The 57,671-nt window shown below is 43.8% G+C and carries 45 protein-coding genes (1 of these 45 running past the window's edge); 28 read left to right on the top strand and 17 right to left on the bottom strand.

Going from position 1 to position 57,671, the window contains the following annotated elements; genetic code table 11:
* The 4 genes from RB622_RS22860 to murA form a co-directional block, all read left to right on the top strand.
* Positions 1–2,523, top strand: partial view of a C25 family cysteine peptidase gene (locus RB622_RS22860; RefSeq protein WP_308049020.1) — the 3' portion only. The gene continues 432 nt to the left of window position 1, outside the view; only the last 2,523 of its 2,955 coding nucleotides appear in the window; its start codon lies beyond the left edge, outside the window; it ends in the stop codon at positions 2,521–2,523.
* Between the two features lies 1 nt (position 2,524).
* Complete coding sequence (locus tag RB622_RS22855) at positions 2,525–3,715, top strand: hypothetical protein (RefSeq protein WP_308049019.1); 1,191 nt, start codon at positions 2,525–2,527, stop codon at positions 3,713–3,715.
* A gap of 233 nt (positions 3,716–3,948) precedes the next feature.
* Positions 3,949–4,677 carry a DUF4290 domain-containing protein gene (locus RB622_RS22850; protein ID WP_308049018.1) on the top strand — a complete coding sequence of 243 codons (729 nt, stop codon included), beginning with the start codon at positions 3,949–3,951 and terminating at the stop codon, positions 4,675–4,677.
* A 56-nt stretch (positions 4,678–4,733) separates the two neighbouring features.
* Positions 4,734–6,041, top strand: coding sequence for a UDP-N-acetylglucosamine 1-carboxyvinyltransferase (gene murA, locus RB622_RS22845; protein ID WP_308049017.1), 1,308 nt, complete (start codon positions 4,734–4,736; stop codon positions 6,039–6,041).
* A gap of 74 nt (positions 6,042–6,115) precedes the next feature.
* Here the strand turns inward: murA and RB622_RS22840 are convergent, their stop codons facing one another.
* Positions 6,116–6,973 (bottom strand): DUF1080 domain-containing protein, encoded by an 858-nt coding sequence (locus RB622_RS22840; protein ID WP_308049016.1) that lies wholly within the window; start codon positions 6,971–6,973, stop codon positions 6,116–6,118.
* A gap of 149 nt (positions 6,974–7,122) precedes the next feature.
* Between RB622_RS22840 and RB622_RS22835 the strand changes: the two genes are divergently transcribed.
* Together RB622_RS22835 and RB622_RS22830 are read left to right on the top strand one after the other, a co-directional pair.
* A complete protein-coding gene (locus tag RB622_RS22835) occupies positions 7,123–8,040 on the top strand; it encodes a class I SAM-dependent methyltransferase (protein WP_308049015.1) in 918 nt (305 codons plus the stop codon).
* Positions 8,041–8,049: 9 nt separating this feature from the next.
* On the top strand, positions 8,050–9,393 hold the full coding sequence (locus tag RB622_RS22830) for a deoxyribodipyrimidine photo-lyase (protein WP_308049014.1): 1,344 nt from the start codon (positions 8,050–8,052) through the stop codon (positions 9,391–9,393).
* 19 nt (positions 9,394–9,412) lie between these two features.
* Here RB622_RS22830 and RB622_RS22825 read toward each other — a convergent pair whose 3' ends face one another.
* The 13 genes from RB622_RS22825 to hisH all read right to left on the bottom strand — a co-directional run bounded on the left by RB622_RS22825 (position 9,413) and on the right by hisH (position 21,293).
* Positions 9,413–10,693 (bottom strand): pitrilysin family protein, encoded by a 1,281-nt coding sequence (locus tag RB622_RS22825; RefSeq protein WP_308049013.1) that lies wholly within the window; start codon positions 10,691–10,693, stop codon positions 9,413–9,415.
* A 76-nt stretch (positions 10,694–10,769) separates the two neighbouring features.
* Positions 10,770–11,948 carry a type IX secretion system outer membrane channel protein PorV gene (gene porV, locus RB622_RS22820; protein WP_308049012.1) on the bottom strand — a complete coding sequence of 393 codons (1,179 nt, stop codon included), beginning with the start codon at positions 11,946–11,948 and terminating at the stop codon, positions 10,770–10,772.
* 109 nt (positions 11,949–12,057) lie between these two features.
* A complete protein-coding gene (porU, locus tag RB622_RS22815) occupies positions 12,058–15,447 on the bottom strand; it encodes a type IX secretion system sortase PorU (protein ID WP_308049011.1) in 3,390 nt (1,129 codons plus the stop codon).
* Positions 15,425–16,042 (bottom strand): hypothetical protein, encoded by a 618-nt coding sequence (locus tag RB622_RS22810; protein ID WP_308049010.1) that lies wholly within the window; start codon positions 16,040–16,042, stop codon positions 15,425–15,427. The genes porU and RB622_RS22810 overlap by 23 nt, the downstream gene beginning before the upstream one ends.
* A gap of 67 nt (positions 16,043–16,109) precedes the next feature.
* Positions 16,110–16,289, bottom strand: a complete 180-nt coding sequence (locus tag RB622_RS22805) for a hypothetical protein (RefSeq protein WP_308049009.1) — start codon at positions 16,287–16,289, stop codon at positions 16,110–16,112.
* Positions 16,290–16,437: 148 nt separating this feature from the next.
* Positions 16,438–17,214, bottom strand: coding sequence for a geranylgeranylglyceryl/heptaprenylglyceryl phosphate synthase (locus RB622_RS22800; protein WP_308049008.1), 777 nt, complete (start codon positions 17,212–17,214; stop codon positions 16,438–16,440).
* Positions 17,195–17,620 (bottom strand): hypothetical protein, encoded by a 426-nt coding sequence (locus RB622_RS22795; protein WP_308049006.1) that lies wholly within the window; start codon positions 17,618–17,620, stop codon positions 17,195–17,197. Before RB622_RS22795 ends, RB622_RS22800 begins: the two co-directional genes overlap by 20 nt.
* Positions 17,621–17,724: 104 nt before the next feature.
* Positions 17,725–18,063, bottom strand: coding sequence for a phage holin family protein (locus RB622_RS22790; protein ID WP_308049005.1), 339 nt, complete (start codon positions 18,061–18,063; stop codon positions 17,725–17,727).
* 57 nt (positions 18,064–18,120) lie between these two features.
* The gene (locus tag RB622_RS22785) at positions 18,121–18,456 is read right to left on the bottom strand and encodes a phage holin family protein (protein ID WP_308049002.1); all 336 of its coding nucleotides are present in this window, start codon (positions 18,454–18,456) and stop codon (positions 18,121–18,123) included.
* A gap of 13 nt (positions 18,457–18,469) precedes the next feature.
* Positions 18,470–19,099 (bottom strand): bifunctional phosphoribosyl-AMP cyclohydrolase/phosphoribosyl-ATP diphosphatase HisIE, encoded by a 630-nt coding sequence (gene hisIE / locus RB622_RS22780; RefSeq protein WP_308049001.1) that lies wholly within the window; start codon positions 19,097–19,099, stop codon positions 18,470–18,472.
* A 48-nt stretch (positions 19,100–19,147) separates the two neighbouring features.
* Positions 19,148–19,924 carry an imidazole glycerol phosphate synthase subunit HisF gene (hisF, locus tag RB622_RS22775; RefSeq protein ID WP_308049000.1) on the bottom strand — a complete coding sequence of 259 codons (777 nt, stop codon included), beginning with the start codon at positions 19,922–19,924 and terminating at the stop codon, positions 19,148–19,150.
* A gap of 4 nt (positions 19,925–19,928) precedes the next feature.
* Complete coding sequence (gene hisA, locus RB622_RS22770; RefSeq protein ID WP_308048999.1) at positions 19,929–20,651, bottom strand: 1-(5-phosphoribosyl)-5-[(5-phosphoribosylamino)methylideneamino]imidazole-4-carboxamide isomerase; 723 nt, start codon at positions 20,649–20,651, stop codon at positions 19,929–19,931.
* 54 nt (positions 20,652–20,705) lie between these two features.
* Positions 20,706–21,293, bottom strand: coding sequence for an imidazole glycerol phosphate synthase subunit HisH (gene hisH, locus RB622_RS22765; protein ID WP_308048997.1), 588 nt, complete (start codon positions 21,291–21,293; stop codon positions 20,706–20,708).
* 416 nt (positions 21,294–21,709) lie between these two features.
* Here hisH and RB622_RS22760 point away from each other — a divergent pair, with 416 nt between their 5' ends.
* From RB622_RS22760 to RB622_RS22685, 17 genes are all read left to right on the top strand, one after another.
* Positions 21,710–23,131 carry a M14 family zinc carboxypeptidase gene (locus tag RB622_RS22760; RefSeq protein WP_308048996.1) on the top strand — a complete coding sequence of 474 codons (1,422 nt, stop codon included), beginning with the start codon at positions 21,710–21,712 and terminating at the stop codon, positions 23,129–23,131.
* 127 nt (positions 23,132–23,258) lie between these two features.
* Positions 23,259–24,740 carry a M14 family zinc carboxypeptidase gene (locus RB622_RS22755; protein ID WP_308048994.1) on the top strand — a complete coding sequence of 494 codons (1,482 nt, stop codon included), beginning with the start codon at positions 23,259–23,261 and terminating at the stop codon, positions 24,738–24,740.
* A gap of 200 nt (positions 24,741–24,940) precedes the next feature.
* Entirely contained in the window at positions 24,941–27,757 is a 2,817-nt protein-coding gene (locus tag RB622_RS22750) for a carboxypeptidase-like regulatory domain-containing protein (protein WP_308048993.1), read from the top strand.
* Positions 27,758–27,804: 47 nt separating this feature from the next.
* A complete protein-coding gene (locus RB622_RS22745; protein WP_308048991.1) occupies positions 27,805–29,148 on the top strand; it encodes a T9SS C-terminal target domain-containing protein in 1,344 nt (447 codons plus the stop codon).
* Positions 29,149–29,363: 215 nt separating this feature from the next.
* Positions 29,364–29,984, top strand: coding sequence for a HupE/UreJ family protein (locus RB622_RS22740; protein WP_308048990.1), 621 nt, complete (start codon positions 29,364–29,366; stop codon positions 29,982–29,984).
* A gap of 34 nt (positions 29,985–30,018) precedes the next feature.
* Positions 30,019–32,397: a M1 family metallopeptidase gene (locus tag RB622_RS22735; protein WP_308048989.1), complete on the top strand. Its 2,379-nt coding sequence runs from the start codon at positions 30,019–30,021 to the stop codon at positions 32,395–32,397.
* A gap of 213 nt (positions 32,398–32,610) precedes the next feature.
* Positions 32,611–33,564 (top strand): D-2-hydroxyacid dehydrogenase, encoded by a 954-nt coding sequence (locus RB622_RS22730; RefSeq protein ID WP_308048988.1) that lies wholly within the window; start codon positions 32,611–32,613, stop codon positions 33,562–33,564.
* A gap of 219 nt (positions 33,565–33,783) precedes the next feature.
* Positions 33,784–35,763, top strand: a complete 1,980-nt coding sequence (locus tag RB622_RS22725) for a CotH kinase family protein (RefSeq protein WP_308048987.1) — start codon at positions 33,784–33,786, stop codon at positions 35,761–35,763.
* A gap of 249 nt (positions 35,764–36,012) precedes the next feature.
* Positions 36,013–37,254, top strand: a complete 1,242-nt coding sequence (locus RB622_RS22720) for a GDSL-type esterase/lipase family protein (protein WP_308048986.1) — start codon at positions 36,013–36,015, stop codon at positions 37,252–37,254.
* A 105-nt stretch (positions 37,255–37,359) separates the two neighbouring features.
* Positions 37,360–40,827 (top strand): PVC-type heme-binding CxxCH protein, encoded by a 3,468-nt coding sequence (locus RB622_RS22715; protein WP_308048985.1) that lies wholly within the window; start codon positions 37,360–37,362, stop codon positions 40,825–40,827.
* A gap of 101 nt (positions 40,828–40,928) precedes the next feature.
* Positions 40,929–41,687: a ThuA domain-containing protein gene (locus RB622_RS22710; RefSeq protein ID WP_308048984.1), complete on the top strand. Its 759-nt coding sequence runs from the start codon at positions 40,929–40,931 to the stop codon at positions 41,685–41,687.
* A 139-nt stretch (positions 41,688–41,826) separates the two neighbouring features.
* Positions 41,827–42,018 carry a hypothetical protein gene (locus tag RB622_RS22705; RefSeq protein ID WP_308048983.1) on the top strand — a complete coding sequence of 64 codons (192 nt, stop codon included), beginning with the start codon at positions 41,827–41,829 and terminating at the stop codon, positions 42,016–42,018.
* Positions 42,019–42,105: 87 nt separating this feature from the next.
* Positions 42,106–42,276 carry a type II toxin-antitoxin system RelE family toxin gene (locus RB622_RS30390; RefSeq protein ID WP_409021828.1) on the top strand — a complete coding sequence of 57 codons (171 nt, stop codon included), beginning with the start codon at positions 42,106–42,108 and terminating at the stop codon, positions 42,274–42,276.
* Between the two features lie 51 nt (positions 42,277–42,327).
* The gene (locus RB622_RS22700; RefSeq protein WP_308048982.1) at positions 42,328–43,641 is read left to right on the top strand and encodes a BNR-4 repeat-containing protein; all 1,314 of its coding nucleotides are present in this window, start codon (positions 42,328–42,330) and stop codon (positions 43,639–43,641) included.
* A 74-nt stretch (positions 43,642–43,715) separates the two neighbouring features.
* A complete protein-coding gene (locus RB622_RS22695) occupies positions 43,716–44,579 on the top strand; it encodes an alpha/beta hydrolase (protein WP_308048981.1) in 864 nt (287 codons plus the stop codon).
* 432 nt (positions 44,580–45,011) lie between these two features.
* Positions 45,012–45,437, top strand: a complete 426-nt coding sequence (locus RB622_RS22690; protein ID WP_308048980.1) for a VOC family protein — start codon at positions 45,012–45,014, stop codon at positions 45,435–45,437.
* Between the two features lie 125 nt (positions 45,438–45,562).
* Positions 45,563–46,042, top strand: coding sequence for a glycine zipper family protein (locus RB622_RS22685; RefSeq protein ID WP_308048979.1), 480 nt, complete (start codon positions 45,563–45,565; stop codon positions 46,040–46,042).
* Positions 46,043–46,106: 64 nt separating this feature from the next.
* On the opposite strand, the gene RB622_RS22680 is transcribed toward RB622_RS22685, so the two are convergent.
* Positions 46,107–47,063 (bottom strand): DUF4886 domain-containing protein, encoded by a 957-nt coding sequence (locus RB622_RS22680; RefSeq protein ID WP_308048978.1) that lies wholly within the window; start codon positions 47,061–47,063, stop codon positions 46,107–46,109.
* Positions 47,064–47,812: 749 nt separating this feature from the next.
* On the opposite strand from RB622_RS22680, the gene RB622_RS22675 reads away from it, so the two are divergent.
* On the top strand, positions 47,813–48,313 hold the full coding sequence (locus tag RB622_RS22675; protein ID WP_308048977.1) for a hypothetical protein: 501 nt from the start codon (positions 47,813–47,815) through the stop codon (positions 48,311–48,313).
* 112 nt (positions 48,314–48,425) lie between these two features.
* Here RB622_RS22675 and RB622_RS22670 read toward each other — a convergent pair whose 3' ends face one another.
* Positions 48,426–48,914, bottom strand: coding sequence for an SRPBCC domain-containing protein (locus RB622_RS22670; protein WP_308048976.1), 489 nt, complete (start codon positions 48,912–48,914; stop codon positions 48,426–48,428).
* Between the two features lie 164 nt (positions 48,915–49,078).
* On the opposite strand from RB622_RS22670, the gene RB622_RS22665 reads away from it, so the two are divergent.
* On the top strand, positions 49,079–50,335 hold the full coding sequence (locus RB622_RS22665; protein ID WP_308048975.1) for a condensation domain-containing protein: 1,257 nt from the start codon (positions 49,079–49,081) through the stop codon (positions 50,333–50,335).
* Positions 50,336–50,545: 210 nt separating this feature from the next.
* Here the strand turns inward: RB622_RS22665 and RB622_RS22660 are convergent, their stop codons facing one another.
* Complete coding sequence (locus RB622_RS22660; RefSeq protein ID WP_308048974.1) at positions 50,546–52,642, bottom strand: ATP-binding protein; 2,097 nt, start codon at positions 52,640–52,642, stop codon at positions 50,546–50,548.
* 308 nt (positions 52,643–52,950) lie between these two features.
* Between RB622_RS22660 and RB622_RS22655 the strand changes: the two genes are divergently transcribed.
* The 3 genes from RB622_RS22655 to RB622_RS22645 all read left to right on the top strand — a co-directional run bounded on the left by RB622_RS22655 (position 52,951) and on the right by RB622_RS22645 (position 57,353).
* Positions 52,951–53,892 (top strand): hypothetical protein, encoded by a 942-nt coding sequence (locus RB622_RS22655; RefSeq protein ID WP_308048973.1) that lies wholly within the window; start codon positions 52,951–52,953, stop codon positions 53,890–53,892.
* Positions 53,893–54,402: 510 nt separating this feature from the next.
* Positions 54,403–54,729, top strand: a complete 327-nt coding sequence (locus tag RB622_RS22650; RefSeq protein WP_308048972.1) for a helix-turn-helix transcriptional regulator — start codon at positions 54,403–54,405, stop codon at positions 54,727–54,729.
* Positions 54,726–57,353, top strand: a complete 2,628-nt coding sequence (locus RB622_RS22645) for an ABC transporter permease (protein ID WP_308048971.1) — start codon at positions 54,726–54,728, stop codon at positions 57,351–57,353. Before RB622_RS22650 ends, RB622_RS22645 begins: the two co-directional genes overlap by 4 nt.
* Positions 57,354–57,671: the final 318 nt, after the last annotated feature.

Here is a 57,671-nt window from a genome sequence, read left to right as displayed (position 1 = left end):
GCTGGCAGGAGAATACAAATGTCCGATTCAAAAACTTCGAACGAAGTTACTTCCTACCATTTCCAAGAGGTTTTACAGTTACTGACCGATGAATATCCCGCTGGCAATTTATACCCAATGGGAAGCAATTACGATAACGGCACGGCCCTCACCACCTACGATACCGGGGAAGGATGGACGGGAAAAGTGTTGTCAAACAATCAATCGGAGACGTTAAGACTTACCCTGGAAAACCCGGTTGATGGAAAATCTGCACAGGCCGAAGCGGCATTATTACTCGTCGGCCGTTCCGCAGGAGCACACCGGATAACTGTTTTTATTGGTGATCCAAAAACAAGCGGCAGACAACCCGACACCCTGTTTTTATCGGATTACAATTCAGCTTTGTTTAACATTTCACGCAATCAAAAAGATATTTCAGCCGACGGAAAGGTCGTCATAACGATTACGCCCCTCGGTAATACCGGGTCAATTTCTGTTTCCTATATTAAATGGCGTTATCCGCAGCAAATTTCATTACCGGCAACGGGCCTTCAAAAAGCATTTTCCTTTGATAAAGTGCTTGCACAAAAAAATGCCATCATTAAAAATGGTCAAAACTGGCAGTTTTATGACTGCTCTGATCCATATAATCTAAAAAAATTGACTTCCCGGGATACCTTGCTCTCCCTGAACGGAGCCAGTCGGGTTATCGCATACAAAGATTATTTACCCCTTCCGGTATCTCGCCTGGTAAAATTTAAATCGATCGGCCTACAAACCAATTATCTGATCATTAGCCACCCGTTGGTCAGAAATGCGGTCCAGGGAAGTTCTGATCCAGTCCGTGATTATGCCGATTATCGTGCTTCGGCAACGGGTGGGCGTTTTCAGCCTATGATTCTCAACAGCGAAGAAATTTTCGATCAGTTTAACTATGGCGAACCCGGCCCTTTGGGTATCCGCAATGCAATATCGTTCTTTCACAAAAATGCAGCTTTACAGTTTGTTCTTTTGCTTGGGAAATCCATCGATCCGCAAACCACCCGTCATCAGTCCCAGGCCCGGCAAAATGATATGATTCCCAATGCCGGTTGGCCCGGTTCCGATATTGCGCTCGCGATGGGATTGGGAGATTCTTCTGTTTACCTGCCACTCGTACCCGTCGGGCGGGTTAATGCCGCGACTGCCCAAAATGTTTTTGATTATTTGCAAAAAGTCAAAACCTTTGAATCCCAGCCCAGTGTGGCAGACTGGCGGAAAAACATTCTTCACCTGAGTGGAGGACACAGCACTGCGGAGCGCGAAGTTTTCCGGGAATATGTGCAGTCTTTTGAGAAAAGAATAACGTCGTCTTCATTGGGCGCCTACGTCCGGACGCTATCCAAGAAAACGGATGAGCCGGTTGAATTGTTTCCCATTGATACGATCGTTAATCGGGGTATAGCACTCCTGACGCTGTATGGACATTCCGGTCTGACGGCCAATGACATTGACATCGGAACCCCTTCAAACAAAAACCGAAACTATAATAATGCACCGTTTTACCCCGCGGTTCTGGTTAATGGCTGTGCGATGGGAAATATTTATTACACCACACCCGCCATCAGCAACGACTGGATTCTCGCACCCGGGAAAGGCGCCATTTTATTTTTGGCCCATACACACAATGGCGTTACCTCGTCACTGAAACATTATTCCGATGCATTTTATGAAGTGTTGGCCGACAGCCTTTTTATGAGCGAACCTTTTGGGGTTATACAACGGGAAGCAATCAGAAGAAACATCGTCAGATTCCCCACCTTATCCGATGGCATAACGGCACAACAAATGAACTTGCTTGGCGATCCGGCCATTCGTATTTTCCCGGCAAGACTACCGGATTATACCTGGAACCCCGATTTATTACAATTTTCTGATCCGGCAGGAAAAGCACTTACGACGCAAAGTGATTCCATACAAGTTAAAATCGGGATCCAAAATAATGGTAGATTCAGGAATGAGCATTACAAAATTTCTATTCGGCGGGTCAATAACCATGTCACTTTTGATTATACATTTTCCCGTCCAGCTACTCCTTACCGCGACACACTGACCTTTACATTCCCAAATACAGGCTTAAAATCAGGAACAGAAAAATGGCATTTCGCCATTGACCCAGAGCAGCTTTTACCGGAGGAGAACGAAGACAACAATGCTTTTGAAACTGAATTCATCTTGCCGCAAAGCAATGATTCCGAGCCTGCGCAGATAGTCAATGCCGGTGTTTCTCCCAATCCATCGCATGAGCAATTCCGTTTTTTCCTCGACATTGACGGCCTGATTCTTCCCGAAAAATGGACCGTTTCTGTTTTCAATAATCAGGGAACATTGGTGTACAAGCAAGAAATTCAGTCTCATTTGGGTAAAAACGAGCATATCTGGCAGCCAACGACCATACCAGCTGGCATTTATATTTACCGGATCGAACCGGATAAAAAATTCGAAACATCCTCACAAGATGTACAAAACGGGTTGCGCGGAAAATTAATCTGGATGCATTGATATGCGGATTTCATCTAACATCTCCGGCTATGCATCCACTTTCATCTGGCTCCTTCAAAGCGGTATGATCGTATTGCTCGCCGGTATAAATCCAAACCATTACACCACAATAGATTCCCACTATTATCTTGAATCAGCACATAACATTTTATTGGGCCGAGGTTATTCTATTTTTCAAAACAAGCAATACATCTGGAACAGTACCTTTCCTCCCGGTTATCCACTGGCTATTGCAATGGTTTCCTTTCTTACCAAAACAAATGTTCTGGTCGCCTCCAAACTCGTCAACCTGATTGCCTCAGCGATCTGGATCATCTGCCTGAAACGCAGGTTTGGAAATCATAAGGCGACCATCATCGCATGTATATTGTTGATCGGTTCCTTTCTAAAACTGTGGGTACACAGTTGGTCCGAACCCTTATTTCTTGTGATATTATTTTGCTGGACTTATCATTTCTCCCAATTAGATACAGGCGAAAATCTGCAAAAAAGAAGGATCCTTTATGTTTTCAGTCTTGGGCTATTCCTGATCTTAACCCGCTACGCCGGTATTTTTATCATCCCGATTACTTTCATCTACGCCTTAATTTGCCTTGCGAGAAAAGAAAAATCAAAAACATTCTTGTACACAGCCCTGGCTTTCGGCTGGGCAATTTTCTTTGGAGGCTACTTGTGGGTCAATTTTAATATGAGTGACGAGTGGTTTGGCGGGGGCCGGCTTGGAACGACAATTCGTGTCATCGAAAATTTAAATGCTTTCACCAGAGGATTACTGAACGCGTTATTGATGATCCGGAATACCGATTTTTCAACGATCGACATCCTCTTTTGCCTGGGTCTGATGATTCAGGTGTCACTTTTAGTTTTAATAATACAACAGACTATTCGGAATCATCTCTGGCAGAAAAAATCAGTCAGCATTATTTTTCATTTTCCTATTATCGCCATTGCCTATCTTTTATTCCTTTTCATCATACGTATTTTCAGTCCGTTTGATGAACCGGGTTATCGCCTGCTTTCACCTTTTTCTTTTCTCATTTTAAACGGCATCCTTTTATCGGTACACGCCGAAAAAATTACAAATCCGCTAAAATATTTGCTGATTGCCTTCATTATAGCGTCCTGGCTTAATCTTGTTCCTCAGCAAGGCTTTAAAATGAAGATATTGACGCTATCCAATTTGGTCAAATAGCACGCCCTTTAATAAATCAGGATTCGCTCACGAATCTTTACACCTTTTTCGTTAGGTATAGGAATAAGATACTGCATCGTCCATTCGGATTTGGAGCGTTAAGTCGGGATATATTTCGTAATTCCCGTATTTATTTGATGAATTACTATTTTTCAATCCCGACTTCTGTTTACACCGACCTTTACTTTCCATAAAAACTTCTTATTTTTGTCATCTAAAAATCTTCGAAGCTCTTGAAAGAATACGGTAGCAACGTACAAAAACTTGCCGACCACATCGTAAAGATGGAGGATAAGGCAAAACGCAATCTCTACGCGCACATATTGGTTGAACTCATGCGTCAGATCCATCCGAACATGAGGGATAATCAGGACTATACAAATAAACTCTGGGATGATCTTTACATCATGTCCGGATTTAAACTTGATGTGGATAGCCCGTATCCGCCTCCGTCTCCGGAGTCTCTTGGTAAAAAACCGCTTAAAGTTGGCTACAATCAGCACAACCTGATGTACCGTCACTACGGGCGAAACATTGACCTTTTGATCCAGAAAGCGGTTCAGACTGAAAATCCGGAGGATCGTCTGGCTTTTGTGTCTTACGTTTTCAGACTGATGCGTTCATTTTTCAATACCTGGAACAAAGATAATCCCGAGGATCACGTGCTGATCGGACAGCTTGAACTTTTGACAAAAGGCCAGCTGAAAGAAGAAATTGATTATATCCGTAAAAACGGACCAGTTGATGCTGCGCCAAAAGATCGTAACAGCAATCAGGACAGAAACCGTGGAAGTCATTCCGGAGGTGGCTTCAAAGCACAGCCAAGTCAGGAGCGTCAGGGGCCCAACAATCAGAACAACAACAACCGGAACAGGCCTAATAATAAATTTGCAGGCAGGAACAACAACAATAATAACAATCGTAATAACAACAATAATAATCGCAAAAAGCCTGGAATCTGATATCCGGCTATTTTTCTCAACCGGTTTAACTTCCATACTACCGCCTGCAACTACATATGGCTTCATTTAAAATAACAGGAGACAGACGCCTGAAAGGTGAAATAGTACCTCAGGGTGCCAAAAACGAAGCATTGCAAATTATTTGTGCCGTACTTCTTACCAAGGAACCGGTTACGATACATAACATTCCAAATATCCGCGACGTCAACCAGCTTATTGATCTTTTGGGAGATCTGGGCGTTCGCAGAACCCGTTTAAGTGAATCATCCATTCGTTTTGAGGCGAATGATATCAATCTGGATTATCTTGAATCCGATGCTTTCCGTCAAAAGGCGGCCGCTTTACGTGGTTCGGTGATGTTGCTTGGGCCGATGCTGGCGCGTTTCCGCAAAGGAAGAATCCCGCGTCCGGGTGGGGATAAAATTGGTAGAAGACGTTTGGATACGCACTTTATCGGTTTTGAAAAACTGGGTGCAACATTCAGCTATGACGAAGAAGACGGAGGATTTTACCGTGTTGACGCAGCAAACCTGAAAGGCGCTTACATGCTTTTGGATGAAGCTTCTGTAACCGGAACGGCAAATATTTTGATGGCAGCGGTTATGGCGGAAGGAACTACAACCCTTTACAACGCGGCCTGCGAACCTTATTTGCAGCAGCTTTGTAAAATGCTGAACCGCATGGGGGCCAAAATCTCTGGTATTTCTTCCAACTTATTGATTATTGAAGGGGTTAGCGAATTAACAGGCACGGAGCATACCATGCTGCCTGATATGATTGAAATCGGTAGCTTTATCGGTCTGGCTGCGATGACACAGTCGGAAATTACGATCAAAAACTGCCAGATTCCGCAGCTGGGGATTATTCCTGAGGTTTTCCAGAAACTGGGTATTCAAATGGAATTCCGCGGAGATGATATTTTCATTCCTGCACAGGAAAAATACCGGATGGAAAACTATCTGGATGGTTCTACCTTATCTGTTGCTGATGCGCCATGGCCAGGATTTACACCTGATTTGCTAAGTATCGTACTGGTAACGGCAACCCAAGCACAGGGAACGGTCCTTATTCACCAGAAAATGTTCGAAAGCCGTTTGTTCTTTGTCGATAAACTGATCGAAATGGGCGCGCAGATTATCCTTTGTGATCCGCACCGTGCCACGGTGATCGGCCACAACCGCGAAACACAGCTGAGAGGTATTCGTATGACCTCGCCCGATATTCGTGCAGGCGTTGCGCTGCTTATTGCAGCCATGTCAGCGAAAGGTGTGAGTATCATTGACAATATTGAACAAATTGACCGCGGATATCAAAATATCGATACCCGTCTGAATGCAATCGGAGCAGAAATTGTAAGGTTGTAATGCAATACCCATTATTCAAAACAAAGAAAGGCGCCTAAATCGGCGCCTTTCTTTGTTTTACACAAGTCGGAAAACTACTTCTTCTTTTTATAAGTACAAGCCGAATTGTCTGACTTCACATAATAAGACTTATAATTCGTTGCCTTCGGATCCGTGCAGCCTTTTAGGTTCAAAATTTCAACCTTTCTGAATTCAACAGGATGACTTTCGCTTTGCAAAGAAATGGATCCATGATCCAACAATTTTCCGTTGATCATCAACGCAGCATCGTTTCCGCTGACACTCCCGCCACCCATCTGAGGCTTATTATATTCCAGAACTTTTTCTCCGTTTGCAAAATGCTGAATAAGAGAATCACCCAATACAAGCACTTCCGCACGAACCCACTGATCACCGTCAAAAGTTTTTGAAGTCGAATTCACGCAATGCTGGGTAACCAGTTTGCCATTCATTTCCACGTTTGTTCCCGGCGTACATAAATTACAGGTTGGGCGTTTTTTCCCGTCGCCGCCCAGCAATTGTACTTCAATGGAAATCGGAAAATCCTGATCCTTGCCCATCGTCGCAGCCGGTTGCCCCTGCACCATGATACCGCTGTTTCTCCACGCCCAGCCTTCACCCTTCGGAGCCTGCTCACCTACGAAACGATACTCCACGGCAACGCGGTAATACGAAAAATCTTCCTTATAAAAGATATGCCCGTATTTCCGTTTAAAATCATCATACTGGTCATAACGAACTACCATTTTCCCGTCTTCTACACGAAATGTATTTCCAAAATTATCGTTCAGATCATTACCACGGATCTTAATATCCCATCCGTCCAGGTTTTTTCCGTTAAAAAGTTGTTTCCACTCTTCCTTGGCGGGTCCTTTTTGTCCAAAAGCGATCAGACTGAAACAAGTGAACAAAATACTTAGCTGTAATTTCATACGTAGTTGATTAAATAAATTTGTAAAGCGTTAAAGGTCAGACATAAACAAGATATACTACACCGATTCGAATTATCCTTTCAAGAATCCTGTTATTTTAAAACGGGATACAGATTGCTACTTCGTGGTCTCTATGCTGTAAATATACTATGAGAACTAAAAATATAAAGCGTAAAGGACATTCGGAAGATTTTTTTGGTGAATACCGTGACTTTTGGTGGAATGAAGGATTTCTGAATTTACTGGCCAAGAGGCTGCAACTGCATACCCATTTTAGCTTGCTCGATGTTGGCTGCGGGCAGTGTCACTGGAGCCGGCTGCTGGTCGATTATCTTGGTGCGCCAGCCAAAGTTTGCGGGATCGATAACGACCGGAAGTGGGCAAAGGGAGAAGGAGAATTACGACAGTATTTTGAGTCTAAAGGTGTTGAATTTGAATTAAAAAAAGGTGATGCACATAAGTTACCCTATGACGATGAATCATTTGATATCGTAACCTGTCAGACATTGCTGATACACGTCCGGCATCCCAAGGTTGTCATCGATGAAATGAAACGGGTTTTAAAACCGGGCGGTACCATTCTTTGTGTTGAGCCAAACAATCTGGTGCAAAGCCTTACCCAAAGTTCGGTGTCGATGAATGACCCGGTTGACGAAGTGCTGGACCATGTAAGATATGCCCTGATTTTTGAAAGAGGGAAGAAAAAGTTAGGCCTGGGTGATAATTCACTGGGTGATCTGGTGCCAGGTTTTTTGGTGCAGGCGGGTTTCAATCAGGTTGAAGTAAGGCTTTCCGATAAAGCGATCGCGATGTATCCTCCCTATACTACTGACGAACAGATTGCAACCATGCGGCAGTGGCAAAACGGCAATACGTGGAGCAACGAAGAATTTTCAGATTACGATTATTTCAGGGCTATGGGACAGGAAAATCTTGATTTTTTCGAAAAATACAAACGGAAATATGCACATCTTGGCGAGCGGATGCTCCGCAATATTGATGCCAATAAATATCACTCAGCCGGCGGAGCGATGATGTACGTCATTTCTGCGACCAAACCATTGTAAGCATCCGTAATGAGTTCTTTACCTTTGTTTAATTTTGTAAAAAAAGAGAAAGTAGCAGTCTTTTGGTTTCGCAGGGACTTACGCCTGCATGACAATGCAGGTTTGTACCACGCGCTGAAATCCGGCTTACCAGTCCTTCCTCTTTTCATATTTGACAAAAACATTCTCGATCAGCTTGACAACAAGGAGGATCGGCGTGTAACATTCATTTATCAGACTATTTCCCGTTTAAAAAAAGAGCTTAAAAAGCTGGGGTCCGACATCAAGGTTCATTATGGATCACCGGCTGAGGTCTGGAAAGAGCTACTCGACGCATATGACGTTGCCAAGGTATTTGCCAACCATGACTATGAGCCTTATGCGCACGAGCGGGATGGAGAAATTAAATCTCTTTTACTAAAACAAAACATTGCATTCAGAACTTATAAGGACCAGGTAATTTTTGAAAAACAGGAGGTATTAACGGGTCAAAATACAGCTTACACCGTTTTTACACCATACAGCAGAGCCTGGAAAGAAAAATGCAATGCGTTCTTTTTGTCATCTTATCCCAACGAAAAATACTTTTCCGGTTTTTTCAAGACCAAAACAGCAAGTCTGCCAACCTATGAAACAATAGGATTTATTGAAGCCAAAACGAAGTTTCCATCCGATCAGGTAAAATCTGAGCTAATCGAAAACTACGATGAGACCAGAAATTATCCGGCTATTCACGGCACCACACATCTGGGGGTTCATCTCCGTTTCGGAACCATAAGTATACGCGACCTCGCAAGAACAGCGTTAGAAAAAAGCGATACCTGGCTGAACGAGTTAATCTGGCGTGACTTTTACCATCAGATATTATGGAATTTCCCGCACGTGGGTAAAGGCAAAGCTTTTCGTCCGGAATATGACAATATCCGCTGGCACAACAATGAAAAGGAATTTGAACTTTGGTGTCAAGGTAAAACAGGATATCCTCTCGTAGATGCGGGTATGCACGAACTAAATGCAACCGGCTTTATGCACAACCGCGTAAGAATGGTAACAGCCAGCTTTCTCACAAAACATCTACTGATCGACTGGCGCTGGGGAGAAGCTTACTTTGCAGAGAAATTACTGGATTATGATTTGGCGGCAAACAATGGCGGCTGGCAGTGGGCGGCCGGATCAGGCACCGATGCCGCGCCTTATTTCAGGATTTTCAACCCGGCTGCGCAGGCTGAAAAGTTTGATCCGAAAGGTATCTATATCAAAAAATGGGTCCCGGAACTCAATAGTCTGAATTACCCGGCACCCATTGTGGATCATAAATTTGCACGCGAACGCTGTCTGAAAGCCTATAAAGAAGCCCTTAACAAAGACAGGTAAAAGTGACACGGTGTCACTTTTATTTACCGCCGACTACCACTTCAACCATTTCTTCAGGATTCAGGTAGGTGGTTGCCATTAACCGGATATCCTCTGAGGTTGTCGCGTGGATCTGATCGATGTAACGGCTAAAAAAGTCAGCCGGCAACTGATCCAGCAATAATATTTTCTGACGGTCTGCAACCTCAAAAGCGGTATTTAATGAACCGGCAAACTCGCCAGCCATAAAATTCTTGACCGTCTGAAGTTCATCATCTTCTACAAGCTCCGTTTGCAGCCGATAAAGCTCTTTTTTGATCTCATCAATCGTCTGTTGTGTAAATTCCTTTTTCACATCTGTTCCGATCATGAAATAACCATCACGGCCAAGCGTGACCATGTGCGAAGAAATTCCATAGGTTAACCCTTTTTCCTCGCGGATATTTTTCATGAGCCGTGATCCGAAATAACCTCCCAGGATTTCATTGGTCACCAACAACTTGAAATAGTCGGGATGCTGTCTTGTAAATAATCTCCTTCCGATGCGGATCGTCGACTGCACGCTATCCGTTTTCTCTACAATTATTCCTTTACCCCGGTAGTCTGTGTTAACCACGTGGGTAATTTCAGCAAGCTCCTGGCTATAATTCCCTTTTCCAAAATAGTCGTTCACCAGCCTGACGTCCGTATCACTGATCTGACCGGCCAGAATAATTTTCCGTTGCCCGTTTTTGATATGCTGTTCAAAATGCGTGCGGATTTCGGCCAGCGGAAGTTCCTGGATATTCTTTTCTTCCTGGCTTTGACCATAAGGGTGATCGCTCCCGAAAAGCTGTCTGCGAAACTCAGTGGTTGCCAGATAAGCCGTTTTTTCTTTGTTAACCCGAAGATTCTGCAAGGTAATATTTCTCAGCTCATCAAGTTCTTTCTCAGGAAAAGCAGGATCTTCCAGCAGGTCCTTTACCAGCGTTAATACTTCCGGCAAAAATCTCGACAAACAATACACGACAATGCCCGAACGATCCGATGCATGTGACATGTCGATAAAAGCGCCGACCTTGTCAAACGCTTCACTGATTTCGGAAGAAGTTAATGAGGTTGTGCCTTCCGGAAGCATCTTCACAGCAAAAAAAGACGCTCCGGTGTGTGTTTCATGCCAGTTACCGGATTCGAAAATACACTCAAACCTGACCACGGGCTGTTCGCCGATGTTTATAACATGAAGCGGAATCCCGTTATCCAGCGTCGTTGACGTGGGTTCGGGCAAATGAATGGTGTTAATGATCTTATAAGCTGGTGCTTCCGTACGATCGAGTGTCATAGTCATATTGGTAAAAAAGCGAATGATGTTCTTACAAACACCATTCGCTTTTCATTAAATTATAGTATTGAAACGATTAGTTTTCAGTATCGCCAACATCAAGTTTTTCTGCTTTGTTCAGGCTCAAACCAAGGGTGATACGTAATGTTTGTGCCAATGGGCTTCCCTGTGTTGTAGGGAACATGTAGGCAAAGTCAACATTGTAACGTTCCAGGAATTTAGCACCGACACCGGCTGTAAAAAATCTGCGGTCACCTTTGTTTTTGTTTTCTCCAAAATATCCTGCACGAAGTGCGAAGATATCATTGTACCAGTATTCAGCACCCAATGCAAGGGCAACTTCCTGTATCTCTTCTTTGAAACCATCCGGCGCATCAGAGAAAGACCCAAATGCACCTTTCAAAGAACCGTAGCCATTGATTTTTTGCTGAGCCGCTGCTGTTGCACCAGGTGTTGGCACCATCAGTTTGCTTGCATCCACAATAAAGTTGAAACGGTTTCTTCCGTCAGCAGTGAAAGAAAGCCCTCCACCCAATTTCAGGTTTGTCGGAATGAAACTTTCAGTACCTGTATTAGAACCGTAGTTGATTTTACCACCCAGGTTAGATAAAACAGCGCCAAGAGACCAGGTAAGCTCGCTGCCTGTGTCTTCATTTTTGATCTGTTTTCTATAAAACGCACTGATATCACCGGCTACCGTACGTGCTGGTTTAAGCGACACATTATTAATAACAGCATTTCCGGCAAGGTTAGACGAAACATATTTAAGCGTCAAACCCATCGAGAAATTTTTACCAAGCTGGCGGGAATATGTTCCGCTGATGGCCAATTCTCTTGAATTGAAAAATCCTGTGTGTGTTCCCACCGCATCACGCAAATCCAGCTCCCCGTTATTGAAAAAGTTTATAGAGGCTGCAACGGCCTGACCATTTCCAATTTTCTTGTAAGCTGTAAGATAACCCAACCACATATCGTCAACCAAATTACGCAACCATGGCGTGTAGGAAGCTGAAACTCCAAAATCCTTTTGGTTATAAGGAAGTTTTGCCGCGTTCCAATAAGTCGAGTTGGCATCCGGGCTTAATGCAACACCTGCTTCACCCATACCCGCACTGCGTGCATCAGGTGCAAAAGTCAAAAAAGATAGAGGTGAACTTGGTATTCTGCGAATAGTGTCCAGTGCCGCGGATTGAGCAAACAAACTACTCGATGACAAAATGAATAAGGAAGATAAACTTACAAAAAATAGTCTCATATTTATTGGATTTGCGATAGGAAGTGGTGTTAGTCGACTTCTTTTAAAGGGTCAAAAATACAATGAAAGATATTTAATACTATAATAAAATTACAAGATTTATTATTCGCTAACGTAATCGCAAAAGTTTCCCCGAGCGCGTGTCAACTGAATTGTCCTTTAGTGAACGAATTTTCATTACATATATATATGAATTAACACCGGAAGTGAGGCCACTCAAACGTATTGATGGAATTGTTTCTCTGATAATAGACTGACTATTATAATATTGCCATTGAAAAGTACCCAGTTTTTGTCCGGAGCTCAGCAATATACTAAAAACAATTTCCACATCATCATCGGCTCTGCTATGATTCACTTCAAACGAAAGATCCTGATCAAAAGGGTTTGGAAAAACAGTCAAGCTGCCAAGCTTTATGCCCGTAGGTAAACCTACTTGAAATCCGAACGATATTTCCGAGGAGTTAGTATACGTATCCCACACTTTAATACGTACTACATAGTTTCCGGTAGGTAAATTTTCGAACGGATAGGTTACAACTCCTTTTCGATAGTCTGCCCCGGCCGTGTAATAGTCGTTTAAAACAATCGTCAGGGTGTCATTCAAGGTTAACGTGATGTCATGGCCAATTCCGGATTTGGACACGTTAATACCGTTTTCGTCACTTAAATTTAAAAATAAAACCGAAGAACCGTCCACTTTATCTCCATCCCTGAAATCAGCGGTATTCAGATAGGCCGTGATTTTCGGCGGAACCTTATCGTCCTCCGGTGTTGCACTCCCACCCACCAGGACATTCAGCTGCCCGGAAGCATCCGATAAACTATCCTGGCTTAGAACATAAATACTGGCACGTCCCAGCCCTATCCGGTAATCAATATCCTTTGGCATCACAAACGCACAGACAAACTGCCCGTCCTTTACCTGCACGACACCATCAAAAAGCTTATTCCTGAATTCACTATAACTTTGAACGGTTCCTTCATTTCCCAATGTACGGAAAGTGCTTTGCTTATCATAAATCGCGATCCGGCCTGTTCCCTGAAATGCTTTATCGATATTGTTTCCGTCAATTATTTCCCCATGCAAATTAACCTTCTGCAAAGCACGTAAAGTATCGGGTATATTACGCCACCTCACTCCTTTTTCCGCCCTTGCCAGACGCATGGAAGGATCTCCCAGCAAAGTAAAATTCCTGTTCAGACTTCCGGCGAGGCTTTTGTTTTTAGTTAAACGGAATACATCGCCAATTCTCGCCTCCTTGCCCAATTGAATCAGGGATTCGTAAAATGCCTTGTTAACAGCGAAATTCGTACTGGAATAAACCGGTCTGGTGGTACTGACCGCGCCAATGGCCGCACCGCGCGGACTTAAAACCATCAGCTCCGCTCCCGATATCAGCCCGGGATCATCATATCGTCCAAAATCACAGGTTGCCGTCATTAGCAACGGAAGGTTATTGTAGCCACGTGCCGTTTGCATTTCCGTTAAAGTAAGAATTTGTTCCTCGGCCCAGCCACTCGTTCCTCCGTGACCGGTATAATTGAGAATAAGTGTGCCGTCGTTGATACTTTTTTTTATGACAGCATTTACCGCAGGCACCTTTTGACCGAGACTTGTTGTAGTCTGCTGATAGGCATCCAGCAATATCCTGCGGGACAAAAATTCCTTTTGCGTTATTCTCGCCAAGGAGTCAGCATGCTCCTGATGCACCGTTCCGTCACCATCATCGGCAACGAAACGGATGGTATTCCGCCAGGGCCCACGGGATTTTGGAGACGACGCATAGTGAATCAGCTTGTCTACAATAATTTGCGCCTCTGAAACCGATTTAACCGGAAGTCTTCCCACCCCGATCTCCATGGAGTAATCTCCCGCGGTATTCTCAAACCAGTCACCTTCCCCATCTTCAAGAAATCCAAAATAGTCATCCGAAGAATACGTATAAACAGGATCCAACGACTCCCTGCTTTCATAGACGGGAACCCAGCTATTACGCTGACTGAGCGACTGACTTTGCAGGAGATTCTTATAATCATAGGTCGCGTCTCCAAACAAAAGCAGGTATTTTAATTTCCCCGGATTGGTATTATCCAATTGCCGGACAAAATCACGAACGGCAGAAACATCCGGTTTCCCGCCCGAAAATTCGTTGTATAGCTGGTCAGCTGTTACAATTAAGGTTTCCAGGTTATCATGTTCTTCCCGAAAAGCCGCCAGTCTTTTGGCCTGCCCTTCATAAGCATTTGCCGTTACGATCAGCAGGTCAGGCGTGGTTGATTTTTGCAGATTCTGATTTGCCACCTTCTGCCACGATACAGGCGTTATCGCCTGTGCAGGCGTGAAACCAATGTATTGCCTGAGCGATTTCCCATTGTTATCCGTAAACGTGTAGGTATTATTTCCGTTCCCCTTTAATGATGCCCCGGTGATCCGGACAGGATCTGAAATATTCCACCAAAACCAATCCGCCGGAATATTTTGAAGCTGAAAAGTTGTGATATCTGTTATTCCCGGTGCAAATCTGTAAATCTGCTGCTTATCGTATGCTTTAAGATTTCTTTTGGTTTGCAATCCGACATAATCCAGATAAGCCTGCGCAGAGCTCTGGCCATTTTTGTTATAACCCACACCAATCGTATAAACGGCTTGCGGACTTGCGGCTGCTTTCAGCACAAACCGGGTCTCCGCTTTTCTCGCCTTTAAATCATATTGTCCTGCACCAACAACACCAATGGACGCATTCCCGGCTGCTTGTCCGTTCAGCTGCCATTGAAAGCTGGTCGGTACTTGTGCAGAACCAATGGCAGAAGTACGCAAAATCATGTCCGAAGAAGGTACAACATCAGGAATTTCAGCCTGTACATTAAATACAGCAGTACTCCCAATATATTCACCCCACCAGTCACGCCCCGACCTTAATAAATTAACGGATTCCTGCTCATGAAACCAGTAGTCATCAAACTGACTGATAACCGTTTCAGCGGGATTGAGGCTTGCCTTATTATTTATTCTTAACCCCTTATCACCTCCAACATTCAGGAAATAGTAACTGGTATCGGCATAAAAATTTATCTGATGAAAAAAGCTGGCTTTAAGAGAATCATAGACAATTTGATCCGGGCCGTCCGCATAGAAATAAATGGCATCTCCCGCATCAAAACGGCCATCTTCTTCCCCTCTTACTAAAATGGGATTTTGTGCAAGGTCTTTGCTGCGCTTGGTACCGAGTTTTTGCGGAAGCATGGCACCGCCATTTCCATATATTTTTATTTGTGCAGGCGCTATTGCATTGATATCAATTCCCATTGCTTTTAGTAACGCCGCATCGATTTTGTAGACCCCGCTTTGCATCACGCCAAGTTTCAGCCAGTTGCCGGAAGCCAATACTGAAGATTCCTGACCGGATGATGACAGGGGCAACAAGAGAAAAATCCAGTGGAGGAACACCGGATAAAATAAAAACCTTACATTTTCAACACGCTTCAACCAGTGCATGAGCAGGGATGGTATAACGACGCTGCGAGATTTTATCCGTACAAAGCACACGTGTACGCCTTAAAGTACCTCTAACAAACTGTCTGTTATGGAAAACGAAATTGCTGCCTTCTATGAGATGGACCAGGGCAACTTTATTAGCATTTAACGATTGGTCGTCGTATTTCTTGATTGCGTTATACAAAATCTGGTCGCCGCTCGTCGATGCTTTGGGATTTTTGGCATATTTCAAAAGCGGCACAAGAATATCCTCAGGAAAAACCCGGTCGTTCATCACCGGCGCCAGCAGTATACCAAATTCTTTTTTCCACTGTATTCCGTGCGGTGCAACCCGTTTTCTTAACCGGTTTTTCGTCTGCGTGTATACCACGCAATGGGCAACCTCATGCAGATAAGTGATCAGAAAGTTATAGGGATTAAGATTCCTGTTTACGGTAATCCGCGGAACAAACCCCGGTTTTATAGTAAAATCGCCCAAACGGGTATTCCGCGGGCGTGAAAGAAAGAAATCGAATTTATAAGTTTTGTGCAGATGATCGCAATATGCGTATGCGAGCTCAGGAACGTAGTCTTCCAGGGATATTTTCTTTTCCATACCCTAAATAAAAAAAGAAAAGCCTTATAAATAAGGCTTTTCAGTAATTTTCAACAAGAGCTCAAAATTATTTCACTGAATCAGCTTTAGCTGTATCTGTTGCAACAGAATCAACAGCAACAGTATCAACGATTGGAGTCTCAACAGTTACAGCAGTAGAATCAGCTGCTTCTTCTTTTGGCTTGCTTGTACAAGAAGCGAAAGCTACCATTCCGGCAACAAACGCAAATGCTACGAATTTTTTCATTTCTTGGGTGTAATTAAGGTTCGCTACAAAGATAGCATGATAAGTTTCAATTATCCCAATATTTTGGATTGTATTTTTCCAAGAACTTAAAATTTCCTTAGAAAATAATGAAACCCCTTCCTTTAGTACAATATATTACCCCCTAAGTCTAGTAAACCTTTTCCAATTGGAGGTTAAACATTTTGACGGCGGCCGCTACCTCAGGAAGCAGATTTTGGTTTTGTTCTATTCCATTACCCACCACAACCACATCCGCGCCGGCCTGCAAGGCAAGCAAAGCTTTCTCACTTGAATCTATTCCTCCGCCTACAATGATGGGGGTATCAACCGCTGCACGAACGGCGGCAATCATCTCTGCCGAAACCGGTATTTGTGCTCCGCTTCCTGCATCCAGGAAAATATTTCTCAGACCTAACATCTCACCGGCCATGGCCGTACAAGCGGCAATAGCAGCCTTATCATGCGGTATCGGCGTGGTGTTGCTGATGTAGGAAACGGTTGTAAGCTTGCCGCTTTCAACCAGCATATACCCTGTTGGCAATACCTCTATGCCACTTTTCTTTAACATCGGTGCGGCAATCACATGCTGCCCGATCAGAAAATCCGGGTTTCTTCCCGAAATAAGAGACAATAATAAAATAGCATCCGCCGAGGGGTCAATATGCAGACTGTTTCCCGGAAAAAGTATCGTTGGAATATTGGTTTGTTCCTGAATAGCTGCTATCAGCTGATCAATGGCATAATTTGTAATCAGACTGCCACCTACGAAAAAAAAGTCGACCTCATTTTCAACGGCTTTGCTGAGAAACGCCGAAAAAGTGTTAAAGTCCACTTTATCAGGATCCAGAAGGACAGCGAAAGATTTTCTTTTCTCTTCTTTTCTGGCTGTAAGGAGGTCTGCTATTTTATGATTCGATATTTTCATCCGCTTCTTGATCATCTGCAATAAAATTCTTTAGCTTTTGGCGCGCCCATCCCACTGCCAATGTCCATACTAAGCTTTGTACGACTTCACCTATCGCAAAATTACTTTTCTTTTCGCGAACTGCACGCTGTGCTTCCGGCTTTTCAGGCTCAATTATTCCTTTTTCTTTCTTTTTGGCATCCGGAAGCACCGCTTCCATCACCAGATAAGTGGTTGCAATCACACCGCCAATGATCAAAGCCTGCTTGCCATAATCGGTTGCGTCCTTTTTAAGGTCGTCCCATTGCAACTCAAGCTTATCACGATAAAGATGCGCCTCCTTCAGCAAATCCTCTTTTTCAGCATCTGTATCTGATGAGAATGGTTTCGACAACTTTACAGATAAATCTATCGGAGAACTACTCATATCATGAATCTATATTAAAGCATTGCTCATAAGTAACCATTAAGATACCCAAAAATAGTAATTCCCGGGAAAACTATCTTTTCCACAGGCAACCTTCCCGGGACTTAATCCTCTTTTATCTGAACAAAACGAATGATTATATTACGAATAAAACCTACCAGCTGCTTTCTGAAACTGATTGTCAGGATTAACTTGATTATAAAAATACCCAGTAAAATCAGGTAACCCAGATAATCGCTTTGCAGCCATTTATTCAAAAAAGTCCCCAGTAAAATGACAATCAGAATAAAAACGACAAGGGCGACGCTCAGCACGAGCAAAGCATACACGGCCATGACGACCATGCGTTCTATTTTATCTCTTGTCTCAATTTTAAACAGATCGATCCTTGTTTCGAAATATTTAAAAAGCGTATCCTTAATTTCTTCAAGTTGGTTAAACATAGGCGTGTAATTTGCACTGCAAGTGGTTTGACCTGACATTAGTATCCAAACGGAATACTAATCTAAAAACATACCAAGGATCGCAGAAACTACTGAAACGACCAGACCAAAAATCAAGGCCGATATAAATCCGCTTACCGCGAAACCATCAACCAGATAAGTAGCCAGATAAATAATGAATACGTTGATTACAAAATAGAAAATCCCAAGCGTCAGAATGGTGATCGGCAGCGCAAGAATCTGAAGCACCGGCTTGAGAAATGTATTGAGAATCCCTAAAACAATGGCAACAACTGCGGCGGTCGTCCAGCTATCGACGATAACGCCCGGAACGAGCTTTGATGCAACGACAATGGCCAATGTACTGATTAGAAGGCGTATTAATAAATTCATATGGCTTCGGTTTTTATGAGTGACGGCTACGAAGTACGCTAATTACCTCGTCTAAGTCAATGTTTTTTTGTTCCAAAAGCACCAGCAGGTGAAAAAGCAAGTCGCTCACTTCTCCTTTAAAGAGCCCATCATCGTTATCTTTCGCTTCAATAACAACCTCAACGGCTTCTTCCCCTACTTTCTGTGCAATTTTATTCACACCTCTTTTAAACAAGCTGCTTGTGTAAGAATCGTCGGAAGGATTAAGTTTTCTGTCGCGGATAATGTCTTTCTGAAGATAATTGAGGAACGCTGCTTCCCCGATCCGGGTATTGCCGTTATTTTTTTCCCCAAAACAGGTATCATCGCCAGTATGACAAGTTGGCCCGGCAGGCTCGGCTTTGATCAGGATGGTGTCTCCGTCACAATCAGCCAGTATTTCTTTCACGAAAAGAAAATTATCCGATGTTTCACCTTTTGTCCAGAGACGCTGTTTGCTACGGCTGAAAAAGGTCACTTTACCTTCCGCCTGTGTTTTGTCAAAAGCATCTTTATTCATGTAACCCAGCATTAAAACAACTGAGGTTTTAGCATCCTGGATAACAGCCGGAACAAGCCCGTCGGACGACTTGGTAAAATCTATGGTTGAAAGTTCGTTACTCATTGTATAAGGTTGTAAGTAAAATTTGGGCCGTCATCAACGACAGTGAATTTATTTTGTCATGCGCATCGGAAGCGCTTTATTCTGTAAATATTGCTTCAAATCAGGAATATCTATTTCACGGAAGTGAAAAATACTCGCGGCCAGTCCCGCATCTGCCTTTCCTTCTGTAAAAACATCGTAAAAATGCTCCATATTTCCGGCACCTCCCGATGCGATTACGGGGATGTTGGCATTGGCCGAAATTGTCGAAGTCAATTCCAGTGCAAAACCGTTTTTAGTACCATCCGTATCCATGGATGTCAGCAAAAGCTCACCTGCTCCGCGTTCTTCCACTTCTTTCGCCCAGGGAATTGTGCGAAGTTCGGTCGGTTTTCTTCCGCCGTGCGTATGAACGATATGCTCAAAAACACCTGCACTGGTTTCCACACAACGCGTATCGATGGCCACGACAATACACTGACTTCCAAATTCCAGCGCAAGCTCGTTGATCAGATCCGGGTTACGCACGGCCGATGAGTTGATGGAAACCTTGTCGGCGCCCGCATGTAATAATGCCGAAACATCAGCGATCGAGGAAATTCCACCACCCACAGTAAAAGGAATATTGATGGTGTGCGCTACCCGCCGAACCAGATCAATAAAAGTTGACCGGCCTTCAACTGTGGCTGCGATATCGAGATAAACGAGTTCGTCCGCTCCCTGCGCCGCGTAAAGCGCGCCAAGTTCGACAGCATCACCGGCATCACGAAGGTTTACAAAATTTACTCCTTTAACGGTGCGTCCGTCTTTTACGTCCAGGCAAGGTATAATGCGTTTTGTCAGCATAATTTTAAGCTAAAAATCGTTGTAGATCGGCCAGACTGATCCGGTTTTCGTAGATCGCCTTCCCTATAATAACACCGTAGATATTCATTTCAGCAAGTTTTTCCACATCTTCCAGGCCGCTGATGCCACCGCTGGCAATGATATGCAGATCCGGACATTTCTCCTGCAAATTTTTATACAGGTCAAAGGATGGTCCTTGTAACAGTCCATCTTTGGCAACATCGGTGCTGATGGTGTATTTGACGCCCTTGTCTACATATTCCTCTACGAAATCGTAAACCCAGAGTTCGGTTCCTTCTTCCCAGCCACTTACCGCTACTTTTTCGTTTTTAGCGTCTGCGCCTAAGATGATTTTATCTCCGCCATAAACTTCCAGCCAGTTTTTAAATAATGCCGGTTGTTTCACGGCCACACTGCCGCCGGTAACCTGTTTTGCTCCGCTTTCAAATACTACGCGGATATCTTCCTCGGATTGGACGCCACCGCCAAAATCAATATGCAGAGAGGTTTGGGTTGCGATTTTTTCAAGTACCTTCCAATTGACAACCTTTTTCGCTTTCGCTCCGTCAAGGTCTACCAAATGTAATCGGGTTAAACCTGCATCCTGGAATTCCAGGGCTACTTCCAGAGGGTTTTCATTGTATATCGTTTTTTTACCGTAATCTCCCTGGGTTAGACGGACACACTTTCCGTCGATCATGTCTATGGCTGGAATTATCTGGATCATAGTCTCAGGCCGATGGCCTGCGTTAAGGTATAGCGGCCTTTCAGGCCTGGTTCGTTAGCGTTTTAGGAAGTTTTCTAATATTTTTTGTCCGACGTCACCGCTGATTTCACAATGAAACTGGGCTGCATGGAAATTATCTTTATGCAACATCGCACTGAATGGGCTGATGTAGTCGCAGGTGGCAACGGTGTATTCACACACGGGCGCCGCATAACTGTGAACGAAATAAACGTAGGCGTTGTCGATCAGACCTTTTGTCAGATCTGACTTGTAATTGGTGATATTGTTCCAGCCCATGTGCGGCACCTTGATACCCGGTGTTGCCGGAAAACGTTTTACATCGACATCAAAAATACCCATACAGGTCGTATTATTTTCTTCTGAAAAACGGCACATCAGCTGCATGCCAACACAGGTACCCAATACCGGCTGTTTCAGGGAAGGAATGATTTTATCCAGTCCTTTTTCACGCAAATAATGCATTGTGGTACTTGCTTCCCCCACCCCCGGAAAAATCACTTTATCCGCAGAACGTATTTCTGCTTCGTCATCTGTGTATAAATAATCAACGCCAATTCGGTCGAGCGCATACATCACCGACTGCACATTTCCCGCATTGTACTTGATAATAACGGTTTTCATTCGTTTCGGATTTAGATTTTAGCCGGAAGACTGTTAAATTTTAAAAACATGAGCACTGACAAAGCTAAAATCTGATACACCAGAAAAAACAAAGCCCGATTCGTTTACGGAATCGGGCTTCTGGGATACTATGTATTCAACCTTATTACAACACTACTTGCAAAAACACATCACCCAAGACGCCCGGAAACCAAATGGTTTTGATGAAAATGATGATATGTTTCAGCTCTTAACATGGGGCAAAGATAAGAAAACTTTGTTAGAGAATGGAACAATTTCTGCAAAAAATCTGCATTAAACATGAAGAAATTGTACGACCGGTTTTACGGAATGTGTTTACTTTTGTTTCAGGAATACAAAATAATTTATCAACTGCCTGATATATTTAATTTTACAAGTTTGCCCAATCCCGATTCATGAATTTGAAAACCACTTTCGAAAATAATCTGTATACTGCTTATCCGCTTTTCAGGGAAACTTCCTTAACCAAGAGGCGCTTTAAACAAGACGCTGTAAATGATTTGATTGACAAACGACGGAAAAACCCTGCTTATGAAATCAAACAGGTCGGCGAATCCTTTGAGGAGCGGCCGATACAGTATATTAAAACCGGTAACGGGCCACGTAAAATTTTACTATGGACGCAGATGCACGGTGATGAGGCCACTGCCACGATGGCCTGCTTTGATATTCTGAATTTTCTGGAAGGTAAAAATGATTCTTTTGATGAAGCAAGAAAACTCATTTTATCCGAGACCACGCTTTATTTTGTCCCGATGCTCAACCCCGACGGAGCCCATCGTTTCCAGAGAAGAAATGCTCAGAATATCGATATCAACCGGGACGCTTTGCATTTACAAGCTCCTGAATCACGGATTTTAAAAACCTTGCAGCAAACACTGCAGCCGGAATTTGGTTTTAACTTACATGATAAAAATCCACGTTATTCCGTTGGCAATACTTCAAAACTGGCAACAATTTCCTTTCTGGCGACGGCTTATGACCAGGAACGGAATGTAAATACCGTACGTGAAAAGGCGATTCAGGTAATTGCCGGGATGAACCGGATGCTGCAAAATTATATCCCAAATCAGGTGGGCCGCTGGAACGAAGATTATGAACCAAGGGCTTTTGGGGATAATATTCAAAAATGGGGAACGACATTAATACTGATCGAATCCGGCGGATATGTCGGCGATCCTGAAAAACAATACATCCGGAAGCTGAATTTCATGTCCATTTTATCAGGATTGTACGCCATTGCCGAAAATTCATTTATTAACGAAGGCCGGGAAACGTATTATGCGCTGCCCGAAAACAGCCGTTACATCTATGATTTGCTGATCAAAAACGTCACGGTTACGCAGGATGGCCAAACATTCCAGACCGATCTGGGTATCGACCGTATCGAGGTCAATGATGAAGACGCTACGAATTTTTTCTATCACAGTAAGATCGAGGAGTATGGAGATCTTTCTATCTTTTTTGGAAGCGAAGAATTTGATGCCACCGGTTATACTTTGGAAAAAGGCAAAACTCTTCCTGTATCTTATCAGGAAATCAATGAACTGGATAAGCTCGATCCGTGGGCGTTGCTTAAAGAAGGTTATACTTTTATAAAAATGGAGCCCGACGCTTCAACATCAGGGATTTCAGCAACGGAACTTCCTTTGCAAATACTAAGGAACAAACCGGAGCCGGTTTCCCCACCTACTTTTGAAGACACAGCTACTTTTATTCTGACTAAAAACGGAGAAGTAAAATTTGCCGTGGTGAATGGGTTTGTGTATGATTTATCAGCAGAAAAGCCTGTTTTTTATAATGGGATTGTCGAATAAGTAGTAGTCAAAAATTAGTTTACATTATTGATTTTTATAATAAGCTATTAATCATCCGGTCATTGAGCTAATTGCATATAGCTAATTGCCAACAGCTACTTAAAATACTTTTAAAATTAACGGCACCATGAAATACCTGTCAACCCTGCTGATCAGTCTTGTCCTCATCGCACAGACTTTCTCCCAATCCACGGATCTGGCGGAAAGACTCATGCAGTCGCACGACAAATACAAGGAAACCGCTCTGACCAACCGACGTTTTAAGCATCAGGATATTCAGCCGCTGATTAACAAAAGAAACAACAATAAAACCTATGAAATCTCGAAAGTCGGGGAATCCTTTGAAGGGCGCAGCATTACGATGATCAAAGTGGGAAAGGGTCCGCATAAGATCATGGCCTGGTCGCAGATGCACGGCGATGAACCAACCGCAACGATGGCAACTTTTGATATTTTCAACTTTCTGGAAGGCAAAAACGATGGCTTTGATAAGCTGCGCAAAACCATTCTGGACAGTACCACGATCTATTTCGTGCCGATGCTCAATCCCGATGGCGCCGAAAGATACCAGCGAAGAAATGCGCAGGGATTTGACTTAAACCGGGATGCCGTGTTTCTTCAGGCACCCGAAGCAAAAATCCTGAAAGCGCTGCAAAACACGATCAAGCCTGAATTTGGGTTCAATCTGCATGACCAAAGTCCAAGATATTCCGCTGGTCGGTCAGAGAAAAAAGCGACGGTTTCTTTTTTAGCTACGGCTTACGATTATCCAAGATCCATCAATGCCGTCAGAGAAAAATCGATGCAGCTGATTGTGAAGATGAACCGTAACCTGCAAAAATTTATCCCGGGACAGGTTGGCAGGTACGCCGATGACCATGAACCCCGTGCATTTGGGGATAATTTTCAAAAATGGGGAACAACTTTAATATTGATCGAGTCTGGCGGATATGCCGGTGATCCTGAAAAACAATACATCCGAAAACTAAACTTCATGTCCTTGTTAACGGCATTCGAAGCCATTTCCGAAAGGAGTTATGCCCGGGAAAATAAAGACCATTATGAAACTATTCCTGAAAATGGACGGTCACTTTACGACCTGATCGTACGTGGCGCCACCATGAATAAAGATGGAAAAACCTATCTTTCCGACCTTGGTATCAACCGCAATGAGGTTAATTATGCACAGGCTACCAAGTTCTTTTACGCAGCGAGAGTGGAAGAATACGGCGACTTATCGACTGTTTTCGGAACAGAGGAAATCAATGCTTCGGGACTTGTGCTGGAAAACGGAAAAGTTTATCCGACCACCCTGTCCAATGTGCAGGAACTACAAAAACTCGATGCAAAAAACCTGATGAAGCAGGGTTATACCTATGTAAAGTTTGCCGCTCCGGAAAATGATCTAAAATTGCTGTCCGCCGTTTATGACCAGCCGTTTCATATTTTAAGGAATGGAAAAACACCACCAGCCGGCACGCCTGAACTGGGGAGTCCGGGTACATTTCTATTGAAGAAAAACAATATTGTGAAGTACGCCGTGATCAACGGCTATGTTTATGATCTTGAAAATTTCAAAACAAGTAAAGGAAACGGTATCGCCGAATGAGCCTGACGGGCGACAAAAGCAATCCGTTCAGGCAAACGGATTATATTTTGTCGAATAAATACCACACACATTGTAATTTATTGATTTACAGCGACAATCACTAATCTTAAATAACCAAGCCATAATATTGAGATAACACTGAGGTAATATTGGGAGTCTACTTTTGCTGTCGAAAACAATTATTTCTGACACGTTAAAATATGAACTCGAAATTTTTAGCACTTCTCTTTGTCTTTTTTTCTGCTGCACTCGCTCACGCTCAAACAGGATCAATTAAAGGGACAATCTTAGACGCCAAGTCTAAAGAAACCATCATCGGTGCCAGCGTTATTCTTAAAGGCACAACACCTCCAATAGGTACCGCAACAGATCCGGAAGGTAAATTTGACATTCACAATATCCCAACCGGGAAACATACAATCATTGTAAGCTACATTTCTTACAAAAACAAAGAAATTGAGGTTACTGTTTATCCAAATCAGGCAGTTCTTATCAACGCAACGCTTGAAGAAGATGTTGCAAACCTCCAAGAGGTTAAAATTGTAGGCCAGCGTCAGACGTTCACCGACGTTTCTGTTATCACTGAAATAAAAAAAGCAGAGCAAATTGCCGTTGGTATTTCTGCGCAGCAAATTCAAAAATCACAGGACAGAGATGCGTCGCAGGTCGTTCGTCGTGTTCCGGGAGTATCCATTCAGGATGACCGTTTCGTCATTATTCGCGGATTAAATGAGCGTTACAACACAGTAATGCTTAATGACGCTATAACGCCTTCATCAGAAGTTGACGTTAAATCATTCTCCTTCGATCTAATTCCCAGTTCGGCGATTGACCGTATTATGATTTACAAGTCAGGAGCACCTGATTTGCCGGGAGAATTCGCGGGTGGTGTGATCAAGATTTATACGAAGACTATTCCGGATGAGAATGGCTTTACGGTAAACGCGTCTACTTCATTCCGTGGTGGAACGACTTTCCGCGATGCCAAAGATTACAAAGGAGGTTCGCTTGACTGGATCGGATTTGGTTCAAAAGATCGCGTGCTGCCGTCAAACTTTCCAAAAACAAAAACGATCATCAACGAAAATACGCCGTCTGACAGAACATTAAATGCCTTCCGTAACCTAACGGATTTTTATAACCTGCAAACGAAAAATATTCGTCCCGATCTTCGCCTGGCGGTTGGTTACAACAGAAGCATGAATGTCGGCGACAAAAAACTGACAACCTTCAACAACGTCAATTACACGCATACAACACAGTTCATGCCAACCGAGCAGTTCCGCTACCTGGCCTATGACGCGACAAAAAAAGCATCTGAAATTCAGTTGAATTATAGAGACCAGTTTTTGGGACAGAACACCCGTTTGGGTGCAATGTCGAACTGGGCATTTATTATCAACCCGAATCACAAAATCGAATTCCGCAATTTATTCAACCAGCTTAGCAACAAGGAAACAACCTACCGTCAGGGATATAGCAATGACAACGGTCGTGAAGTGCAGAATTATGCATTCAGATACGAATCAAAAAGTATTTATTCAGGCCAGTTGAGCGGCACGCACGATGTATCCGATGCAACCACGGTCAAATGGACGGGTGCTTTTGGATGGACTCACCGTGACGAACCTGATTTCCGCCGCTTTGTTTCCAGTCGTAACATTGGCTCAAACGACCCGTTCGTTATCGAAACTTTACAGGGAAGTGGTGCCAGTTTAACACGTAATGCACGTTTCTTTTCGAAACTGAATGAATATGCTAGCTCATTCCGCGCTGATATCGAACACCGTATCAACAGAAGAGGTTATGAAGGAGATGAAAAAATGCAGATCAAACTGCGTGCAGGCGGTATGGCAGAATACAAAGACCGTATTTTCAATGCACGCTGGTTCAACCTTAACAACCCGGGAGGCGTTTCGTCTGAAATTTTAAATAGCACGCCTGATCAGTTTTTTAACAAATCAAACATCGCTGCTGATAAACTATATTATGTAGAGCATACCAATACGGATGATAAGTATAAAGCTCAAAACTTACTTGCAGCTGGTTATGTAGGCGCATACCTGCCATTTACAACCCGATTTAATGCTTCCGTTGGTTTCCGCGGTGAATTTAACCGTCAGGAATTACAAAGCCAGGAAAGAGGTGCGGGAGCAAAAGTGAAAGTGAACAACCCAATTTTCCGCGCACTTCCATCCATAAATCTTGCCTATAACTTCACAGAAAAATCCCTGCTTCGTCTGGCATACAGCATCACAGTAAACAGACCTGAATTCCGTGAATTGGCTCCATTTAACTATTATGATTTCAATTTCGATGTATCGCGTGTTGGAAATCCTAATCTGAAAACTCCATCCATCCAGAACATTGACTTGCGTTATGAGTTCTATCCAAAAGACGGTGAGGTAATCTCCATCGCAGGTTTTTACAAACATTTCAAAAACCCGATCGAGTCTCGTGTAAGATATTCAGGTTCAAATGTTACTTTCTCGGTTGACAACGCTAAAAGTGCCTATGCCTACGGTGCAGAACTTGAAGTCCGCAAATCACTTAAAGAAGTTACCAACTCAGCCTTTGTAAACAACCTGATGCTTGTGCTGAATGCGTCGGTCATCAAGAGTGATGTTTTAACAGGATTTGCCGGTCAGGAAGCAAACAGACAATTACAAGGACAATCTCCCTACCTGATTAACACGGGCATTTATTACTCTGAGCCTGCTCTTGGCTTACAGGTGAATGCACTTTACAATGTGATTGGAAAGAGAATATTCCTTGTAGGAGATGAGGCAGTTCAGCCGACCGTTTACGAAATGCCACGTAACGTAATAGACCTTAACATCATCAAAGCGATCGGTCAGCATATAGAACTGAAACTTGGGATTCAGGACCTTCTTAACCAACAATTCCGCTTAATCCAGGATAGTAATCTTGACGGAAAAATCACCAAAGTTGATGAGAGCTACCAAAAATATCGTCGCGGTACGTACTCAACAATTGGACTTACCTATAAATTTTAATATCACCATTTTCTAACAAAGCAATCAATTAGTAAACAACGAATTGTATGAAAAAAGTAAGCAAATTATTCAGCCTGTTGATGATCGGGTTAGTTATGGCAGGTTTTGTAGCTTGTAACAATGACGATGATGACGATGATCCGATACCACCGGTGGTAATTGTTCCAGGTACATTAAATACTGTTTCCGGAAGCATTACGACCAATACAACCTGGAAAGCAACAGATCAATACCTACTAACCGGCTTTGTTTATGTTGAAGCAGGTGCAACACTTACGATTGAGCCAGGTACAATCATTAAAGGAGACAAAGCTTCAAAAGGTGCTCTTTTCATTAAACCAGGTGCTAAAATCATTGCCGTTGGTACAGCTGAAAAACCTATCGTTTTTACTTCCAACCAACCAATTGGCCAACGTAAAGCAGGTGACTGGGGAGGATTGGTTCTTTTAGGAAAAGCACCGGTTAACAAAACTCCGGCTGTGGTAGAAGGTGAAGAAAAATCAACTTTTGGAGGCACAGATGTTGCTGACAACTCTGGTGAATTGAAATATGTTCGTGTTGAGTTCGCTGGTATCGCTTACGAAACAAACAAAGAAATCAACAGCTTCACTTTCGGAGGTGTTGGATCGGGAACTAAAATAGATTACGTACAGGCTTCTTACGGTGGAGATGATTCATTCGAATGGTTTGGTGGCACTGTAAATGCAAAACACCTGATCGCTTACCGTGGATTGGATGACGATTTCGATACTGACAATGGTTTCAGCGGATTGATCCAGTACGGTTTCATCCTTCGTGACCCTGCCATTGCAGATCAGGCTGGTGATTCAAACGGATTTGAATCAGATAACGACGCCAATGGAACCACAGCTACGCCACAAACTGCTGCTAAATTTGCAAACGTTACTGTTGCGATGGGTGACGGAACACCAGATGCCAAATTTGCTTCTGCGATGCGTATTCGTCGCAACTCAGCTATTTCGATTTACAATAGCGTATTCACAGGGGCATGGCCACGTTCAGGTTTGCGTGTTGAAAACGATTTGACTATTGCCAATTTCACATCTGGTTTGATAAAAATGGATGGTACGATTTTGACTACGACTGCAAAAGTTCAGGTTGAAGGAATCACTGACGTTCTTTTCAAAGCTGCTGGTGCAAAAAATGCAATCCTTGCCACTGCTGATCTTAAAATGGATGCAACATTCAATAAGCTTGGTGCAAAACCAAATGCTCTTCCAGGTGCAGGTTCTCCTTTGTTGACAGCGGGCGCTACGCTTCCTGCCGGCTTCGAAGCAACTACTTACGCTGGTGCATTTGGAACAACAGACTGGACTGCTACCTGGGCTAACTGGGATCCACAAAATACCAACTACGACTTAAAGAAATAACAATCTTATATAATTGGTGTCAGAATTTGAAAAGGCCGGGAGCGCATGCTTCCGGTCTTTTTTGTTGTTTGGCGACAGTTTTCTTAAAATACGCCTCATTTCTACCCAAACATTGTTTTCCTTCTCCGAATGAAATATATTCGGAACTTTGTTTTGACAAGTTTACCTGTCGTCACATCCTGCTCGACTAACCCACTTTAACAAATTACCTTTTCATGTCCGAATTTCAAGCTTATCTTCAACTGGGTTTCGATCACATTACGGATTCCAACGGCTATGACCACATTCTTTTCATTATTGCGCTGTGTACCATTTACACGCTGATTGACTGGAAAAAAGTAATTATTCTCGTCACCGCTTTCACGATCGGGCACTCGATCACACTTGCCCTTGCTACCCTGGGGCTTGTTTCCGTGAATCCTGCGGTAATCGAGCTGCTGATCCCGATCACCATCCTGATCACTGCAGTCCTCAATTTTTTCCATACAACGCCTAAAAGCTCCTACATCAAGGAAAAATCTTACAGTCCGCGCTATCCGCTTGCACTTACTTTCGGGCTCATTCACGGGTTAGGTTTTTCCAATTACTTACGCGCCTTACTGGGTAAAGAGGCAGACATCGTCGAACCTTTGTTGGGCTTCAATGTCGGACTGGAGCTGGGGCAGCTTATTATCGTTTTCGTCGTGCTGAGCATTGCGTTCGCCGCCATTGAGTTATTCCGCTTGTCAAAATTGAGATGGAATGATATTTTATCAGGAATAATTGTTGGTATGGCAATATCGCTTATCATTAACAATCAGCTTTTTAGAGAAATACTCGGATTATCTGTAAATTAAACCTGCGTTTATTGAACAACACCACCGATTACCTATGAGAAACCTCTTATTACCTTTTTTGCTGCTCTTAGCAATGGCTATTAAAGCCCAGCAGCTCCCCACTTCACCAAACTACAAAGCCAACGACCGCTTCGAGCAGTTGGGGACTGTACTTCCTACCCCGAACACCTACAGGACTGCATCCGGAGCTCCCGGCAAGGAGTACTGGCAGATGCGTGCGGACTATGACATTAAGGTCGAGCTGGACGACGAAAAACGTCGGATCATCGGTTCTGAAACCATTACTTTTTTTAACAATTCTCCGGACGAACTGAAATACATCTGGCTGCAATTGGAGCAAAACCTTTTCAAAAAAGATGGTATTGGTGCAGCAAGCCGTACCGGAAGCATTAATGAAAAAGGCATGACCCCCACTCAGCTTCAGGGATTGAACAATGGCCGTGGCTCTACCCTCGACCCAAAAGTTGAGTATGGCTATGAAATTGCCAAAGTAAAGGACAAAGCGGGCAATCCGCTGCATTATACCATCAACAACACGATGATGCGTATTGATTTGCCAACGCCTTTGAAACCCGGTACGAGTATTGTTTTCGGTGTAGACTGGGCGTATAACATCACAGAATATTACGGACGCAGCGGTTATGAGTTTTTCCCGAAAGATGGTAACGCAAACTACTTTATCGCGCACTGGTTTCCCCGTCTTGCACCTTATGATGACGTAAACGGATGGAACCACAAGCAGTTCCTCGGACAAGGCGAATTCGCACTGATCTTTGGGAACTACAATGTAGCCATCACCACCCCGGCCGACCATATCGTTGCCGCTTCCGGTGAATGCCAGAACTATGCGCAGGTATTAACTGCCACGCAAAAACAACGTTTAAAACAAGCGGAAACGTCAAAAACCCCGGTAATCATTGTTACCCAGGCCGAAGCCGAGAAAGCGGAAAAACGTGAAAACAAATCAGTTGGTAAAAAGACGTGGATCTACAAAGCGGATAACGTGCGTGATTTTGCGTTTTCAAGCAGCCGGAAATTTATCTGGGATGCCATGCAAAGTGATGTCTACAAAAACGGCCGCAAGATCTGGTGTATGTCGTTTTACCCCAAAGAAGGCAATCCGCTTTGGGAACAATATTCAACCCGCGCGGTTGCCCATACTTTGAAATCTTACGGTGACCGTACTTTCGAATACCCTTATCCCGTGGCTATTTCCTGCCACGGAACCTCGGGTGGCGGTATGGAATATCCGATGATCAGCTTCAATGGCGGTCGTCCGGAAGAAGATGGAACTTACAGCGAGCAAACGAAATATGGCATGATCGGCGTAATCATCCACGAAGTTGGTCACAACTTTTTCCCGATGATCGTGAATTCTGACGAACGTCAATGGGCTTGGATGGACGAAGGTTTAAATACTTTCTGCCAGTATCTTGCCGAAAAGGAATGGGATTACAACTATCCGACACGCCGCGGCGAGCCTATGTTCATCACGGATTATATGTCTTCGGACAAATCGGTATTATCCCCGATCATGTCATCGGCTGAAAACGTGATCGGACTCGGCCCTAACGCCTATGCAAAACCGGCGACCGCGTTAAATATTTTACGTGAAACCGTTATGGGCCGTGAGCTGTTTGACCATGCTTTTAAAGAATACGCAACGAGATGGAGATTCAAAAGTCCAACCCCTTCCGACTTTTTCCGTACCATGGAAGACGCTTCCGGCGTTGATCTTGACTGGTTCTGGAAAGGCTGGTTCTATGGTGTAGAACCTGTTGATCAGGATCTGGTAACGGTCAACTGGTTTAGCATTGCTACCCAAAACCCAGAAATCGAAAAAGAACTGGCCCGTAAAGAGGCCGCTGCCAAAGCAAAAACGATCAGCAAGATCCGGGATGCTGCCGACAAGTCTAAAACAGTAGTTGCGGAAGATCCTACCATGGCGGATTTTTATAACACGTACGACCCCTACAAAGTAACGGACGCCGACAAGCAGAAATATGAACAATATCTTGCCAGTTTATCGCCCGGAGAGAAAGAACTGGTTCAGAGCCATACCAATTTCTATACGCTATCCATCAAGAATAAAGGAGGTTTGCCGATGCCTGTCATTATCAAAATGAGTTTCGAGGACGGAACCGATTCGCTGGTAACCTATCCGGCCGAAATCTGGCGTTTCAACGACCAACAGATTTCAAAGGTAGTATCAACATCGAAGAAAGTGGTTCAGTGGACGCTGGATCCTTACTACCAGATTGCCGATATCGATACGGAAAACAACGCATATCCGCGGGTAGCCAAACCAACACGTTTCCAGATCTTTAAACAGTCGCAAACACGCCCTCAGCAAAACCCTATGCAACGGCAGGGGGCCGGTGCAGGAAAAGTTGGCGGAGAACCTAAAAATTAGGGTACAACACCTGAGTCTTATAAAAAATCCCTCCTGGCACTGATCATGCCGGGAGGGATTTTTATGTAATTTCAAAAGTTAAACCAGGTATTTTCAAAATTTCAATACCATAAACCAACTGTCTATAAGATAGTTACAGATATTTATCGCTTAACACCCACCCTTTATTCAAGAAAGTCCGTATTTAAAATAAGCATTATAACCATTTAGTTTATGAACATTGTCATCCTCGACGGATATACCTTAAACCCCGGCGATCAGGATTGGTCTCCCATCCACGCGCTAGGAAATGTGACCATTTACGACCGTTCCGCGCCCGAGCAGATCGTGGAAAGAGCCCGTGAGGCTGATGTTGTACTGGTCAATAAAGTCGTGCTTAGTGAAGCCATATTAAGCCATTTACCCAAACTCAAATACATCGGGGTCTGCGCAACGGGCTACAACAATATTGACACGGCAACAACAGAAAAACAAGGCATCCTTGTCACCAATGTAAAGGCATATGGCCCTGCTTCCGTGGCTCAGCATACTTTTGCGCTGCTTCTGGCTTTGGTTAATCACATTGAGCTACACAGCCAGAGTGTGTCGAACGGAGACTGGTCGGCATCGGCAGATTTTTGTTATTGGAAAACACCGCTTGTGGAACTGGCAGGAAAAACCATCGGACTGGTGGGTCTGGGTGATATTGGCTCCCAGGTAGCACAAATTGCTTTGGCTTTTGGCATGAAAGTAATCGCATACCGTAAAAATCCTGGACAGACACAAAACCAGGATATCACGATGGTTTCTCTGGAAGAATTGTTCCGCCAAAGTGACGTGATCAGCCTGCATTGCCCTTTAACACCCGAAACCAAAGCGCTGATCAACAGCGAAAGGCTATCATGGATGAAACCGACGTCTTACTTGCTCAATACCGGCCGCGGCCCTTTAATCAACGAAACAGATCTGGCGCAGGCTTTAAAAAATAAAATGATAGCCGGTGCCGGTCTCGATGTACTTTCCGCCGAGCCACCCGCTGCGGACAACCCATTGTTGTCAGCGCCAAATTGTGTGATAACGCCGCATATCGCCTGGGCCTCTTTTGAAGCCCGTAAAAGGTTATTGCAAATGGTGGCCGATAATCTGAGTGCCTTTATCGGAGGGACTCCTGTTAATATTGTCAAATAATGAGTCGTCGTTAAAGGCTTATAAAAATGAGAGATTTCCCCTGGCGAAAATCTCTCATTTTTATTTATAAGCTATTGACTACCAGAAACCGATAGATAAATCACCTTTAAATAATTACTATAAAAAACAAGTGTAAAAGGAATAAATTCATCCCATAAAAAGTGTAAATTTAGTATGAATTTAACCCAGTGAATTTATGCAATTTAACGCTACATGTTTATGGAAACTCTTTTACATGCTCATCAGAGGACCAAAATGTTTGGTCTTCACAAAACCGCCGGATTAATCATATTGCTGTTCTTATCCTGTCCCTGTTTCGCCCAAACCTCGATCACATCCAATATCCCCATATTTGTTATTGATCCCGGAGGGCCCGAGATACCTAATGATCCCAAAATACCGGCAACATTTAAAATTTCGGCAGAAGTGGCCGGATCATACAGTTATACCATCGGAGGAACCAACACCTATCAGTATGAAGGCACCATAGGCATTGAAATCAGGGGCAATACTTCTGTCCAGTGGCCTAAAAAATCCTATGGATTCGAGACATCAGCGGACGTATCTCTGCTGGGTTTTCCAGCCGAATCCGATTGGGTACTCAATGCCTGTTATGGTGATAAATCCTTTATCCGGGAAGTACTTGCCCAGGAAATGTTCAGGCAAACAGGCCGCTATGCTTCGCGCACCAAATATGTCGAAGTATTCCTGAACACAGAGGGCTCCATGCGATACATGGGGGTTTACATTTTTATGGAAAAAGTCAAACGGGGAGCCGACCGAATCGTCATGAAAAAGCTTGGCGAAACCGACACGGATGCTTTAAAAATATCAGGCGGTTATCTCTTGCAAGTGGGAGAAAATGAAGACATGAAATGGAATTCCAACATTTCACCCAATAACAACCCTTCCAATCCCAAACCGATATTCCATGTAGAATACCCCAAGCTCGAAAAGTATACCAACATCACCAACCGGGACGCCCAATTCAATTACATCAGGACTTTTGTAAACAATTTCGAAGCGGCATTGAACGGCGCAACACCCAATGACCCCTTGACTGGTTACAGAAAATACCTCAATGTGGATTCCATGGTTGATTATCTGCTGCTTCAGGAATTCACCAAGAACTCGGATAACTGGCGTGCCAGTACTTTTTTCTATAAACAAAGAGATGACGAAGGCGGACTTTTGAATCTCGGCGGTCCCTGGGATTTTGACAAATCCATGGGAAATCACCAATGGTGCTACGAACCCTCCGTTTTACCGGACGGAACCTGGGCCTGGAAATTCAACACCTATTGTCCCGACAGGCCTCCATTAACCGTTTCCTGGCCCGAAAAAGTCTTAAATGATTGCTATTTCGTACAAAGAGTAATCGCCCGTTACAAGCAACTGCGCCTTAGCCAGTGGAGCGACGCCAATGTGCTGGCTTTCATTGAAACGCAAAGAGCCACCTTAAAAGGCAGTGTCCCAGCCAATAGCGCGATCAACAGAAACTTTACGAAATGGAACATACTGACCACAGGCATCATGTTTAACGAACACTATACCTTAGCCGGCAACACCCATGACAAAGAGGTCGATTATTTAAAAACGTGGATTCAACAGCACCTTGCCTGGATGGACTCGGACATTGCCACCATCAGCAGCCTCACCTGCGCGCCGCTGCCGGTAACTTACAACTCATTTGAGGTAAATAAAAAAGAAAACAAAGTGCTCGTTTCCTGGTCGACCAGCGCGGAACAAAACAACGGCTATTTTGAAATACAGCGGAGCAATGATGCGATGGTATTTTCCAAAATCGGTATGATCGAAGGCAGAGGAGAATCGGCTAGTCTGGTCAAATATGAGTTCACTGATGACCGCCCATTGTCCGGCATAAATTATTACAGGATTAACCAGGTTGACCGCGATGGCACATCGGAGCTCACAAGAATTAAAGGAATAACGTTCAAAATGAATCCATTGACACCGGTATTGTATCCAAACCCTGCGGACCATGAGATACATCTCATGGACTTAACACCCGGTTCAAAAATTAAAATTTCAGATGTTAATGGGAACGTAATTCAGAAAATTACGGTAAATGACCAATACTACAATCTGCCGCTTCATCAGTATCACGACCACATGTACTATCTCACCATAGACAACGGTCAAAAATTAAAATCATTTACCTTTTTGATCAACCGATAGTGCAATTCTCATCTCAATCCTGTTTAACGACACCTTCGGGTTATGTTAAACAGGATTTTTAATTTCCCCATAACCCCACCAGACAATACAAGACTGATGATCGGATAAACGTTTTCTGGCAAAAATCATCATGCAGATAAAACATATGCACTTTTTTGAGTAGGAATTGTCACCAGCACATCTTTATTCCTCGCGCAATGTCATTTGCACTGTGCTTTGTTTTCCGGAAATTATCTAATCCCAAATTGCATGAGAAAGCTTAAGATATCGACCTGTACCGGTTATATTTTATTATTGTTCATTTCCCTACTTTATAAAACGGCTATTGCTCAAAACCAATCCGGAAAAGCTTTTGAGCTCAAAGACGGTGACAGAGTTGTTTTCCTTGGAAATTCTATCTTCGAGAACGATTTTCAGTATGGTTATCTCGAACTCGCGCTTACCACAAGATTCCATGACCGTTTTGCGACTTTCCGCAATCTGGGCTGGACAGGAGATAATGTTTTCGGTGATGCGCGAAGTACTTTCACCAACCCGCCTACCGCTTATGACCACCTGATTCAAAACATTACCAAAGCGCAGCCAACGGTCGTTTTCCTGGCTTATGGGGGTGTTGAAGCTCAGGACGGCGAGGAAGGTCTGCCACGTTTTAAGAAGGGATTAAACAATTTGCTTAATAAAATTGACTCTCTGGGCGCAAAAACCATCCTGCTTTCCCCCATTCCCGTGCTTAGCAGCGATTCAACCCTGAACCCTGCCAAACGTAACGCCGATATTCAACTTTATGCTGCTGCCATTTCCCAAATCGCCTCTGCGCGGGGAAAGCAGTTTATTGATATTTATAAACCATTTCAGGAAATCAGTAAAAAAGAAACCATCACGGAAAACGGGATCCACCTGAACGAAACCGGATATTACTATCTGGCGGGTATGCTGGAAAAAGGCCTGGGTCTAAAATCAGGTGTTGAACCCGTGACCATCAATATTTCAAAACAAGGAATCGCGCTGTCGGCTAATGCTAAAAAACTGACTCCCGGCAACGATTTGTCCGGCCTGAAATTTGCGATTCAGGAAGATTATCTGCCACTTCCCTATCCTGCACAATACAGCGGTGTCGCAGATCAGGCACAGATCATAAAAATTACCGGTTTGAAAAAGGGTTTTTATACGCTGAAAGCGGATGATTCCGATTTGGTAACGGCTTCGGCTAAAGCGTGGGAAGAGGGTGTAACCATCAAACGCGGAATCTCGGCCGATCAGGTTAAGCAGCTGCGCCGGATGATCGTGAAAAAAAACGACCTGTTCTTTTTTCAATACCGCCCCATGAACGAAACCTATATTATCGGATTCAGAGCTTATGAGCAGGGAAAACACGTGAAAGATCTGGATGACCAGAGTATTCTGATCAAATTTCTGGAAAGTCAGATTGCCCTGGACCGTACGCCGAAAGCGCACAGCTATCAGCTATCGCAAGTCGGCGAACGCCAATAACCTGACACATAAAATATTAAAACCATAAACTACAACATTAACCAAGCCAACAGCCGATTGTGCTCTGCCATGCGACTGAAAGCCTATTGTCAAAACATGAACGCAATGAACTATAAAAAGGCATTTTACGGAATCATGATCATCCCGATGGTTCTGCTTATCACTTCTTCGGGTCATCTGGACAACAGAAAAGAAAATCAGGATCCGGATGTACAAAAGGAACTGGCCTCGTTTCACGTCGCCGATGGTTTCGAGGTAACCCTTTGGGCTGCTGAACCCCTTGTGGCGAAACCGATCCAGATGAACTGGGACGCAGACGGCCGGTTATGGGTTGTCAGCAGTACGGCTTATCCACATTTGAAAACAGGTGAAGAAGCCAATGATAAAATCTTCGTGATTGAGGATACCGATCATGATGGCAAAGCTGACAAAACGACCATTTTCGCCGAAGGTTTATTAACCCCGACGGGAATTTTACCAGGTGACGGCGGCGTTTACGTAGCCAATTCAACAGAAATCCTCCATTTTTCCGATACAGACGGAGACGGGAAGGCCGACAAGAAACGCAGGGTTTTAAATGGTTTCGGAACGGGCGATGCCCATCACCTGATCCACACGTTCCGTTGGGGGCCGGAGGGAAAAATGTATTTCAATCAGTCGATATATATTTTCAGCCACGTGGAAACACCTTTTGGGACGAAACGTCTGGAAGCCGGTGGTGTTTGGCAGTTAAATCCTAAAACCCTGGAACTGGATGTGTATGCACGCGGTGGTATTAACTTCTGGGGATTGCAGTTTGACCGTTGGGGACAATCATTCCTTACGGATGGCGCCGGTGGTGAAGGTATCAATTATGCTTTTCCAGGAGCGGCTTTTGCCGCTACGCAAGGGGCTGAAAGGATTATCAGAGGTTTGAATCCGGGACAACCCAAACACAGCGGACTGGATGTGATTTCAGGAAGACATTTACCGGATGCATGGCAGGGCAGAATGATTGCCAATGATTTCCGTGCGAACAGGATCAACAGTTTCAAGTTAGAAGAGCAAGGCGCAGGTTATGCTTCCAAACAAATGGAAGACCTGATGTGGACGGATAATGTCGCATTTCGTCCTGTGGATATCAACGTGGGACCAGATGGAGCCATTTATGTTGCCGACTGGTATAACCCGATTATCCAGCATGGCGAGGTGGATTTCTTTGATCCCCGCCGCGATCAGGAACATGGACGGATCTGGCGTGTAGTCGCGAAAAACCGTCCGCTTATCAAAACACCAAAGTTGCAGAATGCCTCCATTCCCGAACTTTTAGAAGCGCTTAAAGTACCCGAAGACCTAACCCGTTCCAATGCAAAACAGGTTCTGAAAGAACGTGGTACCAAAGAAGTGATTCCGGTATTGCAAAAATGGGTGAGCACTTTGGATAAAAAAGATGCAAATTATGAACATAACTTACTCGAAGCACTTTGGGTGTATCAGGCACTGGATACTGTAAATGAGCCGCTTTTACTTAGTCTGATCAATGCAGAAAGTCACAATGCACGTTCCTCGGCTTTACGCGCGCTGCAATTCTGGCATCGCAAAATATCCAACGTGCCGGCGATTCTTGCCAAGGCCGTTACGGACAAACATGCGCAGGTGCGTATGGAAGCAGTTATTGCACTAAGAAAAACCAACACTGCCGACGCTGCTAAAACGGCGTTAACAGCGCTGGATTTTCAAATGGACGAATTCCTGGATTATGCACTTTGGCAAACAACGCGTGAATTACAGCCTTTGTGGATGGCCCGTTTAAAAGCGGATCCTAATTATTTGGGAGACGCCAGGAAAACAGTTTTCGCCTTGAAATCGGTGAGCACACCGGAAGCCGTTTCACAGCTGGTAAAAATTTACGAAAAAGGACAGGTTCCCGAAGAATATCAGAAAAATGTGCTCAGTGCTATTGCCAAATCAGGACAAATGGCTGACCTGAACACATTGCTGGATCTGGCTGTTCTGAATAAAAGCAAAAGCCTTATTGCCCAACTGACTGCACTCGAAGATGCAGCCCGCCAGCGGAAAATGAGTCCGGATAAAAATCCCGAACGTATCGCTGGTTTTATTGGCAATGAAGATGAAGCGATCAACCTGACGGCCATCAGACTGGCAGGGTTATGGAAACTGGATCCATTAAATGACCGTTTAACCACGTTGATCAAAACAGGAACGCCAGCTACGAAAAAAGCGGCTTTAGGCGCACTGGCTTCCATTGACAAAGACAAGGCGATCAAATTGATGACCGACATGACGGGACCTAAAAACGCTCCCGAAGTACGCGTAATATCCGCAGCCCAGCTGGCAGCATTTAATCCTTTGGAAGCATCACGCATTGGCACAGACCTGATGCGGACCTTACCCGCAGACACGGATATGTCCGATATTTTTCTTGCATTGATATCCAACAAACCAGGCACCGTAGCGCTGACAGACGCCATTACGTCGAAAAAAATTCCCGAAGCGGTGGCTAAAACCGGCAGACAGCTAGTTCAGACCCGTGTGATATGGACCCGACAAAGACAGACGGACGTACTTGCGCTAAAAGCGGCGCTGGAAGAATCAGGCGGAAAGATGCCTGCCGAAAAAATGGCGCAGGAACTTAACGACAAGGACATTGCAGGTTTGGCCAAGGTCATTGCCGACAAAGCCGATCCTGAAAAAGGTGAACTTATTTTCCGCAGAGCCGATCTGAACTGTACGACCTGCCACGCCATTGGCGGTGCCGGCGGCCGGATTGGGCCCGATTTGAGCAGTCTCGGTACGAGCTCACCGGCTGAAACCATTATCCGCTCGGTGCTTTATCCAAACATATCCATTAAAGAAGGTTACGATCTCAAACGTGTCCTGAAAAAAGACGGCAGCGAACTGCTGGGATATCTGGCCAGCGACGGTGCTTCTGAAATTATCATCCGCGATGTTACAGGCAAGGAAGTTTCGATTCCTAAAAGTCAGGTGGAGCTGATGGAAAAAGTACCCGGCTCGCTGATGCCTCCGGGATTAACAGCTAGCCTGGACAAGGAGGAATTTATCAACCTGATCGGTTTCCTTTCAAAACTGGGAGAATCCGGCAAATTCCGTGTACCTACTGCCCGCTTTGTACGTCGCTGGAACACCGTAACTTCCAGCAAGGATCTGGTTAAAAAGATTTTGTCTGACGGACCGGGTTATGTGGTCAGAGATAATGCCAAAGTATCTTTTGAACCTATTTACAGCAAAGTAGCCGGTGATCTTCCGGTGAAGGAACTTCCGGTTATCGAGGTTGGCGCTGGCAAACGTTACAGCTTCATTCGTTTTGAAATCGAAGTCGTGACGAAGGGAAATGTAAACCTTTCCCTGAACGCAACCGCGGGACTTACCGCCTGGATTAATGGGAAACCCGGAAAACTGACCGAGCGGAACCTGGCGGCAGATCTTGCCCAGGGTGTTCATACGATCACACTGGCTGTGGACCGTGATTTATTCAAAGATCCGGCCTTAAATATTCAGTTGCTGGATGGCGAAAATGGCGGTGCGCAAACGCGGCTTGTGATGGGAAAATGATCCGGTTTTTTGTCTTTATCTTATCAAAAGCATTTAAATTCAAAACAGAAATAATACTTTCGAATTCAGAATATTAAAACACCATTTAATTCTAATTTCAAATGTTAAAAAAATCGCTGGCCCTGCTTCTTGTCATCCTAAGTGCGGCTTATGCTCATGCGCAACAGTTCAAAGTTTTGCTCTTTACAAAAACAGACGGTTTTCACCACCAGTCCATTCATGAGGGTGTGGATGGCGTGAGGCACCTTGCTGCGAGACACAATTTCACGGTGGATTGGCAGGAAAATGCTTCCGTGTTTAATGAAAAACAGCTAAAAGATTATGCGGCTGTCATTTTTCTAAACACAACCGGCAACGTTTTGAACGACGAGCAACAAGCTGCTTTTGAGAAATACATCCAGTCGGGCAAAGGCTGGGTTGGTATCCATGCCGCTGCCGATACCGAATACGAGTGGCCATGGTATACCAAAATGGTGGGTATGATGTTTAAAATTCACCCGGCACAGCAGACGGCTTATCTGGATGTTGTAGACAGCAATTTTCCGGGATTGGAGCGTTTCCCAAAAAGAATGCTCTGGACGGATGAATGGTACGAATACCAGAAACCATACAAATCCAACGATCTGAAATTTTTGATCGGTCTGGACGAAAAAAGCTACGATCCCAAAACCAAATGGGGTGATAACGAAGGCAAAGGTATGGGTGATTTCCATCCAATCGCCTGGTATCACAAATATGACGGCGGCCGTGCGTTTTACACAGGTCTGGGCCACATCGGATTGGTTTACGCTGATCAGTCGTTTTTAGATCACCTTTACGGAGGGATTTACTGGGCTGCTACCGGGAAGGGGATTAAATAAACCTTGCTAATTCAATATTTATTTGGAAACTGCTTGACTCTCTTGAAAATGAGAGAGACAAGCAGTTTTTTTCATAAGTTATAGATTTTGTATATTGATTTACAAACACTTAAATTTGCTATACACAAACTTAAAAATCATGAAACTAGCGGGGATTAAAACTGAATACACCCAAAAAGGGAAAGTAAAACGTATTACCATCAACGCCAGCACAAAAACAGAGTTGGTAGAAGACCTTGTTGATACAATCCTTTACGAAGAGCGCAAAGATGGCGAGTATCTTTCTCAGGAAGAGGCCATGGAATTTTTGCGTAAAAAAGGAAAAATCTAATGGTTTATACCATAAGGTATGAAAAGCGTGCCTTAAAAGAGCTTTCAAAACTACCCGCTCCCGCAGTAAAACAGATACTTTTCAAAAATAGAATCATTAGCTACCGATCCATATCAGAGCGGAATCAAGAAACTTAAAAGTTTTGATCATGTCTTTAGGGCTAAAGCTGGAAACTATCGAATTCTGTACGAAATCGATGGTGATAAATTACTGATTATGATTGTGGCCATAGGCGACAGAAAAGATGTATATCATTAGTAAGATACAATTCATATCTTACGGGTACTTACTATATTTATACAACAAAGCATGTCACGAACCATCCTTCTCCTCATCACCTTTATAAGCCTCTCCGCCAGTCTTTCCGCCCAAACTGTTTCCACACTGACCGACGACGGGGCCTGGTGCTGGTTTAGTGATCCGCGTGCGATATACACGCGGGACAAAAACGGCTCAATTATCACGGGCTGGGTCACCAAATCCGGTGATATTGTAGCGGCCTCATTGGATCTGAAATCCGGGAAGACTGCAAAAAAAACACTGTACACCAAACTTGAAATTGATGATCACGACAATCCTGCATTTTTGCAGCTGCCCGATCAACGGATCCTGACCCAATATACCTGGCACGGCGGGAGTAAAAACGGTATGGGGGTTATTCAAAATACGACGCTGCAACCCGTCGATATCAGCACTTTTTCGGATTCGATCGTTTTCAAACCACAGACACCGGCACTTTTGGAGAAGTTTAAACGCGAAACCTATACCTATGCCAACCCGTTTATCCTGAGCAGCGAAAACAACAAAATTTACAGTTTTGGCCGTTGGGTAGGTTTTAAGCCAAACTTTATTACATCCACTGACAATGGTAAAACCTGGTCAGATCCGGTAGTCGTGATTACTTCCAAAGCGCTGAATACGAACAACCGGCCTTACGTCAAATATTATTCCGACGGAAAATCAAAAATCCATCTCATTTTCACCGACGGTCACCCCAATGCCGAACCGCTGAATTCTGTATATTACTGTTTTTACGAAAAAGGCGCTTTCTGGCGGGCAGACGGTTCCAAAATCGCCACGATCGACCAGCTTCCTTTCCACCCTTCGGATGCTTCCGTCGTTTACAAAGCGACACCGGAAACGGGAAAAGCCTGGATATTTGACATTGTTATTGATAAAAAAGGAAGACCGGTCGTTGCTTACACCCGTTACCCGACCAACGAAAAACATCAATACTATTACACAGTGTATGACGGCAAAAAATGGAACGACCACCATCTGATCGATTCGGGTAAGTGGTTCCCGCAAACTCCGGAAGGTAAAAAGGAACGCGAAGAAAACTATTCCGGTGGCCTCACCATCGATCCCCTCGATCCAGCGATTGTTTACTTTTCACATGAAATCAACAACGTATTTGAAATCTCCAAAGGCAAGACCAAAGATTTAGGCAAAACCTGGAAAATCACGCCCGTTACCCGGAATTCAAAACTGGACAACGTGCGCCCGGTGATACCGAGATATAAAAAGAAAGGGGATCAGAATGTGTTGTTATGGATGGAAAACCGGAAGTATACGCATTATACGGAGTATGATTCTCGAATAAATTATATGCTTCTGGATTAATAAAATACTCGCTTTAATCAGCTGCATCCTAATATTCTTCAAAATGAGGGTAACAATATTCATTTTTATTCGTATTGATTGCAGAAATCTGCTTTGCCCAAGAGCAATTGGTTCAAGTGAACGGCAATAACTATCATGTATTTGCAAAAGGGATTGCAAACCGAAAATCCGGTCCCCCTGTCATGATTTTTGAAAATGGGATGGGGGTAGGATTAGATAATTGGGATACTGTCATCGGCAAACTTTCCGAAATAGCTCCTGTTTTCGCTTATGATAGAGCTGGCATAGGAAAGTCAGACAAAGGGGATGAAATGCCAACGGTAAAAAGAGTGGCGAAAACTCTGAAAACTCTACTAATCAATCTTAAAATTGCTCCTCCTTATATCTTGATCGGGCACTCAATGGGTGGCGTATATACCAGAGGATTTGCTGGTCTATATCCTGATGATGTCGTCGGTCTTGTTTTTGTTGACCCCGCTGATTTCACAGAAACAAAACAAGATTGGAATTCCATTTTTAGAAAAATCGGTGTTCCGGAGAAAAAAATCAATGAAATATTATACAATCGACTATATCAGCCATCGCAGGTTGATTCTTTAAATTTTGCCCCATGGAGCGAAGGGCAGGTATTGGGTGAGCTCAGAAGGACAGATTTTACATATTTAAGGAATTTGCCCCTACCCAATGTTCCTGTTTATTTCTTCATTGGAGGAAAATTTGAGGTCCCCATTGAGCGTAGAAGTAAGGATTTTGATCAGGAATCTTTCTTTCTCGAAAGAACAAATATCAGTATCGAAAGGTGGAAAAAATTCATATACTCATCTTCCAAAGGTGGTACGCTTATTTACCTTTCTAATTCCGGACATTTTCCACACCGGGACGACCCAATTTCATCTATTGGAAATTTAAAAATTTTGTTGGAAGGTCTAAAAAAATAAGATCTTGTGAAAACCCCAGACTTAACCAGCCCTACCGCCAACACCACCAGCCGTTCCAAAGGAACGATATTTTGTAATTTTAATATCATTGCTACCGACAAAATGTTCCTATTGGAACAAAACACCGAAAAATCCTTATTTCCTTGTCCCATCGGGACATTTCGTTGGTAGAAGCTGGGATAGATCCATGCGGTTTGCGTTCCGTAGGAACGTTTCGTGATATTGATAGGACCAATTAAATTGGTTAGGAGTAAAAAGAATCTTAAACGATGGGTGAAATTAATGATAATCCAATGTTTAAAAATGGCGGCTAGTTAATAGCCTGTCCCGATTCACCCCGAAAATGTCGTTTTATCCCCCCTTATCATTAGCAAAATCTGTTTAACATTGTATTGGTAAATTTATACGTTAAACATTTAGACCTACTGAAAGATGAACAACCAGATTTTTCCTTGTATGTGGTTTGACGGCAATGCCAAAGCCGCAGCGGATTTCTATTGCTCCGTTTTTAAGAATTCAAAGATCATGGATGAAAATCCGATGGTTGTCATATTCGAACTGAATGGAAACAAAGTAATGGGCCTGAACGGTGGACCGCAGTTTAAATTCAACGAAGCACTGTCTTTTGTCGTCAACTGCGATACACAGGATGAAATCGATTATTACTGGGGTAAACTCACTGCCGACGGCGGACAGGAAAGTATGTGCGGTTGGCTGAAAGACAAATTTGGTTTCTCCTGGCAAATCGTCCCCTCGATGATCGGCCAACTTATGTCGGATCCGGCAAAAGGACAAAGGGTGATGCAAGCCGTTATGGGTATGAAAAAGCTGGACATTGATAAACTTAAAAACGCATAGGAAGAAAGAACTTTCTTTCCGGTTACTTTAATGAATTATTCCGGGACAGATTTTACAATAAATGGTCTGGACTGGCACGATTTTAGGACTTAATACATATATACGATTAACCTAAAATCTCGACTATGAAATCGCTAATCTTAATAATTGGTACTGTTTTCATTTTAACAGCCTGTAACAGTGGCCCAAACAAAGAAGCGGAAGCACTGAAAGCGAAACAAGTGACGATAGACTCTATGAAGGCCGTGATCGCTAAACAGGCTGTAATTGACTCCATGAATGCCATAATTGCCGACCGTGAAGCACAACTTGCCATCGAACGCGAAGAAAAACTGGCAGCAGAACGTGAGGAAAAAAACAGTCAGGTTGTGGCAAATAACAACATCGCGTCAACACCAGCCGCTACCCAGAAAAAGAAAAAAGGATGGAGCCACACCGCCAAAGGCGCGGTTGTCGGGGCTGGTACCGGAGCTATAACCGGCGCGATCATCAATAAAAAACGCGCTCAGGGCGCCCTCGTGGGAAGCCTGATCGGAGCGGGTATTGGCGCAGGCACCGGCGCGATCGTTGATCACACCAAAAAGAAAAAAAGCAACGCGAACTGATAAGATATTGTGTTAATATGAAAAAAGGATCCTGCGTAAACGGGATCCTTTTTTGTTAATAATACTATTTTGTTTTCTTCCCACCCTTGGTTACTTCATGTGCTGCATTTCTCAGCTGGCCAGCAAATTCATCTGAGACTTGATCGGGCCGGAACTTAAGGCTGGCCGGTGACGCATGAAACAAGACTGCATACCAAACCAGTCCGCCCAGAAAACAACCCGCTTCGTTGGCATGATTGGCGTCAAAAGCCAACTTCTGGCTATTATTGTAGTGATAACCTACGTGCAATGAATTGGTTTGATCTGGTAATGATGGACTTTTCGCGTTATCTAAATTGAAACCTGTATCTGGTTTATAAGCCGTTTTCGCATTCGAATTTACTTTCCAGAAAGCATCACCAACCGGAAAAAGCGGAATACCAAGTTCAGCTGCCATGGTATGATAAGATGCTCTGGACTTTTCCCACATTTCTTTGGCACTGGTCGCAAATTGTTTGTCGGCAATCTGGGTGAATTGCTTCGCATCGATACGGTATGCCCAGGTTTGCTGCATGACAATCCGCGCCTTGGGCTGGATGGATTTAACAAGAGCGACAAGCTTTTTCGCATAGGGAGCATAAGTCGTGACATCACCTGAATTCATGGAATTCTGCTGGATCGTAACGACATCCCAGGTACCAACCGATAACAATTCCCGCAGTGATTTTCCGTTATACGCCTTTCCCTTTGGGTCTTCCGGATTCTTTTCGGCGGCTTCGGCAATTTCCCAATGCCGCTGCAAGGAACATCCGCCCAATTCTGCCCGCCCGATTTTTAACGGATGCCCGCCCTCAGCCGCAAGCTGCGGAAGATACCGCGTGGCATTTTGCGAAAAGCTGTTCCCGATCAGAAATAATCTGAGTGTATCTGTCTTCGCCAAAGCACTGCCAGTTACTGAAATGCTGTTCGTCAGAAAAACGAATAATAATATTACCAGGCTGCCGATGCGGGCAGCATTTTTTGTTCTGAGTTTAGTGATCATTGAAATGTTACTATTTAAAAAACGGATTAAATGGGTATCGTCTTCTGATAAAGTCCGATCCGTAAATTTAATCGATGTTACCCATTTTGTATAACAAGTCTGTGAGATTTGGTGCTCTTTCTACAAAGCCATTCATCTTCCCGATAAACCGTGGTGCGGCCCCCTTTCGAATTCAGAAATTTCACACAATCGGTTTGACGAAATAAACACGATAAAAAAGAATTAAACAGCCGTTTTCCATACGCCCCTTTGTCCCCCATTCCCGGCTGAGCACCGGTCGAAAATTATTTCCATTTTCTCCGAATCATAATATCAATATATGACTATTTCTTTACACCATACTCATCACACATTCAAAACCCCTTCTATTTGTATGTATTAAATTATTAAAAAAAGAATCAAACATACAATTAAATAGTACTATTCAAACAACAACACTTAAGTATTTGAAGATTTTTAATATTTTTTAATAATGCACTAAACTATTGAAAGACAATAGATGTTTATCAGTACAAGGGTACTACAAACACCTAAGTGAAAGTTTGTAATTAATCGAACTAACATAACTATTTAAAGAATACGCGAATAAAATTATCAACAGAAAACAGTAAAAATACAGGAACAAATCAACCCGACGAATACGAGACATAATTGTACTATAACAATTTAATCGAAGCGATGTTCATCGAACTCTTAGACAAGAAATTCCTTCATTTTCTGAAAATACTTATTCATCAAACAGAAAAATTATGGCACAAATACAAAAATATACGACTCCGTTAACGGACCTTAGAAGCTCTTTCCAAAATTTTGTTGCCGCTTACGCCAACAAATACGCAGATACATTGGAAGCATTATCCCGCCGTGCAATATCTTTTGGAAAAAGTAGCGCAGGAATAGACAGCCAGAAGTCGGCAAAAAATAAAAATCAGGAAGTATCCGAAAACCGTTATTCGGTTTTGTATACGATCAACGGACAATATCACCACCTCGGCTGTTCTTCTCAGGCAGAAGCACAATCGGCATTGGGTATCCTGATGACCGACGGCAATCGTATCCCGGTAGGAATTTATGACGCAAAAACGGATTTGTTTGAATGGGAAATCATCGGGCAATATTTCCATAGCCAGGATCCCATCAGCGATCAACGTAACCGCCTGAACGAAGTACTTACAATTTCACGCGCCCTACGCCGCAGAGACTCAAGCTGGCAGTCTGGTTATTTGCAAAAACCTGGCTTTTTTGCTTAACAATCGTTTGACTATCTATTAAAATTGATGCCGCCAAGATCGACTTATGTTCGATCTTGGCGGCATCAATTTGTTAAAGAAATATAGTCGGCAATAACTGCACAAACTTCACTCATCGAATGGTCCCCAGCCTTTCTTCATCGGCCGTTGTTGGTTTCCCGGCACCATTCGGCCTGCCTTTTCCTGTGGTAATCAGGCTAAACAAACTCTGTTGTATGTATTGTGTCCAGGCATTTTGACAAATATCGAAGCACTCATACTCGGGAACCAACCCCAGGTGCATAAAGCTGATTTGCGTTTTGTCACCCTTCTGTGAAATTTCAAAAATAATTTCCGTGTCCTTCCATTCGCTTTTATCTTTGGTGAAACTAAAATAGTTCTCCATCACAAGCCAAACGACTTTTTTATCCGGAACAACCTCAATTAACTTCATCCGGCACTTATGAACGTCTTCGTAATGATAGCTGAACTCATCGTTGAGTTTGGATGTAGGGCCTTCAATTTCCTCTGACCACCATCCACGAACATTATTGATGGCATTGAATACTTCTTTCGGGCTTTGGTCTACCAGGACAGTCGTTGAAAAATCTGATGTTGTCATTTTAGCTAAGGTTTTATTTTGGGATTTTCTACATCAAATTTATCATCTAAACATCAATTAATCAGGGGGTAAAATGGACTTCCTGGTGGGGTAATCCGGACAAAATAAGTAGATCCATCACACCCATTCATTTTTAATACACATGAATAACAGCATATTTAAAAGTGAAAAGAAAATTAACCTTTATTGAGGGAACTATGTACGCCGGCGGCCACCTGCCCGTGAACGTAGTAGCGGGTATCAAAATCAAAGGAAACATCAGGGAAGAGCGTTTGCAACTGGCACTTATCAAGGTTCAGAAAAGGCATCCCATGCTCCGTGTGAATGTTTTGGAAGACGACAAGAATATACCTTATTTTTCAACAAAGGACAGCGCCTGCGAAATTCCGGTCCGTATCGTCACGAGACACAGCAACGGGGACTGGAAAAAAGAATACAATATCGAATGCTTAACGCCCTTTGACTGCAAAAACGGCCCGCTGATTAGGGTTGTCTGGTTAAAATCCGACACAGAATCCGATCTGATTTTCACTTGTCATCATTGCATTTGTGACGGAAAAACTATCCTGAACCTTATTGATGAAACGCTTCATTTACTGGAACAACCCGATGCAGCCATGGGGACGTATGACACATTCGCGTCCATTTTAGACTTCATTCCCGAAACTGTAAAAAATAATAGGATCAACAGATTAACCGCCGCACTTATCTCCCGTTTGGCCAGACTGGCCTTGCTCGTGGTTTCCTTAAAAAAAGAAGTAAAAAGAGAAAATCCTTATCTGATCCATTGGAAATTAGACAAAGAAACGTCTGACCTAATCTTGAAAAAATGTAAAACAGAAGGCAGCACGATCCACACAGCACTATGCGTTGCATTTCTGAAAGCCTACCAAAGCGTTGAAACCATCAGACCCCATGCCAGGCTTTATTGTGCGGTGGACATGCGAAAATTTATTCCCGAGATAAAAAACGACATGATGTTTGCCTTTCCGGCCATGATAGGATTAACCCTCAAAAAAGACAAAACAATCAATTTCTGGACGCAAGCACGTCAATTTAAAGAAGCGTTAACGCTAAAAATGGATAAGATGGAAATAAACAAAGTACTGATGTACAGCGAGTCACTTTTATCCTCCTTGCCGCAAATGACAAAATACGCCAGGGCAGATACCGGAACGCATGATTTTACGCTTTCCAATATGGGAAAAGCCAGCTTCAAGGAAAATTATACCACTTTTGAAATTGAAACCCTGTATCCTCCGGCCACCATATTTCCGTTTGGTAATCCGTCTACATTATTTTCAACCGCTTTTCGGGGAGAAATTGATTTTATATTTTCATCAGATGAAAAATTTGTGAAGTATCAGGATGCAGTTGTATTAAAAAATAACGCCATGAAGATGTTGTTAAATCAAGCCTGATAGGTTTATTTCACAAACTTTCAATAATTCCCAAATGCTTATGTCACCCTTTCAGGGTTATGACCTGAATGTTTGCTCGCATTTCCGATAATAATATCATCCCTTCGGGATTATCTATAGGCTCAAACAACTTCGCTGCAAAATCCCTTAATATTTCCGAGTCAGGTTTGTATAAATGTAACAAAGTCAAACAACTTACAGGCTTTTAGATTAACTATGAGCAACCCGCCATTGCTGAGGCGTTACATTACACTCCTGCTTAAACACCCTTGCAAAATACCCGGGGTCGTCATAGCCACAATCCATAGCAACTGACGCAATGCTGTTGGCCGGATCCTGCAATAATTCCTTCGCTCTTTTAAGCCGGATCACCCGGATAAATTTGTTGGGAGAACATCCTGTCAACGCATCCAGTTTACGGTGCAGTTGCGAATGACTTATACAAATCAGCTTACTCAGCTTCTCCACCGTAAAATTTGTGTCTGTTAAATTTTGTTCAACGGCTTCTCTGACTCTTTTTACAAAACGGTCTTCAATGGCGTGACCACCGATTTTGTCAGGGATAATCACGTGTTCCATGGCGACCTGACCTTGTATACCCGCCTTCCTGAGATAATACTGTTGCAGATTTTTACGCATCTCCAACAACTTTTTTATCCTCATCTGCAACTCATCCTTATGAAACGGCTTTTCCAGATACGCATCAACGCCTTGCTCCAAGCCCTCTATCTTACTATCGATGTCCGCTTTTGCCGTGAGCATAATAACCGGAATATGGCTGGTGTTTTCATTACTGCGCAATTTGTTCAACAGCTCAAAGCCATCCACAAATGGCATCATGACGTCAGTTATGACAAGGTCAGGAATCATGTCCGCCGCTATGTCAAAACCTTCCCTGCCATCTTTGCCCACGGCCAACCTGTATTCAGGCAAACACAATGCAGTATATGCCACGACATCGGCGTTATCTTCAACCAGCAATATCAAAGGAGCGTTTGCAGTATTTCCTTCATCATGTGTTACCGGTGCCGCAAAATGTGGTTCTGCAATAACCTGAGAAACGACTTGCCGTTTAAAATCATGAACCCCGTTTTCCGCAAACGAGGCTACTTTCTTTAGCGGGAGCGATACGGTAAATTCACTACCCATAAGAGCGCCTGTGGGCGGACTTTTTACAATGATCTCCCCTTCCATCAACTTAACCAGCGCTTTTGTCAACGCCAGGCCAATACCAGCGCCTTCCATTTTAAGGGTATGATCATGATCCAAGTGGGAAAAACGATCGAAAACATACTGCAATTGATCTTCGGGTATGCCAATACCAGTATCTTTTACTTTAATGACCAGTGTGGCGTTATTGCTATGAACAGATTGCGTATTTTCCGTTACACTGATATAAATATTTCCTTTCTGTGGAGTGAACTTAATGGCGTTGGAAAGCAGATTGGAAACGATCTGTCTTAGTTTTGCCTGGTCATATGCGAGATACAACATGTCCAGATCTGTCAGAAAATGTAACTGCTTTTGTTGACGCTCTGCCAGTGAATGAAAGGATTCCACGACATAACGCAGAAAGTGGATCACATTTCCATGCGACAACTGCAACTGCATTTTACCGGTTTCCAGTTTGGACAGATCCAGCAATTCATTTACCAGGTTCAGCAGGCTGTGACCGTTGCGCACAATCATATCCATACGGGTTTCAAACTGTTCTCCGGGTTTTTCAATAACCTGCTGCGCCATTCCCAAAATAACTGTAAGGGGCGTACGAAATTCGTGGGTAATATTGGCATACAGCTGCGCTTTAACAGTATCCAGCTCCTTCAGTCTTTTGGCTTCCAACTGTTCATAATACAATTGTGATTGCAGTTTTGCCCTCTTTATTCTAAAATTCAGATACGCCCGGATGGCTACTACTGCCAGCAAAGCATACATCAGATAGGCCCACCAGCTTCTCCACCAGGGCGACAATACTTTTTGGGGATCGAAAATATTGATACCATTTACACTGCCGAAAACCAGATTACCGTTGGCTAATTTGCCAAATGCGTTGGTATTAAATGCGTCGGCCTGCGGACCGCTCGTAAATGTTTTAAAAGTGTAACCATCATACCGGTTGAGACCACCCCTGTTAACTATCCAGATAAAACCCTCCGTGTCCTTCGGCATGTCATGGATAAGTCGCTGCGAAAGACCTTGCCCGGCAGATATGACGTCATAACCAGAACCCGTTTGTGCGAAAACAAGGTTTCTGCAAATGGAAAAAACGAGCCAAAAGAAGACCGACAGATAGTAGGATCTAGACATCTCTATAAAGATAATCTTCCTTGAACTATTATGCCATATCAAGCTATATACTTTTTTAAGCATTTTATTACAAAAAGCCGAATTTGTCCTGATACTGCTTAATTTATCCGATTTAAAGCCCAAAATGTAGCATCAAAAGCTGAAAAAATCCTCACAGTGACACCTGTTTAAAGCGGAACTTTGGGACTGTCGTAAAACATACAGGAGTTCATCCAATGCCAGACTGACGGCACTGGAAATTCCTTGCTATACGCCTCTACATCCCCTAAAAACGAGACTGATTATTAACCGACTAAAAAAACGACAAAATGAAAAAACTTCTACTTCTCGCCATGGCCATTTCGGGCATCATGAACGCATTTGCACAGAAAAAAACGAATGGAACCGTTTACATAGAGCATCCGGCTATTAATGTGGTAGACGAATTCGTAAAGGCCACGATCGCCGGTGATTCAGCAAAAATTGCCGGCTATTTAACGGATGACTTTAAATCCTACAACGGCACAAGCAACGTTTACAACGATAAGGGAACCGCCAAAGCGGCATTTTTGAGCAGTACCCTCCGATACAACAAAGAATTGGAATACTTCGCCATAGACCCTTTTCCAGGCTCCTACCCCGATGCCGTTGAATATAAAAAAGACAATAAGGACGAGGAAGTTTGGGTGCAAACCTGGAACGTTTTAAAAGGATTACATAAAGCGACCGGGGTAAAATTGGACGCCGGGGCGCATCGTCTGTATAAGCTGACCAAAGACAACAAAATCAAAACGATCATCAATTACAGCAACGGCAAAGTACTGGATGAGATCGGGGTCAGTTTTTCAAACAGAACCAACGGAAAGATCTACAATCATCATGACAATATCAATACCGTGCGAAAAGCTGTGTATGCTTTTGAAAAAGGGGATTTAGATAAATCCCTGAGCTTTTACAGCAGCGATGCAAGATTTACAGATATCAATAACGAATATGGAAAATTTGCTACTGGAAAAGAAATAAAAGTAGCCTGGCAGAAATTCCAGAACGATTTTGAAATTAAAAGCATCGACGTAATCGGCTATCCCGACTATCTGGAATATGAAATGGACAATGGCCGCGAAGTGCTGTCATGGTGGAAGTGTAACCTCGTACGGAAATCAGATAAAAAAGTGATCGTTTTGCCGATACATCTCAGCAACGGTTTTGATGAAAAGGGGAAGATAATTTCAGAAGTGATTTATTACAGTGAGTCGTTACTGGCCAAGTAAGGCCATTTTCAGGTACTGATAATCAAGACAAATGCTAGCTTGCGTAAATCCACGGATAGATTAGCACCATGATTTGTTAAACCAGTGGCAGAGCTCTTTGAAGAACTCTGCCACTGGTTTGTAAAAGCTACCATTTACATAAAGGATTTTTATGAATTCCGATTTTACCAGTAAAGATGCTTAACCCTATAGATAATCCCGAAGGGATGGTATTCTTGTAGAAAATACCGGCAAACATTCGGGTTATAACCCTGAAAAGGGTGACATAACCATTTCAGAAATCAAGTTTACAACGCCACAAAAATTCTTCCATAATCTATATATCATTAAAGCGTTCTTGTATACATTTTCGATACCTTAACAATCATACAGGCCTGTCCAGATTTGGACGTCCACCTGTCCGATTTCGGACAACTACCTCAATCTGATAGGCCTTAACTCTCTCCCTGACCATTGTTTCAGTACTGGCAAGGTATTTGTCAGACATTTACGTAACTAATAAATCATCCGATGAAAGGCACTTATCTGGGCGAGTTTGAAGAAGTGGTTTTACTGGCGGTGGCGATCCGGACGGGAGACGCCTATGGAGCGGCTGTGGTAAACGAAATTGAGCAACAATTGGACCGTGCAGTCAACCTGGGTGCCGTGCATACGGCCTTGCACCGGCTCGAGGAAAAGAAACTGGTTATTTCTGAGATGGGCGGTGTAACAGCCGAACGTGGCGGGCGCAGCAAGCGGCTCTATGTAGTTACCACGGCGGGACGTCGGGCACTGGAAGAAATCAGGCAGCTGCGTAATCAGATGTGGGATACCATTCCAAAGATAGCCTGGTCATGAGCCACACGCAACCGAATCTAAAAAAACCTCCCCGCTGGGCCACACTGCTGCTGCACTGGTTTTGCGCGGCACATCTGCTCAGTGAGCTGGAAGATGATCTGAATGAGCTGTTTCAACAACGCGTCGAATCTCTAGGCCTGCGTCAGGCGCGGTGGCGTTATGTCCGGGACGTAATAAGCCTGATGCGGCCCAGCCTAATGAAACCGGAGCCAAATCAATATTCAAACCCAAACCACACGGACATGCTGCAAAACTACCTCAAAATCGCCTGGCGAAACCTCACCAAACACAGTACTTTTTCGGCTATTAATATTGTGGGTTTATCAGTCGGTATGACCACCGCCGTACTCATCGGTCTATGGGTATGGGACGAGCTGTCCTACAACCGATATCATCAAAATTACGACCGTGTAGCCCGCGTCATGCAGCACCAGACCTATAACGGATCTACCAGCACAACACCTGCTACACCCCTTCCTATGCGGGCGGCTTTACAAAGTGAATACGCCAGTGACTTCAGTCGTATCGCATTGTCGTCGTGGACGGAAGATCATATCCTAACTTATGGTACAAAGAAATTCACGAAAAAGGGTAACTGTGTCGAGCCGGACTTCCCGCTGATGATGTCGCTTAGGATGCTTAGAGGCACCGCCACCGATTTAGATAAGCCTACTTCTATGCTACTTTCCGAGTCAGTTGCAAAGGCCTTGTTTGGCAGCGATGACCCGATCAATAAAATTGTCAAGATCGATAACAAAAACCATTTTAAAGTAACGGGTGTTTATGAAGACCTGCCCTATGCCACAGAGTTTCGGGATGTCTCCTTTCTCCTTCCGTGGAAATTCTTCCTGGAGGAAGAAGCCTGGGTAAAACGATCAGAAACCAACTGGGGAAACAACTCCTTTCTGTTGTTGGTACAAATCGCTCCGAATACAAGTTTCGAAAAAGTGACTGCTAAAATAACGGATATCAAGGCCCGGCACGCCAAAGAGGAAGCCAGATTTAATCCCAGGGCTTTCCTGCACCCCATGAGCCAGTGGCATTTGTATTCGGAATGGGAAAACGGTGTGCAGGTTCGCGGGCGTATTCAATTCGTCTGGCTTTTTGGCATCATTGGTGCATTTGTTCTCCTATTGGCGTGCATTAATTTTATGAACCTGTCCACGGCCCGATCACAAAAACGAGCCAAAGAGGTTGGTATCCGCAAGGCAATCGGCTCGGTACGCAGCCAATTAATTGCCCAGTTCCTTAGTGAATCAATACTGATAGCAACGATTGCCTTCACATTTGCCTTGCTGCTGACACAGCTGCTCCTGCCCTGGTTTAACCAAATTGCCGATAAAGCAATCGTTTTCCCCTGGAACAGTGAAAGAAGCTGGGCCCTAGGCCTGAGCTTTACGCTATTGACAGGCCTGCTCGCGGGTAGCTATCCCGCATTATATCTATCAGGTTTTCGGCCGGTAAAAGTGCTCAAGGGCACCTTTCAGGCGGGTCGGTTGACGGCCTTACCACGTCAGGTACTGGTTGTTGTCCAATTTACCGTATCGATCACACTCGTCATTGGTACGCTCATCGTGCTTCGCCAGATTCATCATGCGAAAAACAGGCCGATAGGTTTTGACCGGTCGGGGCTTCTTTCGGTTCCGATGAACACACCCGATCTTCGTGAACATTATCAGGCCCTTCGTCAGGACCTGCTGCAAACCGGTGCCGCCCTGAATATGGCCGAATCGTCCAGTCCCGCGTCGGAAGTCTGGAGCAGCGATGCCGGTTTCAGCTGGCCAGGTAAGGATCCCGACCAGTTGGGTGATTTCGGGATGGTAGGTATCACACATGAATATGGCAAAACAGTCCGCTGGCAATTTAAGGAAGGGCGTGATTTTTCACGTAGCTTTTCAACCGACAGCCTTGGCATAGTAATCAACGAGCGTGCGGCCAAATTTATGGGACTGAAAGATCCATTGGGGACCAGCATAAAATGGAACGGTGGTCAATATACTGTCATCGGGATCATCAATGATGTTATAACAGGATCACCTTTTATGCCCATCCAACCCACCCTGTTTATGCTCAGGGAAGACTGGGCTTCTTTTATTCATATCCGGCTTAATCCTGCTATGACTGTCCATCAGGCCCTGTCAAAGCTTGAACCCGTTTTTAAAAAGTATAATCCTGGCAGCCCTTTCGAATACAAGTTTGCCAGTGAGGAGTATAACAGAAAGTTCCACGCCGAAGAGCGGATCGGTCGGCTTTCCACCGTCTTTGCTTCACTGGCGATTTTTATCAGTTGCCTGGGACTATTCGGCTTAGCGTCCTTTTTTGCCGAACAGCGACAAAAAGAGATCAGCATCCGCAAAGTCCTGGGAGCTTCGATGGCCACGCTGTGGCAGATGCTCTCGAGGGACTTTGTAGTTTTGGTTGTCATCTCCAGCCTGCTGGCTATGCCCATTGCCTACTACCTGATGAGTGACTGGCTGCGGCACTACACTTACCGCACGTCACTTTCGTGGTGGATTTTTGCCGTGGTCATGATCGGCGCGTTGCTAATCGCCCTGATCACCGTCAGTTTTCAGGCAATAAAAGCGGCGTTGCTTAATCCCGTCAAAAGCCTGCGGTCGGAGTAAACGCCCCAATTAATTTTCCAGGGAAATATATCATTCGTTTTTCCACTACTCCGTAATGACCTTACGTAAAGATGACAAGAATTGCGTTCTTTGGTTTTTATCATTTTTAGAATTGAACAAAACAACTCAGTGACACATTCTTATGCTAGCAGTACATTTTTCAACGCCTTAGCTATCATTTCTTAGGCTTTGGGAGCCTTTGGATATTCCGTTGATGCTGACCCCGTACCGGGCATACTGACCCCCTTAATTTAGGTTCTGATCTGAGAGATTCTGATGGGCTGACAATTTTACCGTTTTTTTCTTAAACTTTCACCC

The sequence above is a fragment of the Dyadobacter sp. LHD-138 genome (genome assembly GCF_030929615.1).
Lineage (GTDB): Bacteria > Bacteroidota > Bacteroidia > Cytophagales > Spirosomataceae > Dyadobacter.
Note: the sequence above shows the minus strand (reverse complement) of the source record. Positions and strands in the feature narration are given on the sequence as shown.

Coding starts and splice junctions, on each gene's coding strand:
- RB622_RS22855 (WP_308049019.1), top strand. CDS start 2,525: ATGCGGATTTCATCTAACATCTCCGGCTATGCATCCACTTTCATCTGG.
- murA (WP_308049017.1), top strand. CDS start 4,734: ATGGCTTCATTTAAAATAACAGGAGACAGACGCCTGAAAGGTGAAATA.
- RB622_RS22840 (WP_308049016.1), bottom strand. CDS start 6,973: ATGAAATTACAGCTAAGTATTTTGTTCACTTGTTTCAGTCTGATCGCT.
- RB622_RS22835 (WP_308049015.1), top strand. CDS start 7,123: ATGAGAACTAAAAATATAAAGCGTAAAGGACATTCGGAAGATTTTTTT.
- RB622_RS22830 (WP_308049014.1), top strand. CDS start 8,050: ATGAGTTCTTTACCTTTGTTTAATTTTGTAAAAAAAGAGAAAGTAGCA.
- RB622_RS22825 (WP_308049013.1), bottom strand. CDS start 10,693: ATGACACTCGATCGTACGGAAGCACCAGCTTATAAGATCATTAACACC.
- porV (WP_308049012.1), bottom strand. CDS start 11,948: ATGAGACTATTTTTTGTAAGTTTATCTTCCTTATTCATTTTGTCATCG.
- porU (WP_308049011.1), bottom strand. CDS start 15,447: ATGCACTGGTTGAAGCGTGTTGAAAATGTAAGGTTTTTATTTTATCCG.
- RB622_RS22810 (WP_308049010.1), bottom strand. CDS start 16,042: ATGGAAAAGAAAATATCCCTGGAAGACTACGTTCCTGAGCTCGCATAC.
- RB622_RS22805 (WP_308049009.1), bottom strand. CDS start 16,289: ATGAAAAAATTCGTAGCATTTGCGTTTGTTGCCGGAATGGTAGCTTTC.
- RB622_RS22800 (WP_308049008.1), bottom strand. CDS start 17,214: ATGAAAATATCGAATCATAAAATAGCAGACCTCCTTACAGCCAGAAAA.
- RB622_RS22795 (WP_308049006.1), bottom strand. CDS start 17,620: ATGAGTAGTTCTCCGATAGATTTATCTGTAAAGTTGTCGAAACCATTC.
- RB622_RS22790 (WP_308049005.1), bottom strand. CDS start 18,063: ATGTTTAACCAACTTGAAGAAATTAAGGATACGCTTTTTAAATATTTC.
- RB622_RS22785 (WP_308049002.1), bottom strand. CDS start 18,456: ATGAATTTATTAATACGCCTTCTAATCAGTACATTGGCCATTGTCGTT.
- hisIE (WP_308049001.1), bottom strand. CDS start 19,099: ATGAGTAACGAACTTTCAACCATAGATTTTACCAAGTCGTCCGACGGG.
- hisF (WP_308049000.1), bottom strand. CDS start 19,924: ATGCTGACAAAACGCATTATACCTTGCCTGGACGTAAAAGACGGACGC.
- hisA (WP_308048999.1), bottom strand. CDS start 20,651: ATGATCCAGATAATTCCAGCCATAGACATGATCGACGGAAAGTGTGTC.
- hisH (WP_308048997.1), bottom strand. CDS start 21,293: ATGAAAACCGTTATTATCAAGTACAATGCGGGAAATGTGCAGTCGGTG.
- RB622_RS22760 (WP_308048996.1), top strand. CDS start 21,710: ATGAATTTGAAAACCACTTTCGAAAATAATCTGTATACTGCTTATCCG.
- RB622_RS22755 (WP_308048994.1), top strand. CDS start 23,259: ATGAAATACCTGTCAACCCTGCTGATCAGTCTTGTCCTCATCGCACAG.
- RB622_RS22750 (WP_308048993.1), top strand. CDS start 24,941: ATGAACTCGAAATTTTTAGCACTTCTCTTTGTCTTTTTTTCTGCTGCA.
- RB622_RS22745 (WP_308048991.1), top strand. CDS start 27,805: ATGAAAAAAGTAAGCAAATTATTCAGCCTGTTGATGATCGGGTTAGTT.
- RB622_RS22740 (WP_308048990.1), top strand. CDS start 29,364: ATGTCCGAATTTCAAGCTTATCTTCAACTGGGTTTCGATCACATTACG.
- RB622_RS22735 (WP_308048989.1), top strand. CDS start 30,019: ATGAGAAACCTCTTATTACCTTTTTTGCTGCTCTTAGCAATGGCTATT.
- RB622_RS22730 (WP_308048988.1), top strand. CDS start 32,611: ATGAACATTGTCATCCTCGACGGATATACCTTAAACCCCGGCGATCAG.
- RB622_RS22725 (WP_308048987.1), top strand. CDS start 33,784: ATGGAAACTCTTTTACATGCTCATCAGAGGACCAAAATGTTTGGTCTT.
- RB622_RS22720 (WP_308048986.1), top strand. CDS start 36,013: ATGAGAAAGCTTAAGATATCGACCTGTACCGGTTATATTTTATTATTG.
- RB622_RS22715 (WP_308048985.1), top strand. CDS start 37,360: ATGAACTATAAAAAGGCATTTTACGGAATCATGATCATCCCGATGGTT.
- RB622_RS22710 (WP_308048984.1), top strand. CDS start 40,929: ATGTTAAAAAAATCGCTGGCCCTGCTTCTTGTCATCCTAAGTGCGGCT.
- RB622_RS22705 (WP_308048983.1), top strand. CDS start 41,827: ATGAAACTAGCGGGGATTAAAACTGAATACACCCAAAAAGGGAAAGTA.
- RB622_RS22700 (WP_308048982.1), top strand. CDS start 42,328: ATGTCACGAACCATCCTTCTCCTCATCACCTTTATAAGCCTCTCCGCC.
- RB622_RS22690 (WP_308048980.1), top strand. CDS start 45,012: ATGAACAACCAGATTTTTCCTTGTATGTGGTTTGACGGCAATGCCAAA.
- RB622_RS22685 (WP_308048979.1), top strand. CDS start 45,563: ATGAAATCGCTAATCTTAATAATTGGTACTGTTTTCATTTTAACAGCC.
- RB622_RS22680 (WP_308048978.1), bottom strand. CDS start 47,063: ATGATCACTAAACTCAGAACAAAAAATGCTGCCCGCATCGGCAGCCTG.
- RB622_RS22675 (WP_308048977.1), top strand. CDS start 47,813: ATGGCACAAATACAAAAATATACGACTCCGTTAACGGACCTTAGAAGC.
- RB622_RS22670 (WP_308048976.1), bottom strand. CDS start 48,914: ATGACAACATCAGATTTTTCAACGACTGTCCTGGTAGACCAAAGCCCG.
- RB622_RS22660 (WP_308048974.1), bottom strand. CDS start 52,642: ATGTCTAGATCCTACTATCTGTCGGTCTTCTTTTGGCTCGTTTTTTCC.
- RB622_RS22655 (WP_308048973.1), top strand. CDS start 52,951: ATGAAAAAACTTCTACTTCTCGCCATGGCCATTTCGGGCATCATGAAC.
- RB622_RS22650 (WP_308048972.1), top strand. CDS start 54,403: ATGAAAGGCACTTATCTGGGCGAGTTTGAAGAAGTGGTTTTACTGGCG.
- RB622_RS22645 (WP_308048971.1), top strand. CDS start 54,726: ATGAGCCACACGCAACCGAATCTAAAAAAACCTCCCCGCTGGGCCACA.